Source organism: Plantactinospora sp. B6F1, from assembly GCF_040120695.1.
Classification (GTDB): Bacteria; Actinomycetota; Actinomycetes; order Mycobacteriales; family Micromonosporaceae; genus Plantactinospora.
Window position 1 is genome coordinate 1 of record NZ_JBEEAC010000034.1, and the last position, 57,671, is coordinate 57,671.

Annotated in this window: 48 protein-coding genes (1 of these 48 running past the window's edge); 20 read left to right on the plus strand and 28 right to left on the minus strand. The window is 71.5% G+C overall.

The genetic code is table 11. From position 1 onward, the window contains the following. Positions 1 to 148 precede the first annotated feature (148 nt). Together ABNF97_RS28425 and ABNF97_RS28430 are read right to left on the minus strand one after the other, a co-directional pair. Entirely contained in the window at positions 149 to 1,081 is a 933-nt protein-coding gene (locus tag ABNF97_RS28425; RefSeq protein ID WP_130463978.1) for a DUF6282 family protein, read from the minus strand. A 36-nt stretch (positions 1,082 to 1,117) separates the two neighbouring features. Continuing rightward, positions 1,118 to 1,969: a GntR family transcriptional regulator gene (locus tag ABNF97_RS28430; protein ID WP_349340422.1), complete on the minus strand. Its 852-nt coding sequence runs from the start codon at positions 1,967 to 1,969 to the stop codon at positions 1,118 to 1,120. A gap of 367 nt (positions 1,970 to 2,336) precedes the next feature. On the opposite strand from ABNF97_RS28430, the gene ABNF97_RS28435 reads away from it, so the two are divergent. The 3 genes from ABNF97_RS28435 (at position 2,337) to ABNF97_RS28445 (ending at position 5,143) form a co-directional block, all read left to right on the plus strand. Beyond that, positions 2,337 to 3,350, plus strand: a complete 1,014-nt coding sequence (locus ABNF97_RS28435; RefSeq protein WP_130463979.1) for an ABC transporter substrate-binding protein — start codon at positions 2,337 to 2,339, stop codon at positions 3,348 to 3,350. 198 nt (positions 3,351 to 3,548) lie between these two features. Next, positions 3,549 to 4,337: an ABC transporter permease subunit gene (locus ABNF97_RS28440; protein WP_130463980.1), complete on the plus strand. Its 789-nt coding sequence runs from the start codon at positions 3,549 to 3,551 to the stop codon at positions 4,335 to 4,337. Between the two features lie 26 nt (positions 4,338 to 4,363). Further along, positions 4,364 to 5,143, plus strand: coding sequence for an ATP-binding cassette domain-containing protein (locus ABNF97_RS28445; protein WP_130463981.1), 780 nt, complete (start codon positions 4,364 to 4,366; stop codon positions 5,141 to 5,143). 114 nt (positions 5,144 to 5,257) lie between these two features. On the opposite strand, the gene ABNF97_RS28450 is transcribed toward ABNF97_RS28445, so the two are convergent. The 6 genes from ABNF97_RS28450 to ABNF97_RS28475 all read right to left on the minus strand — a co-directional run bounded on the left by ABNF97_RS28450 (position 5,258) and on the right by ABNF97_RS28475 (position 13,974). After that, positions 5,258 to 5,914 carry a hypothetical protein gene (locus ABNF97_RS28450; RefSeq protein ID WP_130463982.1) on the minus strand — a complete coding sequence of 219 codons (657 nt, stop codon included), beginning with the start codon at positions 5,912 to 5,914 and terminating at the stop codon, positions 5,258 to 5,260. Positions 5,915 to 6,436: 522 nt separating this feature from the next. Then, positions 6,437 to 7,261, minus strand: a complete 825-nt coding sequence (locus ABNF97_RS28455; RefSeq protein WP_349340423.1) for an ABC transporter permease — start codon at positions 7,259 to 7,261, stop codon at positions 6,437 to 6,439. An 8-nt stretch (positions 7,262 to 7,269) separates the two neighbouring features. Then, positions 7,270 to 8,202, minus strand: a complete 933-nt coding sequence (locus tag ABNF97_RS28460; RefSeq protein WP_349340424.1) for an ABC transporter ATP-binding protein — start codon at positions 8,200 to 8,202, stop codon at positions 7,270 to 7,272. A 169-nt stretch (positions 8,203 to 8,371) separates the two neighbouring features. Then, positions 8,372 to 9,478 (minus strand): cellulose binding domain-containing protein, encoded by a 1,107-nt coding sequence (locus ABNF97_RS28465; RefSeq protein ID WP_349340425.1) that lies wholly within the window; start codon positions 9,476 to 9,478, stop codon positions 8,372 to 8,374. A 226-nt stretch (positions 9,479 to 9,704) separates the two neighbouring features. Then, positions 9,705 to 11,831: a family 43 glycosylhydrolase gene (locus ABNF97_RS28470; protein WP_165436820.1), complete on the minus strand. Its 2,127-nt coding sequence runs from the start codon at positions 11,829 to 11,831 to the stop codon at positions 9,705 to 9,707. Positions 11,832 to 12,351: 520 nt separating this feature from the next. Further along, positions 12,352 to 13,974 (minus strand): sigma-70 family RNA polymerase sigma factor, encoded by a 1,623-nt coding sequence (locus ABNF97_RS28475; protein WP_349340426.1) that lies wholly within the window; start codon positions 13,972 to 13,974, stop codon positions 12,352 to 12,354. 726 nt (positions 13,975 to 14,700) lie between these two features. On the opposite strand from ABNF97_RS28475, the gene ABNF97_RS28480 reads away from it, so the two are divergent. Then, complete coding sequence (locus ABNF97_RS28480; protein ID WP_349340427.1) at positions 14,701 to 16,188, plus strand: glycoside hydrolase family 62 protein; 1,488 nt, start codon at positions 14,701 to 14,703, stop codon at positions 16,186 to 16,188. A 136-nt stretch (positions 16,189 to 16,324) separates the two neighbouring features. Here ABNF97_RS28480 and ABNF97_RS28485 read toward each other — a convergent pair whose 3' ends face one another. After that, entirely contained in the window at positions 16,325 to 19,462 is a 3,138-nt protein-coding gene (locus ABNF97_RS28485) for an FAD-binding and (Fe-S)-binding domain-containing protein (protein WP_349340444.1), read from the minus strand. Positions 19,463 to 19,767: 305 nt separating this feature from the next. On the opposite strand from ABNF97_RS28485, the gene ABNF97_RS28490 reads away from it, so the two are divergent. Then, positions 19,768 to 20,913, plus strand: coding sequence for a helix-turn-helix domain-containing protein (locus tag ABNF97_RS28490; protein WP_130463987.1), 1,146 nt, complete (start codon positions 19,768 to 19,770; stop codon positions 20,911 to 20,913). An 89-nt stretch (positions 20,914 to 21,002) separates the two neighbouring features. Here the strand turns inward: ABNF97_RS28490 and ABNF97_RS28495 are convergent, their stop codons facing one another. From ABNF97_RS28495 to ABNF97_RS28510, 4 genes are read right to left on the minus strand one after another with little or no spacing between them, the layout of a single operon-like run. After that, positions 21,003 to 22,394 (minus strand): multicopper oxidase domain-containing protein, encoded by a 1,392-nt coding sequence (locus tag ABNF97_RS28495; protein ID WP_207230586.1) that lies wholly within the window; start codon positions 22,392 to 22,394, stop codon positions 21,003 to 21,005. Further along, positions 22,391 to 23,626: a hypothetical protein gene (locus ABNF97_RS28500; RefSeq protein ID WP_207230587.1), complete on the minus strand. Its 1,236-nt coding sequence runs from the start codon at positions 23,624 to 23,626 to the stop codon at positions 22,391 to 22,393. The genes ABNF97_RS28495 and ABNF97_RS28500 overlap by 4 nt, the downstream gene beginning before the upstream one ends. Further along, positions 23,623 to 24,888 carry a DUF8744 domain-containing protein gene (locus ABNF97_RS28505; RefSeq protein ID WP_349340428.1) on the minus strand — a complete coding sequence of 422 codons (1,266 nt, stop codon included), beginning with the start codon at positions 24,886 to 24,888 and terminating at the stop codon, positions 23,623 to 23,625. Before ABNF97_RS28505 ends, ABNF97_RS28500 begins: the two co-directional genes overlap by 4 nt. Further along, positions 24,885 to 25,640 carry a helix-turn-helix domain-containing protein gene (locus ABNF97_RS28510; protein WP_130463989.1) on the minus strand — a complete coding sequence of 252 codons (756 nt, stop codon included), beginning with the start codon at positions 25,638 to 25,640 and terminating at the stop codon, positions 24,885 to 24,887. Before ABNF97_RS28510 ends, ABNF97_RS28505 begins: the two co-directional genes overlap by 4 nt. Positions 25,641 to 25,829: 189 nt before the next feature. On the opposite strand from ABNF97_RS28510, the gene ABNF97_RS28515 reads away from it, so the two are divergent. From ABNF97_RS28515 to ABNF97_RS28550, 8 genes are all read left to right on the plus strand, one after another. Continuing rightward, positions 25,830 to 26,270: a hemerythrin domain-containing protein gene (locus ABNF97_RS28515; RefSeq protein ID WP_130463990.1), complete on the plus strand. Its 441-nt coding sequence runs from the start codon at positions 25,830 to 25,832 to the stop codon at positions 26,268 to 26,270. A gap of 70 nt (positions 26,271 to 26,340) precedes the next feature. After that, entirely contained in the window at positions 26,341 to 27,090 is a 750-nt protein-coding gene (locus ABNF97_RS28520; RefSeq protein WP_207230588.1) for a thioredoxin domain-containing protein, read from the plus strand. After that, complete coding sequence (locus tag ABNF97_RS28525) at positions 27,090 to 27,710, plus strand: vitamin K epoxide reductase family protein (RefSeq protein ID WP_207230589.1); 621 nt, start codon at positions 27,090 to 27,092, stop codon at positions 27,708 to 27,710. Before ABNF97_RS28520 ends, ABNF97_RS28525 begins: the two co-directional genes overlap by 1 nt. 187 nt (positions 27,711 to 27,897) lie before the next feature. Further along, positions 27,898 to 31,563 carry a nitrate reductase subunit alpha gene (locus ABNF97_RS28530; RefSeq protein WP_349340429.1) on the plus strand — a complete coding sequence of 1,222 codons (3,666 nt, stop codon included), beginning with the start codon at positions 27,898 to 27,900 and terminating at the stop codon, positions 31,561 to 31,563. Further along, positions 31,563 to 33,242 carry a nitrate reductase subunit beta gene (narH, locus tag ABNF97_RS28535; protein ID WP_349340430.1) on the plus strand — a complete coding sequence of 560 codons (1,680 nt, stop codon included), beginning with the start codon at positions 31,563 to 31,565 and terminating at the stop codon, positions 33,240 to 33,242. Before ABNF97_RS28530 ends, narH begins: the two co-directional genes overlap by 1 nt. After that, entirely contained in the window at positions 33,239 to 33,859 is a 621-nt protein-coding gene (gene narJ, locus ABNF97_RS28540) for a nitrate reductase molybdenum cofactor assembly chaperone (RefSeq protein WP_349340431.1), read from the plus strand. Before narH ends, narJ begins: the two co-directional genes overlap by 4 nt. Further along, positions 33,856 to 34,617: a respiratory nitrate reductase subunit gamma gene (gene narI, locus ABNF97_RS28545; protein ID WP_130463995.1), complete on the plus strand. Its 762-nt coding sequence runs from the start codon at positions 33,856 to 33,858 to the stop codon at positions 34,615 to 34,617. The genes narJ and narI overlap by 4 nt, the downstream gene beginning before the upstream one ends. A gap of 128 nt (positions 34,618 to 34,745) precedes the next feature. Further along, positions 34,746 to 35,972 carry an MFS transporter gene (locus ABNF97_RS28550; RefSeq protein ID WP_349340445.1) on the plus strand — a complete coding sequence of 409 codons (1,227 nt, stop codon included), beginning with the start codon at positions 34,746 to 34,748 and terminating at the stop codon, positions 35,970 to 35,972. Between the two features lie 43 nt (positions 35,973 to 36,015). On the opposite strand, the gene metG is transcribed toward ABNF97_RS28550, so the two are convergent. The 3 genes from metG to ABNF97_RS28565 all read right to left on the minus strand — a co-directional run bounded on the left by metG (position 36,016) and on the right by ABNF97_RS28565 (position 39,234). Further along, the gene (metG, locus tag ABNF97_RS28555) at positions 36,016 to 37,575 is read right to left on the minus strand and encodes a methionine--tRNA ligase (protein WP_130463997.1); all 1,560 of its coding nucleotides are present in this window, start codon (positions 37,573 to 37,575) and stop codon (positions 36,016 to 36,018) included. 349 nt (positions 37,576 to 37,924) lie between these two features. Beyond that, positions 37,925 to 38,245 (minus strand): TraR/DksA C4-type zinc finger protein, encoded by a 321-nt coding sequence (locus ABNF97_RS28560; protein WP_130463998.1) that lies wholly within the window; start codon positions 38,243 to 38,245, stop codon positions 37,925 to 37,927. Positions 38,246 to 38,412: 167 nt separating this feature from the next. Continuing rightward, entirely contained in the window at positions 38,413 to 39,234 is an 822-nt protein-coding gene (locus ABNF97_RS28565; protein ID WP_130463999.1) for a rod shape-determining protein, read from the minus strand. A gap of 596 nt (positions 39,235 to 39,830) precedes the next feature. On the opposite strand from ABNF97_RS28565, the gene ygiD reads away from it, so the two are divergent. Then, positions 39,831 to 40,715, plus strand: a complete 885-nt coding sequence (gene ygiD / locus ABNF97_RS28570; protein ID WP_349340432.1) for a 4,5-DOPA-extradiol-dioxygenase — start codon at positions 39,831 to 39,833, stop codon at positions 40,713 to 40,715. Between the two features lie 149 nt (positions 40,716 to 40,864). Here ygiD and mnhG read toward each other — a convergent pair whose 3' ends face one another. From mnhG to ABNF97_RS28605, 7 genes are read right to left on the minus strand one after another with little or no spacing between them, the layout of a single operon-like run. Further along, a complete protein-coding gene (gene mnhG / locus ABNF97_RS28575; protein ID WP_130464000.1) occupies positions 40,865 to 41,215 on the minus strand; it encodes a monovalent cation/H(+) antiporter subunit G in 351 nt (116 codons plus the stop codon). Beyond that, positions 41,212 to 41,541: a monovalent cation/H+ antiporter complex subunit F gene (locus ABNF97_RS28580; protein WP_130464001.1), complete on the minus strand. Its 330-nt coding sequence runs from the start codon at positions 41,539 to 41,541 to the stop codon at positions 41,212 to 41,214. Before ABNF97_RS28580 ends, mnhG begins: the two co-directional genes overlap by 4 nt. Next, positions 41,538 to 42,092, minus strand: coding sequence for a Na+/H+ antiporter subunit E (locus ABNF97_RS28585; protein WP_349340433.1), 555 nt, complete (start codon positions 42,090 to 42,092; stop codon positions 41,538 to 41,540). Before ABNF97_RS28585 ends, ABNF97_RS28580 begins: the two co-directional genes overlap by 4 nt. Beyond that, positions 42,089 to 43,594 carry a Na+/H+ antiporter subunit D gene (locus tag ABNF97_RS28590; protein WP_130464003.1) on the minus strand — a complete coding sequence of 502 codons (1,506 nt, stop codon included), beginning with the start codon at positions 43,592 to 43,594 and terminating at the stop codon, positions 42,089 to 42,091. Before ABNF97_RS28590 ends, ABNF97_RS28585 begins: the two co-directional genes overlap by 4 nt. Next, a complete protein-coding gene (locus tag ABNF97_RS28595) occupies positions 43,591 to 44,010 on the minus strand; it encodes a Na(+)/H(+) antiporter subunit C (RefSeq protein ID WP_349340446.1) in 420 nt (139 codons plus the stop codon). The genes ABNF97_RS28590 and ABNF97_RS28595 overlap by 4 nt, the downstream gene beginning before the upstream one ends. Positions 44,011 to 44,024: 14 nt before the next feature. Further along, positions 44,025 to 46,895, minus strand: a complete 2,871-nt coding sequence (locus ABNF97_RS28600; RefSeq protein WP_349340434.1) for a Na+/H+ antiporter subunit A — start codon at positions 46,893 to 46,895, stop codon at positions 44,025 to 44,027. Further along, a complete protein-coding gene (locus ABNF97_RS28605; RefSeq protein ID WP_130464005.1) occupies positions 46,889 to 47,374 on the minus strand; it encodes a cation:proton antiporter regulatory subunit in 486 nt (161 codons plus the stop codon). The genes ABNF97_RS28600 and ABNF97_RS28605 overlap by 7 nt, the downstream gene beginning before the upstream one ends. Before the next feature lie 465 nt (positions 47,375 to 47,839). Here ABNF97_RS28605 and ABNF97_RS28610 point away from each other — a divergent pair, with 465 nt between their 5' ends. Next, the gene (locus ABNF97_RS28610; RefSeq protein ID WP_130464006.1) at positions 47,840 to 48,103 is read left to right on the plus strand and encodes a hypothetical protein; all 264 of its coding nucleotides are present in this window, start codon (positions 47,840 to 47,842) and stop codon (positions 48,101 to 48,103) included. 64 nt (positions 48,104 to 48,167) lie between these two features. Further along, positions 48,168 to 48,530, plus strand: a complete 363-nt coding sequence (locus tag ABNF97_RS28615) for a DUF488 family protein, N3 subclade (RefSeq protein ID WP_130466173.1) — start codon at positions 48,168 to 48,170, stop codon at positions 48,528 to 48,530. 25 nt (positions 48,531 to 48,555) lie between these two features. Here the strand turns inward: ABNF97_RS28615 and ABNF97_RS28620 are convergent, their stop codons facing one another. The 5 genes from ABNF97_RS28620 to ABNF97_RS28640 form a co-directional block, all read right to left on the minus strand. After that, entirely contained in the window at positions 48,556 to 48,753 is a 198-nt protein-coding gene (locus ABNF97_RS28620; RefSeq protein ID WP_130464007.1) for a hypothetical protein, read from the minus strand. Continuing rightward, positions 48,750 to 49,310 (minus strand): CBS domain-containing protein, encoded by a 561-nt coding sequence (locus ABNF97_RS28625; protein ID WP_349340435.1) that lies wholly within the window; start codon positions 49,308 to 49,310, stop codon positions 48,750 to 48,752. The genes ABNF97_RS28620 and ABNF97_RS28625 overlap by 4 nt, the downstream gene beginning before the upstream one ends. A gap of 595 nt (positions 49,311 to 49,905) precedes the next feature. Further along, positions 49,906 to 50,628: a methyltransferase domain-containing protein gene (locus tag ABNF97_RS28630; RefSeq protein ID WP_130464009.1), complete on the minus strand. Its 723-nt coding sequence runs from the start codon at positions 50,626 to 50,628 to the stop codon at positions 49,906 to 49,908. An 81-nt stretch (positions 50,629 to 50,709) separates the two neighbouring features. Further along, a complete protein-coding gene (pfkB, locus tag ABNF97_RS28635; RefSeq protein ID WP_349340436.1) occupies positions 50,710 to 51,711 on the minus strand; it encodes a 1-phosphofructokinase in 1,002 nt (333 codons plus the stop codon). Then, positions 51,708 to 53,048, minus strand: coding sequence for an FGGY family carbohydrate kinase (locus ABNF97_RS28640; RefSeq protein WP_165436821.1), 1,341 nt, complete (start codon positions 53,046 to 53,048; stop codon positions 51,708 to 51,710). Before ABNF97_RS28640 ends, pfkB begins: the two co-directional genes overlap by 4 nt. Before the next feature lie 122 nt (positions 53,049 to 53,170). Between ABNF97_RS28640 and ABNF97_RS28645 the strand changes: the two genes are divergently transcribed. The 4 genes from ABNF97_RS28645 to ABNF97_RS28660 form a co-directional block, all read left to right on the plus strand. Beyond that, complete coding sequence (locus ABNF97_RS28645) at positions 53,171 to 54,001, plus strand: class II fructose-bisphosphate aldolase (protein ID WP_349340437.1); 831 nt, start codon at positions 53,171 to 53,173, stop codon at positions 53,999 to 54,001. A 441-nt stretch (positions 54,002 to 54,442) separates the two neighbouring features. Further along, on the plus strand, positions 54,443 to 56,614 hold the full coding sequence (gene helR, locus ABNF97_RS28650) for an RNA polymerase recycling motor ATPase HelR (protein ID WP_349340438.1): 2,172 nt from the start codon (positions 54,443 to 54,445) through the stop codon (positions 56,612 to 56,614). A gap of 78 nt (positions 56,615 to 56,692) precedes the next feature. Then, positions 56,693 to 57,025, plus strand: coding sequence for a helix-turn-helix transcriptional regulator (locus tag ABNF97_RS28655; RefSeq protein WP_130464014.1), 333 nt, complete (start codon positions 56,693 to 56,695; stop codon positions 57,023 to 57,025). 80 nt (positions 57,026 to 57,105) lie between these two features. After that, on the plus strand, positions 57,106 to 57,671 hold the 5' portion of the coding sequence (locus ABNF97_RS28660) for a hypothetical protein (RefSeq protein ID WP_349340439.1). The gene runs 295 nt beyond the window's last position; 566 of the gene's 861 nt are visible here — the first part of the coding sequence; it begins with the start codon at positions 57,106 to 57,108; its stop codon lies beyond the right edge, outside the window.

The window sequence follows — 57,671 nt, forward strand, 5'->3', positions numbered from 1 at the left end:
GCGACCAGCGGAAACCTACACACCATCCCTCAACCCACACCCCTACAACTCGAAATCCTGGACCTACTCGACGTCAACCCGCTGGAATGGTGCTGACGATCGCCGACGTGCGGAATACGGGCCTAGCGCAGCGGCGCCCGGCGGCCGGTCATGCCGCCATCTCGGCGGCCGCGGCGAGTTTGCGGGTGTTTTCGACTGCCATGGTGTGGATTTCTTGTTCGGTGAAGCCGGCGTCGAGGAGGTGGTCGGCGAAGAGGGCGAGGCCGTCTTCGACGGGTGGGTTGAAGGGTTGTCCGAGGTCGCTGGAGAGGACGGAGTGGGTGACGCCGACGGTGCGGATGTTGGTGATGAGGTCGTGCCAGGAGACTTTGCCGGTGTGGGGGGTGGTGAAGCAGCGTTCGAGGAGGGCACCGGCTTCGGCGAGTTCGTGTTGTTGGTCGGTGGTGAGGCGTTGGGAGGTGAATTCGGGGTGGGTGACGACGGTGCGGCGGATGCCGTGGTGGTTGGCGGCGTGGATGAGGGTGAGGATTTCGGGGCCGGAGAGGTGACCGGTGGCGAGGACGAGGTCGTGGCGGGCGATGACTTTGAGGACGTGGTGGGTGTTGGGGAGGAGGTTCCCGTCGGGGTCGAGGATGTCGACGGGGTTGGGGATGATCCCGTGGGTGTGTAGGTCGGCCTGGAGGGCTCCCCACATCGCGGGGGTGGCGCCGGGGAGATCGGTGGTGGTGGTGCGGCGTTGGTTGGCGGCGTCGACGGTGGGCATCCAGACGATGCGGGCGCCTTGGCGGGCGGCGATTTCGACGGCGGTGGGGTTCATGCCGCCGATGGAGCCGTTGAGGGTGATGGCGCCGAGGACGTCGGTGCCGGGTGCGGCTTTGCGGACGACGGCGGCGCGTTCGGCGGTGGGGACGTAGTGGGATTTGAGGACGAGGCCGGCGAGGCCGACCTCGGCGAATCGGTGGGCGAGGTCGAGGTCGTCGATGCGGCGCGGCATGACGTCGGGTGCGACGTGTACGTGGGTGTCGTAGGCGCCCTGTACGAGGGCGCGGGCGCGGGCGGACGGTACGGGATGCTCTGACATGTCACTCCTTGTGGCAGAGGGATGGGCATGGCCGATTCAGGCCGTACGGGTGCCGTCGGACGGGCCGGAGCGCCGCCGGACCGCCGTGGCGGTGTTGGCCAGAGTGGACTCGACGTGCCCGAGGTGTCGCCGCATCGCGGCCTCGGCGGCGTCCGGGTCCCGGGCGGCGATCGCCTCGACGACCGCGACGTGCTCGCCCAGTGACTGTGCCGGTCGGCTGGGCACCAGGATGGTGCGGTACTGGAAGCGGACGAGCTGGGCCCGGAGCCCGGTGATGAGCCGGGCCGCGGTCTCGTGCCGGGACGCCGCGATGATCGCGGCGTGCAGCTTGGCGTTCCCCTCGGAGTAGCCGAGCAGGTCGTCCTGCTCCAGCTTCCGGGCCATCCTGGCGAGCACTCGGCGGATCGTACTGATCTCCCGGGCGGTGGCGTTCAGCGCGGCCTGACGCGCCGTGAGCGCCTCCAGCACAGCCCGGACCTGGAGGATCTCGACCGCCTCCTCCTCGGTGACCAGCCGCACGTGCGCGCCCCGGTTCGGGGTGAGCACGACCAGCCCGTCCTGGGCCAGCCGGACCAGTATCGTCCGGACGGTCGCCCGGCTGACCTGTAGCCGGTTCGCCAACTCGACCTCGATCAGCCGCTCGTTGGGCATCAACTCGCCCCGGTGGATGGCCCCGCGCAGTTCCTGGTACGCCTCGTCCGCCGAGCGGGCCGATGAAGGGCGCGGCGTGCCCGCCGCTCGGCGGCCCGCCGTTGCCGGGGGTCGTACGGCGCCAGTCACGACACGGTCACCGAGGTCGAGCGACACCTCCCGAGCAGCCGCCGGTGCCCGACCGGCAGCCATCCACATCGGACGGTAGCCGTGCGGCCCCACACCGACTCCGGACACCTCGGGACGGTATGCCCCGAGGTGTCCGGGTAAGAACCCTCACCGGCGCCCGCCGTCCCCCGCTCCAGCCCGCCAGCCCGCAACATTGTCTCCTAGATTATCAACAATCTTGTTGACAGGATTGCTGCCAGAACTTCCCTTGTCAACAAGGCTCTGACCTGGGAGAAGGCTGCTTCGACAGCGGGTGTGGAGCCTTCTGAGCCTCAGAAACTGGCCCGATTTCGTCGGTGACAAGTCGAACCTAGGTCATCTACGATTCTCGACCGGGCGAGGGTCGGCGCGGTTGGTGTCGTTCAGGCGAAGGGCCGCATCCTCCGCGCAGGTGCGTTGCGGACCGCCCATCCACAAGCGAAAGCTGGAGGCACACATGTTCAGACGCTCTCGGGTCCTGGCGGCAGCGCTGCTCGCCACGGCGCTGGTCGTGAGCGGTTGCAGCGGCGGCGACGGGGACGACGACGCGTCCGCCGAGGGGACCGACAAGGTCGCCTACATCACGGCGTTCGGCGCCGTGGGACGGGACTCCTTCGTCTGGGTGGCGAAGGAGAAGGGCTACTTCGCCGAGGCCGGCATCGAGGTCGATATCAAGAAGGGCGCGGGTAACGCGCCGAACCTCACGGCGCTCAAGTCGGGAGAGGTCCAGTTCGCCTCGCTCGACTTCACCGGTGCGGTGATCCAGGCCGGCAAGGGCGAGTTCACCGACTGGCGGGCGGTCGCCGCGGTGCACCAGCAGACGCTGATCTCGGTGATGACCACCAAGGACACCGACATCACCGGCCCGAAGGACCTGGCCGGCAAGACCATGGCCACCGGCAAGGGCTCGGTCACCGAGCTGCTCTTCCCGGCGTACGCCAAACTGGCCGGTCTCGACCCGGCCACCGTCAAGATCGAGGGCGTGCAGGCCACCGCACTCAACGGTCTGATGGCGAGCCGGAGGGTGGACGCGCTCGGCACCTTCCTGCTCAGTCGGGACGCGCTGGCGGCGGCCTCCAAGAAGGAGGTCGTCATCCTGCCGTACAGCGACTACCTGCGGGACCTGTTCGGCAACGCCATCATCACCACTCCCGGCCTGATCGAAAAGGACTCGGACCTGGTCCGCCGGTTCACCGGTGCTCTGCTCAAGGGCCTGCAGTACACCATCGACAACCCGGAGGAGGCGGCGACGATCCTGAACAAGGCGGAGCCGACGTACCCGGTCGCCTCCGGGGTCGGTGAGATCAAGGCGATGACCCCGTACGTCGTGCCGGCCGGTGGTGCCCCGATCGGTGCGATGGACGAGGGTCGGGTGGCCCGCACCATCGCCATCCTGCAGAGCTCCGGCCTGATGCCCTCCGGCCTCAGCCCGGCGAGTGTCGTCGACCTCGACATCGTGCCGAAGGCCTGACGAGGCGGCTCGACGACCGGCAAGACCCGACCGCTGCCGAGTAGCCCTCGCCGGCGGTCGGGCGTTCCTGACGAACGGGGACGGTGGTCGGACCGGCTGCCGTCCCTTCTTCGTCGCACCGCCGGGACACCGTCCGGCATCTCGATCACCGCGATCACCGCGTTCCTCGCCGCCCGAAAGGACCCTACGGGATTCACCATGACTGACAAGACGACCGACGCCGGGCTGCGACGTGTGTGGGTCAACGCCGGGCTCCCCGCACTGGGTACGCTGTTGGCGCTCGCGATCTGGTGGCTGATCACCATCGCCTTCAGCATCGAACCGTTCTGGCTACCCGCACCGCCGGACGTGGTGGAGGCGTTCCAGCGGCTCTCCGGTCACCTGGCCGAACAGGCCGGAGTCACCCTGATCGAGACGGTCGCCGGCTTCGCCATCGGCTCGACCGCCGGTGCGGCCGTCGCGGTCCTGTTCGCCGCTTCGCGCACGATCGAGCGGATGACCATGCCGCTGATCGCCGCGGTCAACGCGGTGCCGAAGGCGGCGCTCGCTCCCCTGCTCATCGTCTGGATCGGGCTGAACATCCACGCCAAGATCGTCATGGTCGTGCTGCTCTGCTTCTTCCCGGTCCTGGTCTCCACCATGGCCGGGCTGACGTCCGTCCCCAACGACCTGCGCGAACTGGCCAACTCGCTCTCCTCCTCGTGGTGGCAGACCTTCCTGAAGGTCCGGCTGACCTGGGCGCTGCCACAGGTCTTCGTCGGTCTGAAGGTGGCGTCCTCGCTGGCCATCATCGGGGCGGTCATCGGCGAGCTCACCAATCCCGACCGTGGGCTCGGCTCGGTGGTCGTCAGCTCCAGCCAGTCCGCGGACACGCCGCTCGCCTTCGCCGCGCTGACCCTGCTCGCCATCATGGGCGCTTCGCTGTTCTACCTGGTGACGGGACTGGAGCGGGTCCTCGTGCCGTGGGCCCGGGCGATCTCGTCGTGACCGTGACACCTCGCAAGGAGGACACAATGATCAAGATGACCGGGCTCTCCCGGACCTTCCAGGGAAAATCCGGGACGGTGGAGGCACTGCGCGACATCAACCTCGACGTCGGCAACGGCGAGTTCCTGGCGGTGATCGGGCGCTCCGGTTGCGGCAAGTCCACCCTGCTGCGGATCATCGCCGGGCTGATCCGGCCGAGCCGGGGCGAGGTACTGGTCGCCGGTGACCCGGTCGAACGGCCCCGCCGGGACGTCGCCATGGTGTTCCAGCGCCCGGCGCTGCTGCCCTGGCGCAGCGTCCGGAACAACGTGCTGCTGCCGGTGGAGATCTTCCGCTGGCCGCGGGCCCAGCACCGCGAGCACGCCGACCGGCTGCTGGAGATGACCGGGCTCAGCGCCTTCGCCGACCGACTCCCACACGAGCTCTCCGGCGGAATGCAGCAACGGGTCTCGCTCTGCCGGGCCCTCATCCAACGCCCCAAGGTGCTGCTGATGGATGAGCCGTTCTCCGCGCTGGACGCGCTGACCCGCGAGGAGTTGGCCGTCGAGCTGCAGCGCATCCACATGGAACTCGGCACCACGGTCGTCTTCGTGACCCACTCCATCCAGGAGGCGGTGCTGCTCGCCGACCGGGTGGCGGTGCTCAGTGCCCGTCCCGGCCGGCTGCGCAAACTGGTCAACGTCGCCATCCCGCGTCCGCGTTCGTTCGGGCACAACGCGCACCTGGAGGATGTCGCCGCCGCCTCCGCCGAGCTGCACCAACTCCTGCTCAACGAGCACATGCCGGCAACCTCGGCCACCAGCTGAGCTCGGCGACGGCCGGACTCGGCACGCCGGCCGTCGCCGGGTCAGCCGGACCACCCACGCGTACCCGAACAGCGGGAGCACCGCCGACGCGACCCCGCGCCGAGCAAGTGGGGTTCAGTACTGCATGACGCAGTAGACGACCGTCGGGTGGGTGAACCGGTACCAGCGGTTCCACCGGAGGTCCCGGGTGCATTTGTTGCCGTTGGACGCGCCCGGGACGATGTCGATGACGTGGACGGTGCCTTTCGCCTTGCACTTCGGCGCGTGGACGACCCAGCCGTCACCCTTCGGGAACTTGTAACAGAAGTAGCGCACCAGGTGGTGCTCCAGACAGAGCCGATACCCGTCCTCGGTGATGTACGGACCGCCGGGGTCGGCACAGGGATTCCGGCCATAATCGACGGATACCACCCGGTAGGTGCCGCTGCTGCCGTTGCAGTTGCCGATTCCGAGGAGGTTACCGGCCGCGTCGACGGCGACGCACTGCCCGATGGCGACCGGTGGCGGAGGCGGTGTCGGGGACGGAGGCGGAGCCGGAGCGGTCGTGCGGACCTCCTCGGGCGGCGGAGTTACACCTCCGGCGGTGGCCTGCGGGCTGTCCTCCCCCTTGTTGATCACCACGGCCGCCACCGCGACCCCACAGACCCCGAGCAGACACAGGGCCAGGAGCCCACCGATCAGTCCGATGATGAGCGGCCCGTTGCTCTTCGCGCGCACCGGCGGCGCGGCGATTCCGGGCGGCGGCGCGGGCGGCCCCGGTGGTCCGGGCATCCCAGACGGCGGTGGCCCGGGCATCCCGGACGGCGGTGGCCCGGGCATCCCGGACGGCGGTGGCCCGGGCATCCCGGGGAATCCGGGCATGCCAGCCGGGGGTCCGGGCATGCCAGCCGGGGGTCCGGGCAAGCCAGCCGGGGGTCCGGGCATGCCGGGTTGTGGTGAGGGCACACCCGGATAGCCGGGCGGACCCGGCGGTGGAGGCGACGTCACGCGAGTGAGTGTCACACACGACGCCGACGGCCGGTCACACCACCGCCGGAGGTACGGCGGCGGTGCCCGCGAGACCGTCCACCCAGGCCGGCACAGCGGCGCTCGACGCCGGTCAGGGCATCGATGGAGGGTAGCTGCCCGGTCGACGGAGGCCGCGCCCGGCGTACCGTCGCGCGGCGTGAGCCGGCAGTCCGGCGCGGTACCGGCGTCCGCGGCCGCGGCCGCGGCGCAGGCCGGGATCCCACCCGACCCGCGCCCGGTCCATGTTCACGTCCCCAAGGCCGGGTGACGCGCTCGCTGCCCCGATCAGCCGTGCCGGGGTTCCCACCGGAAGTACCGGTTCGCCATGAGCAGCGACACCAGAAGCCAGACCAGCAGCACCCCGAAGGAGGGCAGCGTCTCGACGAAGACGCTGGCGAAGTTCAGGGGCTGGCCCTCGTCGGTACGGCCGAGCCAACCGACGCGCATGACCTCGGTGAACGGGCCGTTGGGCAGGAACCAGAGCACCCGCTCCAGCGACTCCGGCAACGCGCCGAGCGGCAGCAGCGCGCCCGGCGTGGCCAGGAAGATCACCACGGTTGGCAGGGTGGTGAGCATGGCCGCCTCGGAGCTGCGGGTGATCGCGGAGAGCGCGGCCGAGAACGCCGCCATTATCGAGCAGCCGAAAAGCAGCGCCACCCCCATGACCAGGGGGTTCCTGGGTATCGGCAGGTCGAGGACCAGAACCGCGTAGACGGCCAGCGCGACGAACTGGGCGAGGAAGATCGCCACGGTGCTGCCGGCCGTGCCGAACAGGATCGTGCGGTCCGAGGCGAGCCCGGTGCGCAGCCGTTTGAGCACCAGTTCCTGGCGGCGTGCGGCGTACACGGTGGTCAGGTGGTGGTGCACCAGGAAGACCATGATCAGGGTGGTGACGCTGACGACCCGGCGCACGCCGGGCACCGTCTGGTCGCGGTACTCGCTGACCAGCAGCAGGGCGATCATCATCGGGGTCACCACGGACATCGCGGTGGACGTCCAGCTACGGCGTAGCGCAAGCAGCTCCATCCTGAGCATCGCGGCCATCTGCCAGAACGGCCTGGTCGCGCGGTCGCCCGAGGTGGCGGTGGTGCGGGAGCTCGGCGTCGTCATCGTCCCGCTCATCGGGCGGCCTCCGGATCCGCGTGCCGGTCGGTCGGGTCGTGGTCGGCGGCGATGTCCAGGAAGACATCCTCCAGGGTGGCGGGTCGGGCCGACAGGGAGGCGATCCGGATGCCGCCCGCGTCTGCCCATGCGAGCAGCCGGGTGAGGTCGGTCTGGAGCTGGCGCGACTCGTAGGTGACCCGGTCGCCCTCGACCAGGCAGGCGGCGTGCGGCAGGTCGGGCAGCGCGTCCGTGGCCGGCGGCCGGAAGCTGATCCGCGCGGGCAGGGTTCGCACGACGTCCTCCGGCGTCCCGGTGGCGACGATGCTGCCACCCCGCATGATCGCCACCCGGTCGGCGAGGAGCTCCGCCTCCTCCAGGTAGTGCGTGGTGAGCAGCACGGTCGTGCCGCCCTTCTGGAGCTGGCGGACGACGTCCCAGGTGCGGCGGCGGGAGGCCGGGTCCATGCCGGTGGTGGGTTCGTCGAGGAAGAGCACCTCTGGGCGGCCGAGCACGGCCAACGCCAGCTCCAGCCGCCGGCTCTCGCCGCCGGAGAGCTGCTCGACCGCGACGTTGCGCTGGCCGCCGAGGTCGACCAGGTCCAGCACCTCCGCGGTGGTCTGCGGCCGGACGGTGAGGGACCGCCAGACCTCCACCGTCTCCCGGACGGTGAGCGCACCCGTGAATCCGCCGTGCTGGAGCATCACCCCCGTCCGGGGACGCACCGAGCTCCGGTCCAGGAGGGGGTCCATCCCGAGCACCCGGACCCGGCCGGCGGTGGCCGGTTGCAGCCCCTCCAGGACCTCGATGGTGGTGGTCTTCCCGGCACCGTTGGTGCCCAGCAGCGCGAACAGCTCGCCCCGGCGGATCCGCAGACCGATGCCGCGCACCGCCTCGAACTCCCCGTAGCCGCGACGCAGCCCGTCCACTTCGATCACAACATCATCCATGCGGACCAGGCTGTCGCCGGCGGGCGACAGTTCCCACCCCCGTCGCGTCATGTCCTGACCGTGCCGTTCGCATGCCCGACCCGTGTGTTCCCACCGGAGGGGCATGCCGCGTCACGGCCGGCCGGACCGTCGCCCCTCCCGGGAACGGCGGCCCGGCCGGCCGGCGGAATCAGCTGTACGACACCGAGAAGTTGTTCGTGGTGAAGTTCAGGCCACCCGCCGACGAGGTGATCTCGTACCCGAACTGGACGTCGCCGATCAGGACGTCGCCGTACCAGCCGGCGGTGCGGATCCAGTTGAGCACGGCGCGGATGTCGACGGTCCCCGAGCTGGTGTTGCTGGTGCGGATGAACGAGAAGACCTCGTTGGCGCCGTTGGAGCCGCGGTAGATCTGCCAGGTGTGCCCGCCGACAGACGCGGTGGTCTGGAGCGAACCCAGCGGGCCGACCGGGCCGGTCTTGTTCATCCACAGCATGATCTCGTACGCGTGGTTGTTGGCCCAGATGTCGTACGTGCTCGCGTACGCCCCGCCGCCCGGCACCGTGACGTTGAAGCTGCTGGTGAGGCTGCCGATCGCGCTGAGGTTCCGGTTGACGTTCCGGGTGGCGTTCGGGTAGGACTTCACCCCACCGGTGTTCGGGTGGTTGGCGTTGACGCCCCAGTTGCTGTATGAGTTGGCCCAGATCGTCTGGGTTCCGGCGCCACTACCCCAGATGTTGTTGTAGAGCGTGTATCCACCGTTGGTCCAGGTCCCCCACTGGTCGGAGGAGGTCCAGGCGGCACCCCCGGGCTGCGAGGGGGTGGAGGTGGGGGCGGCGCTGGTGGGTGGTTGCCCGGTGGCCGGCGCTCCGGTGCAGCCCACCCCGTTCAGGGTGAACGAGGTGGGCGGGGAGTTCGTCCCGTTCCAGGTGCCGTTGAAGCCGGGAGTGACGGTGGCGTTGGTAGCCAGCCCGGCGTTCCATGTCGCGTTGGTCACCGTCACCCGGGTGCCGCTCTGGCTGAACTGGCCACCCCAGCCCTGGGTGACGGTCTGGCCGTTCGGGAAGTTCCAGGCCAGCGTCCACCCGTCGAGCGGGTCGCCGAGGTTGGTCAGCGCCACGTTGGCGCTGAAGCCACCCGGCCACTGGTTGACGGTGTAGTTCACGCGGCAGCCGGCGGCGGCGCTGGCGGGAGCGGTCAACACCGCTGTCAGGCCGACGCCCAACAGCAGGGTGGCGGCCGCCGCGAGGCAGGCGCGCAGTCGTCGCGCCTGCCCGCGCAGGTGGATGGATCTCATGTGCGCCTCCTGGTCGTCTCGGGTCGCCCGGACCGGCGACGGAGCTGCGAGACTTAGTTGGGTAGCCCAACTAATACCCATCCTGCCACCCGCGCGCCGATTACGACAGGCGTCGATGTCTGCCGATGCGACGCGGGCCGCGGAACCCCTCCCGCCGAGCCCGGACCGGGCGACCGCGGTCAGCGCCGGGGCGAGGCTCCCCGGCGCGCCGCTCGTCCGAGGTGCGTCAGGGCGTGGAGAGGTCGAACCTGCGGACCGTCACCGCGCCGCCGAGTGCCTGGGTGGCGTAGTTGAATATCCCGAACCGGTACCCCATGAAGAACTGCCAGGCGTTGTTCAGGGTGAAGGCCGGACCGAGGCTGGTGAAGGTGACCCCGTCCGTGCTGTAGGAGAAGCGGGCCTGTCGGCCGCTGCCGGGTCGGATGTCCGCGTTGGCCCGCAGCCAGATCCGGCCGCCGGAGACGGCCGCGCTGGCGACCTCGGTACCGGTACCGGTGGTGTTCCAGTTGCCGTCCATCGTCAGGTTGTTGGTCATCACCACCCGGGTCGCGCCGTTGTCCCGGCGCACCCCGATCCAGGCGGACGACTGGCGGAGCATGGCCAGGCCGGTACGGTCACCGTCGCGCATCGTGGAGTAGTCGAGTTCCACCGTCGCGGTCGAGGTCGGCCCCTGGATCCGGTGGGTGAGGGTGTTCCGGGCGCTGTAGAGATCACCGGTCACCGTGGCGGTCTGCAGCCGCAGGCCGTTGTTCACCGACCACCTGCTGTTGTCGGGATTGTGGTTCCACTCCCACTGCGGCCCGAGGGTGGTGCCGGCGAAGGTGTCCGCGCCGGTGAGCGGCTTGCCCGGCCGCAGCGGCAACGGGTTGGGGTACGTCGTCCCCCAGGCGCCGTTGACCGTCTGCAGGACCGGCCAGCCGTCACCGGTCCAGGTGATCGGGGCCAGCGTCGGCATCCGGCCGCCGGGGTACGCGTCGGTGAACGCCATGTAGTACCACTGGCCGTTCGGGGTCTGCACGAGCCCGCCCTGGTGCGGCACGCCGCCACCGGCGATCGGCCCCGGCAGGTCGAGCAGGACCTGACGGATCTCGTACGGGCCGAACGGGTTGCTCGCCTTGAGGACGTACTGGCCGTTGGCCGGGCGGGTGAGCCAGATGTAGTAGCTGCCGTTGCGCTTGTAGAAGCGGGCGCCCTCCAGGGTGCCGATGTTCGATGGCGTACTGAACACCTGCTGGTTGCGGACCTGGCTGCGCCCGTCGGCGGAGAGCTGGGCGACGCTGATGGTTCCGTTGCCGTACGCCACGTACATGGTGTCGTTGTCGTCGATCAGCAGGCCGGCGTCGTAGTAGCAGTTGGGAATGGTGGCGTGCCGGGTCCAGGTGCCGTCGACGGCGGACGCGGTGTAGATGTGGGTCTGGGCGAAGTCGATGCAACCGGCCCAGTAGTACGTCTGGTTGCTCTGCCGGTAGTTGAGGGTGGACGCCCAGATTCCGTCCACGTAGGCCCGACCGCCGGACAGGTCGTACTTGGACCCGAAGTCCAGTCGGGGAACCGAGTGCCCGGCGAACTCCCAGTTCACCAGGTCGTACGAGCGCAGGATCGGCGCACCCGGCGAGTAGTGCATGGTCGAGGCGGACAGGTAGTAGGTTTCGCCGACCCGGATGATGTCGACGTCGGCGAAGTCCTGCCACACCACGGGATTGCTGAACGTGCCGCCCGGCGGGGTGGTGGGCGGGGTACCGCCGCCGTCGACGCGGACGAGTTGCCACTGCTGGTTGTTCCCACCCCAGTCGTCGTACTGCACCACGTTCGCCCCGTCCGCCGTCGATGCGTCCTGCACCTCCACCGCCTTCCCGCTGTGGCGGTTGATCAGCCGGACGTAGCCACCGGACGAGTCGAGCAACCGGAACTGCTGGTTGGCCCCGTTGTGGTCGCTCCACTGCACGATCCCCGCCCCGTTGGACGTCGACCAGTTGTAGACGTCCAGGACCTTGCCCGAGTGCCGCGACTTCACCCGGTAGTACCCGCCGCCCGAGTCGACGAACTGCCACTGCTGCCACGCACCGTCCCCGCGCGTCCACTGGGTGATCCGGGCACCGTCGTTCGTCGCCAGGTTGTACACGTCCAGCGCCTTGCCACTGTTCCGGTTCACCAGCACGTACCAGGCACTCGTGTCCACCGTCGCGGCCGACGCCGGGGCCGTGCCGAACGCGACGGCGGCCGTGCCGACGAGCGCCATCGCCACGGCCGCGGCGAATCCGGACCGCCAGCGTCGCCACCGGTCGCGCGCCGCACCGCGCCGAGCCGGCGGCGGTACCGGCGCCAGTGGTGGCGCCTGCGCCAGGACATCCATGGTGTCTCTCCTTCGGTCGGACCACCCGAGCCCGGGGGCGGGGCGCGGGTTGGCGGGTGGTGGCCCGGCTGCGGCTCGCAGCACGGCTCGCGACACGGGCAGTGATGTTAGCGTTAACATGACTGGCTACAAGACCTGACGCACCAAACGGAGACATGGATTAAACCGCCGCGCCAGATGTACGGCATATTGCCAGACGGTTTCCGGCTCTTCAAGAGGGTTGTCAATGCGTAGCGGAACCACCTTCGGACCGAACAATGAAACCGCTCCGGTCCGACTTTCGACGAGGACGACGGATAACACCTTTCCGCCGAACGGGCCGGAACCGGCCACCGGAAGAAGTCTCACAGGTTTTTCTGTTATCGACGCAGGCGCCGGAGGGTCGCGCGGCCGGCCGGGGCCGCCCACGGTCGGCCGCCACCGACCACAGGGGACGGGGCGACCCGGGGCAACGCGGCAGCGGGACCTCGCACCTGGCGCCACCGCCTGTTCCGGCGACGCGCCGATGTACGGCGAAACGCTACCCGGCCAGCGGAGGCCGGACCCGGAACGACATGTCGGCCCGGAACACCGGATCGTCGGTCGACTGGTCCACCCACAACTCGAAGTTCCGGTGCCGCAGGAACCAGCCGGGATAGTTGGACGACTCCAGCGACACCGACCCCGGCGCCACACCCCCGCGTGCACAGAACGTCGCGTCCCCGCGGAACAGCTCGGTACCCGTGTCCGCGCTCAACCGCACCCGCCAGGACAGATGGCGCAGGTAACGTCCGTCCTCCGCCCGGAAGGAGACACAGGTCGCGTCCGCCAGACCGGGGACGGCCTCGAAGGTCGCCCGCCGCCGACCGGCCGCGTCGCCTTCCCCGCCGGCCCGGGCCAGTACTCCGAGGTCGTCGGTCGTGGTGGTGACGAACAGCCCCACCTGGTTGACCGACTCCATCGACACGCTCCCCCGCGGGGTAACCGTCCCGGCGCGCGACGGGGTGCCGCCGGTCGGGGCCGGCCGGCTCGGAGCGGGTGCGGTCGCCCGGGGTGTCGATCTCGACGGGACGACGGCCGCGGCCGACGCCGACGACAGCCTCGCGGTAGGTGTCGGCGTCGGCACGGCGATGCCCACCGGTGGCGGCGGTTCCGGCGTCGGCCAGGTCGCCGTGGTGACCGTGGCGCCGGCGACGACCGTGCCGGCGGCGACCGCGGTCACGATCGGATGCGCCCCGATCAGCTGGCCGAGCTGCCCGAGCAGCCCGGCCTTGACGCCCGCGCCGACGGCCCCGGAACCGCCGAGCCCACCGGCGCCGGAGGCGGCCACCGCGGAGACGGTTCCGAGGGCGCCGCCCGCCGCCGCGCCCTTGCCGATCAGCGCCGCGACCAGCGCCGCGGGCACGGGGAGCAGCGCGAGACCGACGAGCAGGCGCTCCGGCGCCACCAGTCCCTCGCCGTGCCGGAGGCAGACCGGGCAGGAGCGGACGTGCCGGGTGATGCGTTTGCGCCACAGGGGACTCGGCCGGCCGTCCCAGCCGGCCAGCACCGGCGCCAGGCGGACACACCCGGGTCTCGCGTCCAGCGCGGCCACCAAGGTCCGGCTGAGCTCCAGCTGGTTGCGCATCCGCTGGACCCGTACGCCCGCGTGCGCCACCCCGACGCCGAGTGACGCTGCCAGGTCCGTCCTGCTCAGCTGGCCTGCGGTCTCCAACCACCAGAGCGAGAGCAGCGCCCGGTCGTCCGGGTCGAGCCAACGACCGGCCCGCACCAGCTGCCGGCGCTGCTCGGACAGGCCCAGCCGCAACAGCGTCAGATCCTCGACCTCGGCCCCGGCGTCCGGCTCCCCGACCACCTCGTCCAGGGCCACGGCACGGTCGGCGGCGACCTGCCACCGCTGCGTGTGCGTACTGACCTGGCGCAGCGCGATCGCCACCAGCCAGTGCCGGAAGCTGTCCGGTGTCCGCAACGTCCCGAGCTCGCGCAGGGCACGGAGCATCGTCTCCTGCACGATGTCGTCGACGTCCGGGTGACCGCTCAGCGCCCTGCGCACCACCGTGTAGACGACCGGCAGGTACGCCGCGGTGAGTTCGTCAAGCGCCTGCCGGTCACCGGCCTGCGCGGCGACGACCAGGTTCGTCTCGTTCGTACGGGTAGCTGGCATGTCCCATCGCTGTCACGGGTACCGGGTGGTGGGTGCGGAGCTGTGGCGCCCATGGTGTGGTCGTTGACTGTGCTGGACGCCGGGGGCCGCGTCAAGAAGGAGCCGTGAATTCTCCGACGGCCTCGTCCGACCGGCGTTGCGGTCAGGCACCCGGGAATGGTCACACCGGCGATCCCGATTGCCGCGGCCTACCGCCGTTTCGACCGCGCGTCGCACCACGCTGGTGGAGAACGTGACGGAGCGACGTAATGAACCTTTTTCAACCTGGACCGCGCGGCGCTCATGCACCGCGTCCGACCGTGCGGTCCGTCGGACCGCACGGGGAGGTTGAAAAAGGTTCAATGAACCGCCGTGGCTGACCCGGCCCATTGCACGATCACCGAAAAGCCCACTCTTGCGAAGCGATCGACAGGGAGATATGTTAGCGTTCACTCTGGCGTCCACCCACGGGCACGGGTGCGAACCGCACCCGGGGTGGGCGCCAGCGCAACGCGCGGAGCCCCCGTCGAGCCGGGGCACCATCCCCTGCCGACCGGCCCTGTGGCGGCCAGCGCGATCGCCGACCCACCAACACCCTGTCGCTCCGCACCCACCGCCGGTGGTCGCACCGGTGGCCACCCTCGGTTGCACGGTACGGGCCGACCGGCGGAGCCGACGTGGGCACGTCAGCCGCCACATCCCGCCGCCACGCGGCCGGTTCGGCGGCGCGACTGTAAGGAGTCATCAGTGCGTGAAACAGCGAAACGACGAGTAGGGCTGCTCGTACCGATCATCGGGATGGTCGCGGCCGGCGGGGCGGCGGCGGTCCTCCCCGCGTACGCCGCCACGGCCGGCTGCTCGGTGAACTACTCGATATCGTCCCAGTGGCCGGGCGGATTCGGGGCCAACGTCGCGGTGACCAACCTGGGTGACCCGATCAACGGCTGGACCCTCACCTGGACGTACGGTGCGGGCCAGCGGATCACCCAGGCGTGGAACGCCTCGGTCTCCCAGAGCGGTGCCCAGGTCACCGCGAGAAACGTCGGTTACAACGGCTCCATCGGCACCAACGCGAGCGTGTCGTTCGGCTTCAACGGGTCGTGGACCGGCAGCAACCCGGTCCCCTCGTCCTTCGCCCTCAACGGCACCACCTGCACGGGCGGCGTCACCAATCCGCCGACCACCCCACCCACGACTCCGCCGACCACCCCACCCACGAACCCGCCGACCACCCCACCCACGACTCCGCCGACCATCCCACCGACGACTCCGCCCACCGGCAGCCTGCCGACCAGCTTCCGGTGGAACTCCAGCGGCGCGCTGATCGGGCCAAAGAACGACGGCCGCAACATCGCCGGCATCAAGGACCCCTCGGTCGTCTACCACAACGGCCGTTACCACGTCTTCGCGAGCACCGCGCAGTCGGCCGGCTACAACCTGGTCTACCTCAACTTCACCGACTGGTCCCAGGCGAACAACGCCACGTTCCACTACCTCGACCAGGCGCCGCTCGGCACCGGATACCGGGCCGCGCCGCAGGTGTTCTACTTCGCCCCGCACCGGCTGTGGTACCTGGTCTACCAGACCGGCAACGCGTCGTACTCCACCAACCCGGACATCAGCAACCCGAACGGCTGGACCGCGCCGAAACACTTCTACAGCGGAATGCCACAGATCATCCGGGACAACATCGGTAACGGTTACTGGGTCGACATGTGGGTCATCTGCGACAGCGCCAACTGTCACCTGTTCTCCTCGGACGACAACGGCCACCTCTACCGGTCGCAGACCTCGGTGGCGAACTTCCCGGAGGGCATGAGTCAGCCGGTCATCGCCATGCAGGACGCCGACCGCAACCGGCTCTTCGAGGCGGCGAACGTCTACAAGGTGGCCGGACAGAACCAGTACCTGATGATCCACGAGGCGATCGGCAGCGACGGCCGCCGCTGGTTCCGCTCCTGGACCGCGTCCGCCATCGCCGGCCCCTGGCAGGCGCTGGCCGACACCGAGAGCAACCCCTTCGCCCGCGCGAACAACGTCACCTTCCCCGCCGGTGCCTGGACCCGCGACATCAGCCACGGCGAGATGATCCGCGACCAGGTCGACCAGACCCTCACCATCAGCCCCTGCGACATGCGCTACGCCTACCAGGGCATGGACCCCAACGCCGGAGGCGACTACAACAGCCTCCCGTGGCGCCTCGGCCTACTCACCCAGACCAACTCCACCTGCTGACGCCCGTCCCCCGCGGTGGTCGGGCCCGGCCGTCCCAGCCGTTGGGCGAACGGCCGGCAGCGGGCGACACCGGCGGTCCCGCCACCGTGGGGCGGGGCCGCCGGTCGGTCCGCACCGGCACCGCGAGGTATCCCGCTCACCGCCGACGTGCGCTCCCGGCCCTGGACGTCCAGGACCCGCCCCCCTGGGCACGGGCACCGGCCAGGGCGGCCAGCGCGCCGATGAGCATGCCGGTCGCCGCGATCCCGGTCGCCGCGCCGGCCAGCGCCGGCAGTGGCGAGGCGGGTTGCTCCGGACGCTGCGCCCACCGGCGTTCCGGCAACGCATCGCCGTGGTCACCGCGGAGTCCGGCGCGGAGCAGCTCGGCCAGGTGCATCGCGACGCGCCCGTTCGCCGCGCCCTGCGCGATCTGGGTACGGCAGCTGAATCCGTCGGCGAGGACGATGTCACCGGGCTCGGCGGCGCGTACCGCCGGCAGCAGCACCCGTTCGGCGCAGGCCTCGGAGACCTCGTAGTGCCCCCGCTCGAAGCCGAAGTTGCCGGCCAGCCCGCAGCAGCCGGAGTCGAGGAACTGCGCGTCCACCCCGGCCTGGCGCAGCAGCTCCTGTTCGGCGGCCATGCCGAGGACGGCGTGCTGGTGGCAGTGGGTCTGGACCAGCGCGGTCCGGGAGAGCCGGGGTGGCCGCCAGCCGGGAGTGTGCTGGTGCAGCAGCTCGGCCAACGTGACGGTCTGCCGCTTGAGCCGGCGCACGTCCTCGTCGTCGGGGAACAGGTCGAAGGCGTCGGCGCGGAACACCGCCGTGCAGGAGGGTTCCAGGCCCACCACGAGCATGCCGGCCCGCAGGTACGGCCGCAGCGCGGAGACCGTACGACGCAACACCCGACCGGCCGTGCGCAACTGGCCGGTGGAGATCCAGGTGAGGCCGCAGCAGACCGTCCCGGCCGGCAGGTGTACCCGCCAGCCGGCGGCTTCCAGCACCTCGACGGCGGCCCGGCCCACCGACGGGTGGAACCGGTTGGTGAAGGTGTCCGGCCAGAGCAGCACGTCGCCCCGCGACCCGTCCCCGCCCGGAGTCCGGTCGGCGAACCAGCGATGCAGGGTCTGCTCGGCGAAGAGGGGAAGCTCCCGGCGCTGGTCCACCCCCGCCGCCGACTTGGCCAGCCGGGCCAGGCCGGGCGTGTGGGCAAGGCTGTTGACCAGACCGGGCGCCCGCGACGCGAGCGCGGCCAGGGCCGGCAGCCAGCCCATCGAGTAGTGCGACCGGGGGCGCAGCCGCCCGGCGTAGTGGTGGGACAGGAACTCGGCCTTGTAGGTGGCCATGTCCACGTTGACCGGACAGTCGGACTTGCAGCCCTTGCAGGCCAGACAGAGGTCGAGCGCGTCCCGGACCGCCGTCGAGCGCCAGCCGTCGCCGATGGTGCCGCCCCGGGCGGTCCCGTCGAGCATCTCGAAGAGCAGCCGGGCCCTCCCCCGGGTCGAGTGCTCCTCCTCCCGGGTCACCATGTACGACGGGCACATCACCCCGCCGTGCTCGCGGCGACACTTGCCCACCCCGACGCAGCGCAGCACCGCCCGGGGAAAGCTGCCGGCGTCCTCCGGATAGCGGAACACCGTGTCGACGGGACCGTGGTTGTAGTCCACCCCGAGCCGCAGCTGGCTGTCCATCGGGTACGCGGGCGTCACCTTGCCGGGATTCATCCGGTCGGTCGGGTCGAAGATCGCCTTGAACTGCCCGAATGCGCGGACGACCCGGTCACCGAACATCCGGGGCAGCAGTTCGCCGGTGGCCTGCCCGTCCCCGTGCTCGCCGGAGAACGAGCCGCCGTATGAGACGACCAGGTCGGCGGCCCGTTCCACGAAGGCCCGGAACTGCCGTACGCCGTCGGCGGTACGTGGTTCGAAGGGGATCCGGCTGTGTACACACCCCTGCCCGAAGTGCCCGTACCGGGACGCCTGCTCGAACCCGAACTCCTGGTAGAGCCGCTCCAGGTCGCGCAGGTAACCGCCGAGCCGCTCGGGCGGGACCGCCGAGTCCTCCCAGCCCGGATAGGTGTCGGCCATGCCGGGCACCCAGGCGGTGGCGCCGAGGCCGGCCTCCCGGACCGCCCAGAGCTGGACCTCGTCGGCCTCCTTCTCGAAGCGGAACACGCTCGGCCCGTCCGGGCCAGCCATCGCCGCGCCGAACCGCTGCGCGACCTCCTCGGCCTCCCGCACGGTGTCCGCGCCGAACTGCACCAGCAGCCAGCCGCCGCCCGGCGGAAGCATGTGCAGGGCGGCCGGATGCAGGTGCTTGCGCTTCTCGAAGTCGATGAGCTTGTCGTCGATCCCCTCCAGGGCGATCGGGTCGTACGTCAGCACCCTCGGCACGTCGTCGGCGGCGGTGGCGAGATCCCGATAACCGAGCACGACCAGGGACCGGGCCCTGACCGTGGGCAGCAGGCGCAACCGGGCGCGCAGGATCGTGACCAGCGTCCCCTCCGCACCGACCAGCGCCTGACCGACGTGGAAGCCGTTCTCCGGCAGCAGGCTGTCCAGGTTGTAGCCCGAGACCCTACGGGGAATCTTCGGAAAGCGGCCCCGGATGTCCTCGGCGTACTCGTCGCGCAGCGCCCGGAGCTGCGCGTAGATCTCGGCCCGCCGACCGCCGCCGCGCTGGATCTCGGCGTACTGCTCGTCGCTGGTCTCCCCCACCCACATCCGGGTGCCGTCGTAGAGCAGCACCTCCAGCTCGACGACGTTGTCGACGACCTTGCCGGTGCGCTGGGCGCTCGCGCCGCAGGAGTTGTTGCCGAGCATGCCGCCGATGGTGCAGTGGTCGTGCGTCGCCGGCATGGGGCCGAACTCCAACCCGTACGGCGCGAGCCGCTCGTTGAGGGTGTCCCGGACGATGCCCGGCTCGACCAGGCAGGTCCGCCGTTCCCGGTCGACCTCCAGCACCCGGTGGCAGTACTTCGACCAGTCCAGCACCACGGCCACGTTGGTGCATTCGCCGATCAGGCTGGTGCCGCCGCCGCGGGACAGGACCGGGGCGCCGTACCGCCGGCAGACGTCCACCGTCGCCACGGCCGCCGCTACGGTGCGCGGCAGCACCACCCCGAGCGGCACCTGCCGGTAGTTGGACGCATCGGTGGAGTAAGCCGCCCGCGAGCCGGCATCGAACCGGACCTCGCCGTCGACGACGGCGCGCAGCTCGGCGGCGAGCTCGGACAGGTCGATTCCCTCGGCCGGTCCGGGAGCCCGGGTCAGCGGCTCGGGCAACCGCACCTGGCTCATCTCGGCACCCCGCTTCGCGCGATCATGACCGCGCTCGTCGATCGGCTCGTCCACGCGCCATCGTTCGCCCTCCTCCGGCCTTCGTCCGCCTTCCGAACGCCGCCCAACCGACGATAACGAGTTTTTATCGGAATAATGGACATACCGGAAACAGTCCGACGCGCGGGTGGGACAGCTGTGACCGCACCCGGTCGCGATCGCCGCCCACGCCCCGGGCCGGCCTGGTCTGTTACCGTCGACGGCGTAGCGGCCCATCCACAACCGCCACTGCTCCGGAGCGTCTGCGACGGGGAGGAACCGCACCGATGACTGCACTGTTCAACGCCCTGCGCGAGCGGGTCGAGGTCAACGCGCGGCACGCGGTCGAGACGTACACCAACGAGGTCAGCGAGTACCAGGCGATGGCGCCCGGGGTCGACGACCGCATCGGGATGTACGACTTCGCGGTTCTCATCCGGCGCCGGTCGCTCGACCTGGCCGCGGCCGAGCTGCCGCTGGGCGAGAACGACCTGGCCGGCATCGCCGCGGTGGGCCGGCAGCGGGCCGAGGTCGGCCTCTCCGTTCCCTCGCAGCAGCAGGTGCTCGGTCTGCACACCGCGATGATGGTCCGCGAGGTGCACGACCTGGCCCGCCCCGAGGACGTCACCGACCTGCTCCGCATCGTCGGCTGGCTCGGCGGCCAGGGCGTCCGGGCGCGCAGCGCCTACCTGAGCGGTTACACCCGGGGTGTGGGTACCGCACGATTGCTCTCCACTCGGCTGGAGATCCTGGCCCGCGCCCTGCTCGCCGACGAACCGGTGGAGCCCTTCGTCGCCGATCTGCGCCTCGGCGGGCAGTACCATATCTCGATCTTGAAAATGGCGCGGCCGGTGGCTCCGGAGACCCGGGCCGAGGTGGTCGCGTCGCTCGCGCCGGAACGGATCCCGGCGACCTGGCTCGGCGCCGACGAGGTCGCCGTGCTCACCCCCGGCGGTGCCCCGAAGGCCACGATCCTTGCGCGGATACGCCACCTGACCGCGCTGATCGGGCAGCCCTGCGGCATCGGTGCGGCACAGGGCGCGGTGGGCGGGCTGGCCGAGACGCTGGCGTGGGCCCGCGAGGTGAGCCGGGTGGCGCCGCCGCAGGACCGCCCGGACCGGCTGCCGGAGATCGCGGACCTGTTCGTGGAGATGGCGCTGGCCCGCACGGCGGCGGTCGACGGATGGCTACGCGGCTACGCCAAGGCGCTGGCCACCGGCCCGGACCTGGTGGCGACGCTGCGCGCCTACTACGCCAACGACATGAACCGCGCGAACGCCGCCGCCGCGCTGCACATCCACCCGCGCACGCTGGACTACCGACTGCGCCGCGTGCGCGAGGTCACCGGCGTCGACCCCGGCTCGACGGTCGGTGTCCGGCTGCTGAGCGCGACGGTAGCGCGGACGCTGGTCGTGGACCACTACGCGGACTGACAGACGTCACTGCGGTCATGCGCACCGCTCGGACGTGCCGGTACGCCACGACGGGGACGCCTCCGCGCTGGTGCGCCGGATGGCCGTCATCACGGGCTCCCCTCGACCTGGATGACGCCGCGGGCGCCGCGTTCGGCGTCGACCATGATGTGGCTGACGAACGGATAGTGGCCGGGTTCGCGCAGGACGGTCTCGACGAACCCTCCGGCTGCCGGGAGCAGGTCGAGCTGCTGCGCGCCGCCGGGGTCGGTGGCCCGCAACTGCCATCGTCCTTCCCGGTAGACGGTGTCGAACTGGGCGCCGACGACGTGGAACGCACTGGGACGGTTGGGTCCGGCGTTGAGCAGCCAGATCCGGACACGGTCGCCCGGCCGGGCGACCAGCGGCCGGTGGGCGTACTGCGCGACGTAGCCGTTGAAGACCACGGCGTCGGGTCGCTCCGCCTGCATCTTCGCCAGGTCGCCGGGTTCGGCGTCCGGACCGAGATACAGCTCGGACTGGACCAGGACGTACTCGCGATCCACCGCCGGCAGGTCCGGCGGATCGATGATCACCGCGCCGTACATGCCGTTGCCGATGTGGTGCAGCATCGGCATGGTCGAGCAGTGGTACATCCAGATCCCGGCCTTGGTGGCGGTGAACCGGTAGGTCAGCCGCTGCCCGGGATCGATCGGACGCATCGGCCGGTCCGGGGCGAGTGCGCTGGCGTGGAAGTCGATGCCATGGTCGACGCTGCCGTCGTTGATCAGGGTGATCTCGAAGGTGTCGCCGACGCTTCCCCGGAGCACGGGGCCGGGCGCGGTGCCGTTGAAGGTCCACAGTTTCTGCCGTACGCCGGGAGCGACCTCGCGCTGCACCTCCTGCACCCGCAGTTCCCGCCGGTGCAACCGGCCGGTGGGCCGCACCGGTGCGGTGGCGTCGCGGGCGGTGAAGCCGGCGTCGGGCTCGGCCATCGCGTCGATTCGCGGGGCTGCCCCGGCCGGCGGATCGGTGCCGGCCGGACCGGCGTGCTCGTGAGCGGTGCCTCCGCCCGGCCCGGTGGTGGTGACGGTCAGTGTCATCCCGGCCTGGCGGTGGCCCGGCAGCGAGCACCAGCCCTCGACGGTGCCGCCGACGACACCGGCATCCAGCCGGACGACGTCGTCGCTCGCCAGGATCGGGGACCTGGCACCGGTGGCCAGCACGAGGTCGTGCCGGCGGCGGTCCCGGTTGGTCAGCTCGATGATCAGCCGATCGCCCGCCGGCACGGTGATCCGGTCCGGGTGGAAGCGCATCCCGTCGGCGGTCACGGCCACGGTGCTGGTCCGCCCGGTCGGTACCACACCGGTCGTCCCGACGGCGAGAGTGCCATCCGGTGCGGTGACCCGCTGGGCGGCGACCCCGACCAGCACGGCGATCAGGACGAGCGCGAGACCGGCGGCGACCCCACCCAGCGGGCGGACGGGCGCGGTCGACGGTGCGGCATCGGCGGGTGGCGTCACGGTCGTCTCCGAGCGGTGAGCAGGATACGGACGGCGGGGACGAGGAACTGCAGCAGCGCGGCGAGGACCAGCAGTGAGGTGGTGATCCGCACGTACGGCGGTGCGGGCAGGATGAATACGACCAGCGCGGCGTTCGCCATGGTCACCCGCTGCGCCCATCGCCGGTCCAGGCGCTCGGTGCGCTGCCGTACCGGTCCGGGACCGCCGCCGAGGGCCATCGGCAGCAGGTACGCCAGCGCGCCGAGCAGGGTCTGGGCGACGAAGCCGACCAGCAGTGGGGTCAGGACGGCGCCGAACCGGTCGGCCGCCGCTGCCGGGTCGGCGGCGGTCAGCATGCTCCACGCGTCGACGGCGAGGGCGACGAGCAGCCAGCCGCCGGCGGCCGCGATGGACCAGGCGGGAAACGAGGCCGGTGACCGGCGCCGGGCGGCGACCACCGCGGGGCGCGCGGTGATCAGGGCCGCGGTGGCCACCAGGGCCAGCCCGCCCGCCGCCAGCGGCGGCCACCAGGCGAGCACGGCGAGGCCGAGCAGCGCGAGTCCGGCCACCGCGACCGGCAGTGCCCGGCGGGCGGCGATGGTGGCGCCGTCGGCCATCCGGGTACGCAGGACCGTCGGCCAGAGGGTGAGCAGCGTGCCGAGTACGGTAAGCGCCACCCAGCCGAGCAGGTTGACGTGGGCGTGGAACAACAGCAGTCGCGGCCGGAAGTCGTCGTCGGCGACGAGCATCCACGCACCGACCGGAACCCCGGTCAGCAGGGCGGCCGTGGCGGCGAGGTAGTAGTGCACGGTGATGTCGAAGCGGGCCGGCAGTGCGGCGCGTAGCCGTGCGGCCAGCCAGCCCAGGTGCGCGACGGCGGCGCCGAAGACGAGTACGGCACCGGTGACGCCCGGCCACGGCCGGTCGGTGGTCCCGGCGACCAGCACACCGAGGACACCGAGGTTGAGCACGGCGAGCCGGACGGCCGCCCCGGATCGGCGCCCCGGCACGGGGCAGCGCAGCACGGCGGTGGTGAAGTGGGCGCTCCAGACCATGATCGCGTTGGTGACCGCACCGAGGAGCAGCAGGTGGATGGCGAGCCACCGCCAGGACGGCAGTGCCGGATGGACCACCGCGACGACGACGATCGCGGCCAGGTACGCCAACGGCAGCGCCCCGGTACGGCGATGCCAACCGGCCCGCCCGGCCGCCCCGCCGGCCGGTGCCGTCCTGCTCCGCACGGTGTCCGTCATGGAATGACCGCCGCGCCGGTCGGTCGGCTCGGCTCGGCCGCCGACATCGTCCTGGCCCGTCGACTCGGCTCGGCCGCCGGCATCGTCCTGGCCCGTCGGCTCGGCTCGGCCGCCGACGTAGTCCTGGCCCGTCGGCTCGGCTCGGCCGCCGGGGTCGTCCTGGCCGGTCCGCGGCGTCGCCGTGCCAGGGCGACGGCGCAGCCGGCGAAGGCGAGCACCGCCACCACGTTCGCGGTGCCGGCCCAGCGACGTACCGGCTCCAGGCCGGCCGCGTCACCGAGGCCGAGACGTATCGACAGCGAGGCGTGCAGCAGGGCCAGCGGGACGTAGAGCAACCGGTGGTAGGGCAGTGGCCGACGCAGTACGGCCGGCAGGATCACCGGGGCGTGCACGAAGATCATCGACATGGCGAAGCCGAGGAAGAGCGCGTGTAGCGTCGCGTCGTACCGGGGACCACCGGTGGTGGGGCCGGCGCCGGCCCACAGCAGGCCGGCCAGCGCCAGCCACCCGTAGCCGGCCAGCAGGCCCACCGCGACGTAGCGGGGCAGCGCCCTCGCCCGTACCGTGCGCCGGGCGACGTCGAAGCGGACGAGCCACGCCGTGACGGCCAGCAGCCCGGCGCCGAACAGGTGCGCTCCGACCACCGGCCACAGGGTGGCCGCGGTGGCGCCGGCCAGCATCGCGGCCAGGGCGGCGAGGAACCACCGCTCGGCGTTGCGGCCGGACAGCCCGACGTGCGCCAGTTCGAGACGTTCTCCGGCGATGGTCGCCACCACGAACACCGCCAGCCACGGCACGGTCTCCGCGACCGGGAAGCCGGCCAGCCACAACAGTGTCGCGGCGTACCAGCCGACCGCACCGCAACCCTGCGCGAGCAGCGCCACGCCGGGCTGCCGCCGCCACAGTGCCCGGTAGATGCCGAGCAGCAGCACCGACGCCATGACGAGCAGGGTCTTGCCGGCCAGGCCGGGTCCGGTGGCCACCAGCACCAGTGCGCCCGACCCCGAACACGCCGGGGCCAGCAACGCCCAGCGGGCACCGAGGGCGACGGCCCGTTCCAGGGCGACCAGGGTGCCGACGAAGCCGAACACCATCAGCGGCCCGTGCAGTGGTTCCACCGCCACGGCGGGCGCCGGCACCCTGACGCCGAGCAGGAGCAGACCGGCGTAGAGGCCGACCAGCAACGCGAGCGCCGCGGCGCCCAGGACGGGCAACCGCCACCGGACCGGCACCCCGACCGGCGCCCCCACCGGATGGCTCACGACGGCCGCCCCTCCGGTGGCTGCCCCTCCGACCGCCGCCCCTCCGACCGCTGCCCCTCCGACGGCCGCGCCGGTGCCGGCAGGTGCAGGACACAGGCCTCGGGCGCGGCGAAGGGCTCCAGCACCACGGATTCGCCCGAGCCGCCGTCGCGTTCCAGGACCCCCTGGACGACCCCGAGGTGGAGCCCGCACATGGCGTCGGCGTTCCGACCCACCAGTTCCAGGAACGGACAGGTGTGCAGGTGGACCTGGACGGTGTCGGCGGCTTCGGGCGGCTGACGGCGTGGGCCGAAACCCAGCCCGTCCAGGACGGTGAGCACCGAGTCGACCGGGTCCTCGTGGTCGGGCGTGGCCGCCGCCAGGTGCCGGCCCCAGCCCCGGCCGACCTGCGCCGCAGCCTCCCGGACATCACCGGCGCGACTGGACAGGTGATCGAGCAAGGCGGCCGCCAGCGACCGGTACGGCGCCGGGGCCGGGTCCGCGGCCGCCGCCCGGTACCGCCAGGCCGGACGGCCCGGCTGCCCACCGCTGGCCCGCGCCTTCACCAGGAGCCCGGCCTCGGTGAGCCGGTCCAGGTGGGCGCGGGTCGTGGAGAGGTGCTGCCCGGTCCGGGCCGCCACCTCGGCGGCCGTGACACCGCTCTGGGCGGCCCGTACCAACCGCAGGATCGCCACCCGACTGTCCGAGCCCAGCGCCCGGTGGCGTGGCGTGTCGATCGTCTCCCCGCTGGGGCCCGTTCGCGGCGTTTCCATGGTGCCCAACGTTATAACGCCGAACGGCGTCAAAACCCAAGGAGGGTCCGAACTCACAGATCACCGACCTCCGTACCCCGGCCGTCCGGGTGCCGATGGCAGGTCGGCACGGGACCAAAGACCCTGTCTGCCGGGGATGGCCGGGAACAGGCTGGAAGTACCGACGGGTCATCGTCAGGAGGAACGATCGTGTGCAACTACTGCGGCTGCCGGGAGTTCCCGGTGATCGGTCGACTGACCGCCGAACACGAGGCGATCGCCAACGCGGCCGGGAGTCTGCGTACGGCGATCACGTCCGGTACGGATGATCCGCTGGTACGGCTCGACGCGTTGCTCGCCCTGCTGACGCCGCACACCGACACCGAGGAGGCCGGCCTCTTCGTCGAGCTTCGTGCGGAGGGCAGCCTGACCGAGGCGGTGGACAAGCTCTGCGACGAGCACGACGACATCCACGGCGTCCTCGGCGCGGTCGATCGCGCCGCACCGGACTGGCCGGCGGTGCTGGCCGCCCTGACCCGGCTGCACCGGCACATCGACAACGAGGAACACGGGCTGTTCCCGGCGGCGGCGATCGCGCTGCCGATCCCGGCGTGGGACCGCCTCACCGCGCGGCAACCCAGCGCGGCATAGCAGCTGACCGCTGCTTCGTGCACACCTCTCGATCTGGAACGGATGACGTGGTATGGGTAAACAGCAGCGAGTGACGTCCCGCGAAACGCGCAGGGCACAGGCGGCCGTCGCGGCGCGGCGCGGCCGGCGGATCAACTGGGCACTCGCCGTCGGCGGGTTGGTCATCGCCGGTCTGGTGATCGCCATCGGGTTCGCGGTGTTCGACGCCGCGAACCAGGACGAGCCACCCGCCCGCGCTGGCGGGGCCCTGGTCACCCCCGCCAACCTCACCCCCACCGGTGCGATCCCGGTCGGCCAGCCCGGTGCGCCGGTGACCGTGGAGATCTACCTGGACTACATGTGCCCGGCATGCGGCAAGTTCGAGCAGGCCAACGGCGGCGAACTGGACAGGCTCGTCCGGGCCGGCACGGCCCGGGTGGAGCTGCGGCCGATCTCGTTCCTGGACCGCACCTCGCAGGGCAGCAGATACTCCAGCAGGGCGGCCAACGCGATCGCCACGGTCGCCGACCGGGCCCCGGACCGGGTCTGGGCGTTGCACTCCGCGTTCTACGACGACCAGCCCCGGGAGGGCACCCGGGGGCTCACCGACCAACAGATCGCCGACCTGGCGATCCGGGCCGGAGTCGGCCGGGACGTGGTCGACGCGTTCGACGAGCGCGTCTTCGAACCGTGGGTGGCCAAGGTGACCCGGACCGCGTTCGACTCGGGTGTGCAGGGCACCCCGACGGTGCGGATCAACGGCACGGTGTTCGAGGGCGACGTGTACCGCGCCGGCCCGCTGACCGAGGCCGTCGAGGCGGCGGCCAGGAGCGGTACCTAGTGGCCGGCGCACTCGGCACGCTGCACCGGGTCCGGCACACCGACGCCTGGATCTTCGGCACCATGCTCCTCTCGTCGGTGCTGAGCCTGATCGCCTCGTTCGTGCTGGCGGTCGACGCGGTCAAACTGGCCGCCGATCCGGCCGCAGAGCTCTCCTGCAACATCAACGAGGTGATCAGCTGCGGCACCGTGGCCGCCGCCTGGCAGTCGCAGCTGCTCGGGTTCCCCAACGCGTTCCTCGGGCTGGTCGCCGAGCCGGTGGTGATCACCCTGGCGGTGGCCCACCTGGGCGGGGTGCGGTTCCCGCGCTGGTTCATGTTCGCCGCGCAACTGGTCTACGCCGTCGGCCTCGGCTTCGCCTACTGGCTGTTCTACCAGTCGATGTTTCATATCGGCGCGCTGTGCCCCTGGTGCCTGCTGGTGACCGTCTCCACGACCCTGGTGTTCGCGGCCCTGACCCACGTCAACATCCGCGACGGCAACCTGTTCCTGCCGGCCCGGATGCGGGCCGCCCTGGTCCGAGGGCTGCGGGCCAACCTCGATCTGGTCATCGTGGTGATCTGGCTGCTGATCCTGACCCTCGCCGTCGTGCTCCGCTACGGCGACCTGCTGTTCGGGTAGGTCGGCCCGGCCGACCTGTCCGTTCGGGACCTATGGCCCCTGCGGATCTCGAAAGATCACGGTGAAGTGGTCCGTGTCGCGTCGCCGACTTGCGTCCGGACGCGGAACGTACCAGCGTGGGGCACCACGGCGCGGCGGGCGCGCCCGCCGGGGAGGACCACCGAGCCGAGTGAGGGAACGAGGGCAGATGGCGGGCGTGACCGATGCTGCGGGACGGGCGTTGCTGGCGGTGGGCGGCCTGGTACGCCGGGCGGAGGTGTCCGCGGACGGCCGGACGCTGCACCAGATCGGCGGCCGGGAGGCGGACAGCTTCTACCGGGATCGGTGGTCGTACGACAAGGTGGTGCGCTCGACCCACGGGGTGAACTGCACCGGCTCGTGCTCGTGGAAGGTGTACGTCAAGGACGGCATCATCACCTGGGAGCAGCAGCAGACCGACTACCCGAGCGTCGGCCCCGACCGGCCGGAGTACGAGCCCCGGGGCTGCCCGCGCGGTGCGGCGTTCTCCTGGTACACGTACTCCCCGACCCGGGTGCGCTATCCGTACGCCCGGGGTGTGCTGGTGGAGATGTACCGCGAGGCGAAGCGGCGGCTGGGCGACCCGGTGGCGGCGTGGGCGGACATCCAGGCCGACCCGGAGCGCCGTCGCCGCTACCAGCGGGCCCGCGGCAAGGGCGGTCTGGTGCGGGTGACCTGGGACGAGGCGCAGGAGATCGTGGCGGCGGCACACGTGCACACGATCAAGGAGTACGGGCCGGACCGGGTGGCGGGCTTCTCGCCGATCCCGGCCATGTCGATGGTCTCGCACGCCGTCGGCGCCCGGTTCCTTTCGCTGATCGGCGGAAGCATGCTGTCCTTCTACGACTGGTACGCCGACCTGCCGGTCGCCTCGCCGCAGATGTTCGGGGACCAGACCGACGTACCCGAGTCCGGCGACTGGTGGGACGCCTCCTACCTGGTGATGTGGGGCTCGAACGTGCCGGTCACCCGGACGCCGGACGCGCACTGGATGGCCGAGGCCCGCTACCGGGGCCAGAAGGTCGTGGTGGTGTCGCCGGACTACGCCGACAACGTCAAGTTCGCCGACGACTGGCTGCCGGCACAGCCCGGCACGGACGGTGCCCTGGCGATGGCGATGGGGCACGTGGTCCTCAAGGAGTTCTTCGTCGACCGGCAGGTGCCCCGGTTCGTCGACTACGTCTCCCGGTACACCGACCTGCCGTACCTGGTCAGCCTCGAACCGGTCGAGGGTGGCGGCTACCGCCCCGGCAAGTTCCTCACCGCCGCCGACCTGGGTGAGACCGACGGGGAGGCGGCGTTCCGGCCGGTGCTGTGGGACATCGCGACCGACGCGCCGGCGGTGCCGAACGGGTCGCTCGGCGACCGCTTCAGCGAGGCCGGGGTCGGCAGGTGGAACCTGGATCTGGGCGACATCGTGCCCCGGCTCAGCTGCGACGGCGGGGCGGCGGTCGAGGTGGCGCTGCCGCGCTTCGACAACGACCTGCCCGAGGTGATGCGCCGGGGCGTACCCACCACCGAGGTGGCCGGCCGGCTGGTCACCACGGTCTTCGACCTGATGCTGGCCCAGTACGGGGTGGCCCGCCCCGGTTTGCCCGGGGTCTGGCCGACCGGGTACACCGACCCGGCGGAGCCGTACACCCCGGCGTGGCAGGAGCCGATCACCGGGGTGCCGGCCGCGGCGGTGGCCCGGATCGGCCGGGAGTTCGCCGACAACGCGGAACGCTCCGGCGGCCGGTCGATGATCCTGATGGGGGCCGGCACCAACCACTGGTTCCACTCCGACGCCACCTACCGGGCGATGCTCGCCCTGACGACGCTGACCGGCTGCCAGGGCGTCAACGGCGGCGGCTGGGCGCACTACGTCGGGCAGGAGAAGTGCCGGCCGGTCACCGGGTGGGCGCATCTGGCGTTCGGCCTGGACTGGGTACGACCGCCACGGCAGATGATCGGCACCGCCTACTGGTACATCCACACCAACCAGTGGCGCTACGACCAGTACAACGCGGAGGTGCTCGCCTCGCCGCTGGGGCGGGGGCGGTTCGCCGGCCGGCACACCGCCGACCTGCTGGCCCAGTCGGCCCGGCTGGGCTGGATGCCGTCGATGCCCACCTTCGACCGCAACCCGCTCGACCTCGCCGACGAGGCCCTCGCCGCGAACCCGGACGACCCGGCCCGACACGTCGCCGACGCGCTCGTCGACGGACGGCTCAGGTTCGCCTGCACCGATCCGGACGCGCCGGAGAACTGGCCCCGGGTGCTGACCGTGTGGCGGGCGAACCTGCTCGGCTCCTCGGCCAAGGGCAACGAGTACTTCCTCCGGCACCTGCTCGGCACCGACTCGTCGCTGCGCGCCGCCGAGGCGCCGCCGGAGAAGCGCCCGACCGAGGTGGTGTGGCACGAGGACGCCCCGGAGGGCAAGCTCGACCTGCTGCTGAGTCTCGACTTCCGGATGACCTCCACGACGCTCTTCTCGGACATCGTGCTGCCGGCCGCCACCTGGTACGAGAAGCACGACCTGAACACCACCGACATGCACCCGTTCATCCACGCCTTCACCCCGGCGATCAACCCGCCGTGGCAGACCCGTACCGACTTCACCGCGTTCCACGGCATCGCCAAGGCGTTCTCCGCGCTGGCCGGCCGGCACCTGGGGGTCCGCAGGGACCTCGTCGCCGCCCCGCTGCTGCACGACACCCCGGACGCGCTGGCCACCCCGGGCGGCGTGGTGCGCGACTGGCAGGCCGGTGAGGCGCCGGCGGTACCGGGCAGGACGATGCCGAAGTTCGTCGTCGTGGAACGTGACTACGGCGCCGTCGCCGACCGGATGGCCGCGCTGGGGCCGCTGCTGGACCGGCTCGGCACCACCACCAAGGCGGTCACCGTCGACGTCACCCCCGAGATCGACTACCTGCGCCGGGTCAACGGTCAGGTACGCGGCGGGCCGGCGGACGGCCGGCCCCGGCTCGACACCGACATCCGGGCCTGCGAAGCCATCCTGGCGCTCTCCGGCACCACCAACGGCCGGGTCGCGACCGAGGGGTTCCACTTCCTGGAACGGCGTACCGGACAGCGGCTGGCGGACATGTCCGCCGAGCACGAGGGCAAGCAGATCACCTTCGCCGACACCCAGTCCCGCCCGGTGCCGGTCATCACCAGCCCCGAGTGGTCGGGCAGCGAGCACGGCGGCCGCCGGTACTCCCCGTTCACCATCAACACCGAACGGCTCAAGCCGTGGCACACGCTCACCGGACGCCAGCACTTCTTCCTCGACCACGACTGGATGCAGGAACTCGGTGAGGAACTGCCGGTCTTCCGGCCGCCACTGGACATGCACAAGCTCTTCGGCGAACCGCGGCTGGGCCGCGACGGCGAGCTGGAGCTGACCGTGCGCTACCTGACGCCGCACTCGAAGTGGTCCATCCACTCGGAATACCAGGACAACCTGATCATGCTGACCCTGTCCCGTGGTGGACCGACGATGTGGATGAGCGAGGCCGACGCCGCGAAGATCGGGGTACGCGACAACGAGTGGATCGAGGCGGTCAACCGCAACGGCGTGGTGGTGTGCCGGGCCGTGGTGACGCACAAGATGCCCGAGGGCACGGTGTACATGTACCACGCGCAGGAACGGGTGATCGACGTACCGAAGGCCGAGACCTCCGGGCGGCGCGGCGGCATCCACAACTCGCTGACCCGGTTGCTGATCAAGCCCAGCCACCTCATCGGCGGTTACGCCCAGCTGTCGTTCGCGTTCAACTACCTCGGACCCACCGGCAACCAGCGTGACGAGGTCACCGTGATCCGCCGCCGCTCCCAGGAGGTGTCCTACTGATGCGCGTCATGGCCCAGATGGCGATGGTGATGAACCTCGACAAGTGCATCGGCTGCCACACCTGTTCGGTCACCTGCAAGCAGGCCTGGACGAACCGGTCCGGTGTCGAGTACGTCTGGTTCAACAACGTCGAGTCCCGGCCCGGCCAGGGCTACCCGCGCACCTACCAGGACCAGGAGCGCTGGCAGGGCGGCTGGGTGCGCACCCGGTCCGGCCGGCTCAAGCCGCGCGCCGGGGGGCGGCTGAAGAAGCTGTTGAGCATCTTCGCCAACCCGAAGCTGCCGGCCATCGGGGACTACTACGAGCCCTGGACGTACGACTACGAGCACCTGCTCACCGCGCCGGCCGGGGAGGACACCCCGGTCGCCCGGCCCAAGTCCCTGCTGACCGGCCAGGACACCAAGGTGAGCTGGTCGGCGAACTGGGACGACTCGCTGGCCGGCGGCAACGAGATCGCCGCCGGGGACCCGGTACTGCGGCAGGTCTCCGACCGGGTCCGCGAGGAGTACGAGAAGGCGTTCCTGTTCTTCCTGCCCCGCATCTGCGAGCACTGCCTCAACCCGTCCTGCGCGGCGTCCTGCCCCTCCGGCGCCATCTACAAGCGGGCCGAGGACGGCATCGTCCTGGTCGACCAGGACCGCTGCCGGGGCTGGCGGATGTGCATCACCGGCTGCCCGTACAAGAAGGTCTACTTCAACCACCGGACGGGCAAGGCCGAGAAGTGCACGTTCTGCTTCCCCCGCATCGAGATCGGCCAGCCCACGATCTGCTCCGAGACCTGTGTCGGCCGGCTGCGCTACATAGGACTGATGCTCTACGACGTGGACGCCGTGGCGCGGGCGGCGGCGGTCGAGGACGAACACGACCTCTACGCGGCGCAGAAGTCGGTCTTCCTCGACCCCAACGATCCGGAGGTGGTCGCCGCGGCACGGGCGGCGGGGATCCCCGACGACTGGATCGAGGCCGCACAGCGGTCCCCGATCTGGGACCTCATCATGCGGTACGAGGTGGCGCTGCCGCTGCACCCGGAGTACCGCACCATGCCGATGGTCTGGTACATCCCGCCGCTGTCGCCGGTGGTGGACGTGCTGCGGGACACCGGTCACGACGGTGAGGACCTGGACAACCTGTTCGGCGCCGTGGACGCGCTGCGCATCCCGCTGGAATACCTGGCCGGGCTCTTCACCGCCGGTGACCCGGGACCGGTGCGCGACGTGCTGAACCGGCTCGGCGCCATGCGCGCCTACCAGCGCCGGGTCAACCTCGGTGAGCCACGTGACGAGTCCATCGCCACCGCCGTCGGAATGACCGGCCAGGAGCTGGACGACATGTACCGGCTGCTCGCCATCGCCAAGTACGACGAGCGGTACGTCATCCCCGCCGCGCACGCCGAGGACGCGCACCGGCTCGAACAGCTCGGCACCGAGTGCAGCCTCGACTACGAGGGCGGGCCCGGGATGGGCGGCGGCGGCCCGTACGGCCAGGGCCCGTTCGGGGAGTCCTCCGGGACTCCGGCCCCGATCCAGGTCGAGACGTTCCACATGTTGCGGGACCGGCAGACCGCCGACTCGGTCGCCGCGCCGGAGGACAAGGGCACCCGGATCAACCTGCTCAACTGGGACGGCAAGGGCACCCCGGAAGGGCTGTTCCCGCCCCGCAAGGACGGAGGTGAGCCGTGAGCCAGCCGACCTGGCGCGCGGTCGCGGCCCGGGCCGCCTCGTTGCTGCTGCGCTATCCCGACCAGGCCGTCATGGCCGCGCTGCCGGTCGTGCGGGCGGCTCTCGACGGTGTGCCGGCGACGGTGGCGGAACCGTTGCGGACCGTCGCCGAGTACCGCGCCGAGGCGGCCCCGGCGACGTTGGCGAGCGGCTACGTCGAGCTGTTCGACTTCCGCCGCCGGTGCTGCCTGCACCTGACCTACTACACCTGCGGCGACACCCGCAGACGCGGCGAGGCGCTGGTGCTGTTCGCCACCGCGTACCGGGACGCCGGCCTGCGGACCGTCGACGGTGAGCTGCCGGACTACCTGCCGGCCGTGCTGGACCTCGCCGCGCACGACGACGCCGGCTGGCGGCTGCTGCGGGAGAACCGGGTCGGCCTCGACCTGCTGGCCCGGGCGTTGGACACCGAGAAGTCGGTCTACCAGCACGCCATCAGGGGGGTGCTGGCCATGTTGCCGCCCGCGCAGCCCGGTGACATCGCCGCCGCTCTCCGGCTGGCCCGGACGGGGCCACCGGTCGAGCAGGTCGGCCTGGAACCGTTCGGGCTCGTCGACACCACCGGAGGCCGCAGATGAACGTCCTGCTCTGGGTCGTCTTCCCCTATCTCAGCATCGCCGTCCTCGTCGGCGGGCTGGTCTGGCGCTACCGGTACGACAAGTTCGGTTGGACCACCCGCTCGTCGCAGCTCTACGAGACGGCGGTGCTGCGCTGGGGCAGCCCGCTGTTCCACTTCGGCGTGCTGATGGTCCTGATCGGACACGTCGGCGGCCTGCTCGTGCCGAAATCCTGGACCGAGGCGGTCGGCATCACCGAACACACGTACCACCTGATGGCGGTCTTCATCGGCACCGTCGCCGGGTTCTGCACGCTGATCGGGATGGCGATCCTCATCGCCCGGCGCCGCCTCACCGGCCCGGTCTTCGCCGCCACCACCCGCAACGACAAGGCCATGTACGCGGTGTTGGCCACGGTGATCGTGCTGGGGCTCTGGGCCACCGTGCGGGCGAACGTGGCCGGCGCCGGCTACGACTACCGGGAAACCATCTCGCCGTGGTTCCGGTCGCTGTTCTACCTCAGCCCGGACCCCGAGATCATGGCCGGCGTCCCGATCGGTTTCCAGATCCACATCGTCGCCGCGTTCGCCCTCTTCGCGTTCTGGCCGTTCACCCGGCTCGTGCACGCCTTCAGCGCACCTGTCGGCTACCTCACCCGCCCGTACGTCCCGTACCGCAGCCGCGATCCCCGCCCCGGTCTGCGTCCCACCCGCCCCGGCTGGGAGGGCCCGCCGAAGCTCCCGACCCGACCGACGGAATCCACCCGCCGTCGTGGCTGACCCACCACGCGATCCACTCGAACCGATCCGTCGGCGCAGGCGTGCCGGCAGCGCTCCGGCCCTGGCGTTCCCGAGGTGAGACAGAAATGACGACGACAGGCGGTACCGCGGCACGGACCTCCGCCGCCGTGAACCCCCCGGCGGCGCCCCCGCCCGGAGCCGGACGCAACCTGCTGCTGGCGACCGTGGGATTCACGGTGAACTTCTGGGCCTGGGCACTGCTCGGTCCCCTCGGGCCCGGCGTCAAGGAGCGCCTCGGCCTCAGCTTCACCGCCCAGTCGCTGCTGGTGGCGGTCCCCGTGGTGGTCGGCTCCATCGGCCGCATCCCGATCGGGGCCCTGACCGACCGGTTCGGCGCCCGGGTGATGTTCCCGGTCGTCAGCCTGGCCACCATCGTCCCGGTGCTGACCCTCTCGGTCGTGTCGTCCTTCCCTGCGCTCATCGTCACCGGGTTCTTCCTCGGCATCGGCGGCACCGCCTTCGCCGTCGGCGTACCCCTGGTCTCCGGCTGGTACCCGCCCGCGCGGCGGGGCTTCGCCATCGGTGTGTTCGGCGCCGGCATGGGTGGAACCGCCATCTCGAACTTCAGCACCGTCCAACTCGCCGACGCCTACGGCGCCAGGACGCCGTTCCTGCTCGTCGCGGCGATCCTCGCCGGCTACGCCGTGCTGGCGTTCCTGCTCATCCGGGACGCACCCGGCCGGCAGCGGCCCGCCGGCTCCGCCTGGGCGCGCGTCGCCGAGGTCGGCCGGCTGCCGGTCACCTGGCAGCTGTGTTTCCTGTACGCCGTCGGGTTCGGCGGCTTCGTCGCGTTCAGCGTCTACCTGCCCGCCTACCTGCGTACCGCCTACGACCTGTCCGCGGGCGACGCCGCACTGCGTACCGCCGGCTTCGTGATCCTCGCCGTCCTCGCCCGACCCGCCGGGGGTTGGCTCTCCGACCGGTTCCACCCGGTGCCGGTGCTCGTCTGGTGCTTCGTGGGCACCGCGGTCTTCGCCGTGGTGCAGGCGTTCCAGCCGGCGCTGATGCCGATCGCCACGATCTGCTTCCTCGGCCTGGCCGCACTCCTCGGCGCGGCCAGCGGTTCGGTCTTCGCGCTGGTCGGCAGGGTCGCCCCGGCCGACAAGGTCGGCACCGTCACCGGCGTGGTCGGTGCCGCCGGTGGACTCGGCGGCTTCGTCCCGCCGCTGATCATGGGCTGGGTGTACGGCGTCGAAGGTTCGTACGCCATCGGCCTGATGCTGCTCTCCGACGTCGCCCTGGCCGCCGCCGTCTACACCGCCGTCAAAATGAGCGGCCTCGCCCGCCGGACGGAGCCCGGCGGGCGACCACCGGCCGACGCCGCGCCATCCTGAGCACCTGGCATCGGTGCCGCGGGCCGGGGCGGGCGGATCCCGCTCAGCCGGCCACCTCGATGCGGGGGAAGAGCACGGCGGGCTTCTCCACGGTCCGGCCGGTCAGGTCCGGCAGCGAGTCGCCCTGCTCCAGCAGATCGGCCGGCTTGGCGCCGAGCGCCGTGCCGATCCGCTCGCTGGCGGACGGGAGGAAGGGCGCGATCAGGGCGGCCAACTGTTGGATCACCCCCGCCAGGTGGTGCAGCGTGGTGTCCAGCCGGACCCGGGCTGCCTCGTCCGTGCTCTCCTGCTTCGCCAGGTGCCAGGGCGCCCGCTCGTCCACGTACGCGTTGGCCCGCCGGACCAGCTCCCAGATCCGGGCGTTCGCCTCGCGGTGGTCGTAGCGGTCCATTGCCGCGCGTACCCCGGTCGCACTGGCCGTCACCTGGTCGCGCAGCGCCGTCTCCGCCTCGTCCAGCGGGCCTGCGGCCGGCACCACACCGCCCCGGTATCGGCCGATCATGCTGGCGACCCGGCTGACCAGGTTGCCCAGTCCGTTGGCGAGGTCCCCGTTGTAGCGGTTGACCAGCCGCTCCTCGTTGAAGTCGCCGTCGAGGAACGGTGAGAAGTCGGCGAGCAGGAAGTGCCGGACCGCCTCGACCCCGTACTCCCCGACAAGCTGGGCCGGGTCGACGACGTTGCCGAGCGACTTGCTGATCTTCTGCCCGGAGAGCGTGATGTAACCGTGCACCACCACGTCGGTCGGGATCGGCAGGCCGGCCGACATCAGCATGGCGGGCCAGTAGACCGCGTGGAACCGGATGACCCCCTTGCCGACGACGTGCACCCGGCGTTCGGCGTCGGTCCAGTACCGGGCGAACCGCTCGTCCTCGCGCTGCCAGCCCAACGCGTTGACGTAGTTGGTCAGCGCGTCGATCCAGACGTACATGACCTGGTCCGGGTCGGCGGGGACGTCGATCCCCCAGCCCCGGGCCCGGGACCGGGACCGGGAGATGCTGATGTCCGCCAGGCCGGACCGGACGAAGCTCGTCACCTCGTTCGCCCGGGACGCCGGGGTGATCTTCAGCTCGCCCGACTCCAGGGCCTGGAGAATGCGGTCCTGATAGCGGGACAGGCGGAAGAAGTAATTCGTCTCCTCCACCGTCTCCGGCCGGGTGAGATGCTCGGGGCAGAGCCCGTCAACGAGTTCCGATTCGCTGTAGAACTGCTCGCAGCCGACGCAGTAAAGGCCCTCGTAGGCCATGCTGTAAATGTCGCCGGCAGCCTCCATCCGACGCCAGATCTCGGTCGCACCGGCAATGTGGTCCGGGTCCACGCTGGTCCGGATGAAATACGAATTGTCGACCTCGAGTGCGTCGATCAGACGGGTGAAGTTCTGCACGTTGTCGTCGACCAGCTGCCGGGGCGAGACACCCGCCTGCTCGGCGGCGAGCACGTTCTTGAGGCTGTTCTCGTCCGAGCCGGTCAGGAAGAAGGTGTCCCGACCGTGCTGCCGCAGGTAACGGACGTACGCGTCACTCTGCACATATTCCAGGGCGTGGCCGAGATGCGGCTTCGCATTGACATATGGAATAGTGGTCGACAGGAACACCGCGCTGGGCATCTTACCCCCGGATTACTCTTCAGGTGTGGCTAATCTTGTCGGTGTGGCTAATCTTGTCTCGTCGATCGGTCGGCGATCACCCGGCGGTCGTCGACAGGGCTAAAAGGGTAACAGGACGGTACGCCCGACCGGCGCAGCGGGCCGCGTCGATGATGCCACCGGGGTCGCGGCCGCCCGTGACACGGGGGAGGTCGCCCCGGGATCTTGGGAGTGTCTGGCCCCGGGACGCGTGCGTGCGGTTCCGTCAGGTGGTGAAGATCGGGGTCAGCGTGCCACGGGCCGGACCGCGGCCCCGGCGCGCTGACCGTCCGACCTCACAGGACCCGCGGCAGCCCCGCCCACCGCCGGTTCAGCGGTTGCGCGCCTGCTGGCACGGCATGCAGAAGCGGGCGTGCGGCAGGATCTCCAGCCGTTCGGTGGGGATGTCTCGCTGGCACTGCTCGCACGTGCCGTAGCTGCCGTCGGTCATCCGCTGCAATGCCTCGGTGTTGTCGGCCACGGCCCGCTGCGTGGAGTTGATGAGCGCGGTGACGGTCTGCGGGTCCAGGCCGATCTGTTCGGGGTTCCTGCGGTGCGTCCTGAGCTTCTCCAGTTCGGCGGTCTGCTGGTCGAGCTGGGCCTGCAGGACCTGCTGGAAGTTCTGTAGACGGTTGTTGTCGACGGTGGTCATGGATGGCTACCTTTCTCGAGGTTCCACGGCTGGCTTTCCTGGCAGTTCACGATCGACTTTCCTGGCAGTTCCACGGCTGGCGGTGGTCCCACGGCTGGCGACAAGGTCCACGGCGCCGCCCGGGGCCGTACGGTGCCGCGTGGCCGGTGGGGCTCGCCCGGGACCGGTCAGCGTCGACGCGGGCGGCGACGTATCGCAGCGAGGGCGGACAGCCCGGCACCGTGCACCGCGGCGACGCGAGGACGTCTGGCCGACCGGACCGGCAGCCGCAGCACGGCGGTGGCCCGGGCGGCCAACTCCGGCGTGTTGGCCCCGCCGCCGACGAGGACCAGGCCGCGGTGCGCGGCGGCCCGGTCGACGTCGCGCGCCCGGCCGTCCCGGCGTAGGTCCTGAACCAGGTCGGTGACGGTGTGGACGACGACATCGGCGGCGGTGGGCCCGATGAGGTCCCGGACTCCGATGGTCGCCTGGCGGGCGGTGATCAGACCCCCGTCAGCCAGCATCGCGACCTCGATGAGCTGCGCTCCGACGTCCGCGATGAGCAGCGGACCCGGTGCCGCGCCGGCGCCGATCGCGGCTGCGCGGATGGTGGGGGTGAGCATCAGCCGGGACGGCTGGAACACCGTGGTGAGCAGCTCCCGCATGGCCTCGTCGTCGCTCGCCTTGCTCAGGACCGGTCGGCAGGCGACCATGACCGCTCCGGACGGCAGCGGTTGGTGGTAGCGGGACAGTATCCGGTCCAGCAGCCTCCGCAGGCCGTTCGCATCGGCGATGCGGCCGCGCTGCACCAGGGGCTTGGGGTTGCTCAGGCTGTCGTTGAGGCTGGGCAGCTGCACCAAGGGGCGTCCGGAGGCCCAGATCCGGGCGTAGCCGCTGCCCAGGTCGATGCCGACCGCGGCCGGCTCGGTGCCGGTGGGCTCGCCGGCCGTACGCTGGGTGCCCGAGGCGGACGCCGATGCCAGGGCGCCGTGCTGATCGACGATGCTCACCGTCTAGCCCCTTCCACCTCGAAGACGATCGGTCGTCGGAGTCGACCGAGCAGAATGCTGGTAGCGCCGGTCGCCTGCCAGGTGTGTGGCAGGTCTGTCGGGGCGCTGCGGCTAGCGAGCCGTGCCTCTGCGCACCGTGGCGACGACTCGCACCGGGGGCGCTGGACTGTCCTGCACCGGACCATCGGAACCTGGTGGCGCGACCGGTGCACTGCCGGCCGGCGCAGCGAGGCCGTGCGCGCGCAGGCTGGCGACGCCCGGAAGCTTCGTGGCCTTACCGGTCGTCATCACACCTCCTCGCACGCTCGCGACCAGATAGAACCTCGAGCATCCGCCTGTCGCGCCGCTGCGGCATGGGCTGCCGCCGGCAAGGTCTTCGGCTTCGTACTGCCGGCGACCGGCAAGGTGGGCGCGACCGCGCATGAGGCTGGGGTCAGAGCCGGTGGGCGCTGGGGTCAGAGCCGGTGGGCGACGGCGGGCGGGGATGCGGCCCGGCGCCCGGGGGCCGGCCCCCGAAGGCGGATATCCAGCGCATATGGTCTCGGCGGCGGCCATAATGATCGAGATCCACCACCGGACGCGCGAGGAAGGGCACGATGGTGACTCCAGAATCCGTCAACACCCCGGACACCCCGATGCCGGCGGCCTTTTTCGGCCACGGCAATCCGATGAACGCGCTGGAGGTCAACCGCTACTCCTCGGCATGGCGAGCCTTCGGAGAGAGCGTGCCGCGCCCACGCGCGATCCTGGTCGTCAGCGCCCACTGGTACATCAACGCCACCGCCGTCACCGCCATGCCGAGGCCGCGGACGATCCACGACTTCTACGGCTTCCCCCAGGAACTGTTCGAGGTGCAGTACCCCGCCCCCGGACTACCCGAGATGGCCGCTGAGGTCAGTGACGTCGTCCACCCGACCTGGGTCGGTGCGGACGTCGACAGTTGGGGCATCGACCACGGCACCTGGTCGGTGCTCGTGCACGCCTTTCCCGACGCCTCCATTCCGGTGGTCCAGCTCAGCATCAACGCCGACAAGCCGCTCGACTACCACCTGGAACTGGGTGCCAAGCTGGCGCCGCTGCGCAAGCGAGGGGTACTCATCGTCGCCAGCGGTAACGTGGTGCACAACCTGCGCGGCATGGACTGGAAGCTCACCGACGAGGGCTACGACTGGGCCCAGCGCTTCGACGAGGAGGCCAAGACCCGGATGCTCACCGATCCGACCGAGTTCGCGACCCTCGACGCCCACCCCGACTACCGCCGCGCCGCACCCACCCCGGACCACATCATCCCCGCCCTGTACCTCGCGGGCCTGGCCGGAGCCACCGACACGCCGGGCACCGACGTTCTGGTCGACGGCTACGCCTACGGGTCGCTCTCGATGACGGCGTACACGCTCGGCCTGCGCCGCCCGGACGCCCTCAGTGGCGCCGGCTCCCCGCAGCCGCCGGCCGACCTGCCGCCGGACGGATCCAACATCTGACCACCCGGCGGAGGCAGGCCGTCGGCGTGGTCTCGGGCGGCGTCGCCTTACGGTACCGACCTCCCGGCGGTCGCACGGGGCGGGACACCTCCGCGGCGCCGGGCCCGGATGGCGTTCCAGGACGCGGCCCGGGCCGACGGTCAGGCGGTTTACCCGTCGTCGTTCTGCCGCGCGCCGAGTTCGTCGGTGACCAGCAGGTCGCGGCGGAACTGGCCGGTTCGGTAGGCCGCGCGGCCCACCATGTGCGCGGCGACGGGCGCGGTGGCGAGTTGAAACGCGCCGACGAGCACCAGCGTGGTGACGTCGACGACGGTGCCCAGCCGCAGCGCCGTGCCGGTCAGGATGAGCAGCAGTCCGAGCACCTGCGGCTTGGTCGCCGCGTGCATCCGGGAGAGCAGGTCGGGGAAGCGCAGCAGGCCGAGGCCTGCCGCCAGGCTCAGCAGGGCGCCGCAGAGCAGGCATGCGGCGGCGAGGACGTCGACGACGCCGGCCGCGGTCATCGCTGCCCCGCGGGACCGGGCTGCCCGTCGGCCGGCCCCTCCTCACGCTCGAGTGTCGGCCCGGCGACGGGCGACGCCGGGTCGACGAACCGGCCGACGGCGATCGAGGCGATCGGACCGAGCAGGGCCAGCCCGAGCAGGATCGGCAGTCCGGTCGCGTCACGGGTGTACGCCGCCTCGGTGGCGATCGCGCCGACGGCGATGGCGAGCAGTACGTCGTTGGCCACGATGCGGTCCAGTGTGGACGGGCCCCGCACGATTCGGAGCAGCGCCAGGCCGAATCCGGCGGCCAGCAGCACCGCGACGACATAAGCGACGACGGTCATCGGTGACCTCTCTCGTTGGTGATCTGCTTGAGTTCGGCGGCGGAGCCGATGGCACGCACGATCCGGGCCTCCAGGGCGTAGACCTCGCGGCGGAACTCCTCGACGGCGTTCCGGTCGCGGACGTCGAAGACGTGGATGTAGAGCACCCCGGCGGCGCGGTCGGTGTCGACGATGATGCTGCCGGGAATCAGCGAGACGGCCTCCCCACACAGGGTGAGGTTCAGGTCGGAGCGGACGGTCAACCGCACGGCGATCACCGCGCTGTACGGCCGGTACCGGAACCGGACCGCGGTCCACGCCAGGTGGGCGCTGGCCACCACCAGGTCGAGGAGGAACCTGGCGGCGAACCGCAGCAGCCCCAGCACCCGTGGCCGTCCGGCGAAGGTCACCGGCGGCAGTGGGAAGACGGTGATGACGACGGCGGAGACCACGAGCCCGCCGAAGAACGTCGCCCAGGAGAACACGCCCCAGAGCAGCATCCACAGCACGGTCAGCCCGCCGACGGCGATGAGTCGGTCGCGGATGCGGCGGTCCGGGCGGACGGCGGTCACGGCGCACCTCCGGGGAACACGGCCCGCACGTAGGGGTGGCGGGCCAGCAGGTCGCCCGCTGCCGTGTCGGTGAGTTCGTACAGCGGCCCCGCGATCAGCGTCAGCGCGACGCCGGCGGCGACCAGCGCGGCGGTCGCGGCCACCATCATCCGCGGCGTACTCCGGGGCGGGGCGCTGGCGGAGGTGCCGACCGGGGACCGCCAGAACGCCAGGTTCCACACCCGGCCGATCGCGTAGAGGGTGAGCAGGCTGGTCAGCATCGCCCCGGCAACCAGGACGTAGGCCAGCGGCCTGCCGTCCTGGATGCCGGCGCGTACCAGCCCCAGCTTGCCGAGGAAGCCGGAGAACGGGGGTATGCCGGCGAGGTTGAACGCCGGGATGAAGAACAGCACGCCCAGCAGCGGAGTGGTCCGGGCCAACCCGCCGAGCTGGTCGACGGCGGTGGTGCCGCCACGTCGTTCGATCAGCCCGGCGACGAGGAACAGCGTCGTGAGGATCACGATGTGGTGGACGGTGTAGAAGACCGCCGCCGCGATGCCGGCCCGGGAGGCCAGCCCGACCCCGAACAGGAGGTACCCGATGTGGCTGACCAGGGTGAACGAGAGCATCCGTTTGATGTCGGACTGGGCGACGGCACCGAGGATGCCGACCACCAGGGTCGCCAGTGCGGCGACCGTCAGCACGTCGGCCACTCGTCCACCGGGGAACAGCAGGGTCTCGGTGCGGATGATGGCGTAGACACCGACCTTGGTGAGCAGACCGGCGAACACGGCGGTGACCGGGGCAGGAGCGGTCGGATAGCTGTCCGGCAGCCAGGCCGACAGCGGGAAGACCGCCGCCTTGATGCCGAAGGCCAGCAGCAGGATCCCCTGTAGGAGCAGTCGCACGCTGTCGGGCAGCGCATCGAGCCGCGACACCAGCTGGGCCAGGTTGAGGGTGCCGGTGGCGGCGTACACCAGCCCGATGCCGGCGAGGAAGATGACCGACGAGAGCAGGCTCACCACGACGTACGTGGTGCCGGCCCGGACCCGGGTCTCGGTGCCGCCGAGGGTGATCAGCACGTAGCTGGCGGCCAGCAGGATCTCGAAGCCGACGTAGAGGTTGAACAGGTCGCCGGAGAGGAACGCGTTGGTGATGCCGGCGGTGAGGATCAGGTACGTGGGGTGGTAGATGGCCAGCGGCGCCGCTCGCTCGCCGTCCGCCACACCCTGCCCGATCGAATAGACCAGTACGCAGAGTGTCACCGCGGCGGAGACCACCAGCATCAACGCGGCGAGTTGGTCGGCGACCAACACGATGCCGACCGGAGCCGGCCAGCCGCCCACCGGAGCGACCAGTGGCCCCGACCGGGAGAGCACCAGCAGCGCCACCGCAGCCGCCAGGGTGGCGGTCAGGACGCCGACACTGACCACCCGCTGGATCCGGGGGCGCCGGAACATCAGCAGCGTCACCGCCGCGCCGAGCAGCGGCATCACCACCGGCAGCGGTACCAGCCAGGTCACGGGTGCACCGCCCGGGTCACGTCACGGTCGGCGTCGTCGGCATCGGCGTCGGCGTCGGCGGCGTCCGATCCCTCGTCGCGTTCGGCCATCGCCATGATCCGACGGTCCTCGATGTCGTCCTGCACCTCGTCGTGGCCGACCAGCCGCCAGCTGCGGTAGGCGAGGGCGAGCAGGAACGCCGTCATCCCGAGCGTGATGACGATGGCGGTCAGGATCATGGCCTGCGGAAGCGGATCGGTCATCTCACCGGGCGCGGCGGCGCCGACGATCGGCGGGTCCCCCGGCATGGCGGTGGACAGAATCAACACGTTGGCGCCGTTGCCGAGCAGGATCACGCCCAGCAGTACCCGGGTCAGCGTACGTTCCAGCAGCAGCGTCACCCCGGCGGCGAACAACACGCCGACGGCGACCAGCATGATCAGGCTCACCTTCACGCCATCTCCTCCGTCTGCTCGGCTTTCCGGTCGGCGTCCTGATGTCGGTCCACTTCGGCACCGAGGCTGCGCAGCACGTCGAGGACCAGTCCCACGACGATCAGATAGACGCCGATGTCGAAGAGCGTCGAGGTGACCACGTGCGTGTGCCCGAGCAGCGGCAGGTGGAAGTCGAGTATCGCGCTCTGCAGGACCTGCCCACCCAGCACCATGGCGCCGACACCGGTGCCCACGGCGACGAAGAGGCCCGCGCCGAGCACCGCACCGGCGTCGACCGGGGCGGCGGTCGAGAGTTCGTGCCGCCCGCCGGCCAGGTAGCGCAGCACCAGCGCCAGCGCCGCGACCAGGCCGCCGGTGAACCCGCCGCCGGGGGTGTTGTGTCCGGTGAACAACAGGTACACCGACAGCAGCACGATCGCGTGGAACAGCAGCCGGGTGATCACCTCGAGCATCGTGGAGCGGCGGCCGGCGGCCACGGTGTGACCGGCCATGAGCCAGACCGGTTCGCCGTCCGGTGGCTTCGGCGGCAGGCTACCGGGTCCACGCCGGTGCAGTCGCCTGGCCCGCCGGAAGATCAGACTCGCCACGCCGGTGGCCACCGCGACCAGGACCGAGACCTCACCCATCGTGTCCCAGGCCCGGATGTCGACCAGGATGACATTGACGATGTTGCGACCGCCCCCGAACGACACCGCCAGCTCGGGAAAGTCGACCGAGACCGGGATCGCGGTTCGGGCCCCGACGGCGACGTACGCCATGGCGGCCATCACCGTGCCGACGGCGGTGCCGACGGCGACCCTGAGCCATCTGGTCCGGACCTCTGGCCGCTCGGAGAAGTGGGTGGGCAGCCGGCGGAGCACCAGGACCAGCATCACCATCGTGACCGTCTCGACCAGGAACTGGGTCAGCGCCAGGTCGGGTGCGCCGTACAGCAGGAACAGGCCGGCGATGGCATAGCCGGTGACCCCGACCAGGATGACCGCGGTCAGCCGACGGCGGGCAGCCGTGGCGACCACCGCCGCGACGACCAGCACCGCGACCGGCAGCGCGTGCAGCGGTGCCTCCCACAGCTGGACCGGCTCCCCGAACGGCCTGCCCACCGCGAGTACCGTGCCGGCCGCGGCGATCAGCACCAGCAGGATGACACCCAGGTAGAACGGCAGCGACCCGCGCTGGGTGGCGCCGGTCACCTCCACCGCGGTCCGGTCCACCACGGCCATCAACCGGTCGTAGCCGGAGGATGCGGGAACGTCGCCGACGCGCGCCGGCCGACGACCGGTCGGCACCCCGGCCCGGAACAGCAGCGCACCCAGCACGAGCACCAGCAGGGAGAGGCCGAGCGCGACACCCGGCCCGTGCCACAGCCCCAGGTGGTACACCGGCCCGGTGGCCGCGAAACGGTCGGCGTACGGCGAAAGCAGGCGGTCCACCAGCGGTGCGGCGATCCCGGCGGCAACGCCGGTCAGCGCGATCAGCATGGGCGCGGCCAGCAGCGCCGACACCACCCTCCGGTCCACCTTCGTCGCGGCGCCGACGCCGGGGTCCGCGCCGGGCACGGCGGCCTTGCTCGCGAAGGCGCCCCACATGAACCGCAGCGTGTACGCCACGGTGAGCACGGTGCCGGCGACGACACCGGCCAGCACCACCCGGCCGGTGACCCCGGCGTCGAACAGGGCCACGAAGATCGCCTCTTTGCCGACGAAGCCGATCATCGGCGGTATCCCGGCCATCGACGCCGCGGCCAGTCCGGCGGCCACGGCGAGCGCGGGTGCCCGCCGGCCGAGACCGCTGAGCCGGCGCAGGTCCCGGGTGCCGGTCGCCCGGTCCACGATCCCGACCACGAGGAAGAGCGCCGCCTTGAACAACGCGTGCGCCAGCAGCATCGCGGCACCGGCCACCGCCACATCCCGCCCGCCGGCACCGAGTACGGCGATCAGCAGGCCGAGCTGGCTCACCGTCCCGTAGGCCAACAGCAACTTCAGGTCGTACTGCCGCAGCGCCACCCAGCCGCCGTAGAGCATCGTGGCGACGCCGGCGCCGAGCACCACGACCCGCCACGTCGTCGCCGCCGGACCGCCGGCGACGGTGACCGCCGGTGCGAGCTGCGCGACCAGGAAGACTCCCGCCTTGACCATCGCGGCCGCGTGCAGGTAGGCGCTGACCGGGGTCGGTGCCGCCATCGCCGCCGGCAGCCAGAAACTGAACGGGAAGACCGCCGACTTGGACAACGCCCCGAGCAGGATCAACACGATCGCCGTGGCCAGGTACCAGCCGCCCGGCAGCGAGTCGGCCACCTCCGACCACCGGTAGCTGCCGGCGTGCTCGCCGAGCATGACGATGCCGACCAGCATCGCCAGGCCACCGGCGGTCGTCACGACCAGCGCCTGCAGCGCGGCCCGCCGGCTCGGTCGGTTGGTCACCGAGTGCCCGATCAACAGGTACGAGCAGACGGTGGTCAGCTCCCAGAACACGTACAGCAGGAGCAGGTCGTCGCTGACGACCAGGCCCAGCATCGTTCCCGCGAAGGCGACGAAGACACCGGCGAACCGGCCCAGGTCCGGCTCGTCCGCGTCGAAGTACTGCGCGCAGTACACCAGGACCAGCGCGCCGATCCCGCCGACGAGCAGCACCATCAGCCACGACAGCGTGTCCACCCGCAGCGCCAGCGACATACCGATCGGGCGTACCCAGGGATGGGTCCACTCGACCGCGCCTGTCCCGAGGACCTCGTTGGTGTGCGCGGCGGCCCAGGCGGCGGCGGCGAGCGGCGCCCCGGCCAGCAGGTAGAACGCCCGCGGACCGAGCCACCGCACCAGCGGCGGCGCCGCGACAGCGACCGCCAGGTGCGCCAGCAGAACGATCAGCACGTGGCGGCCAGCAGATCCCGCAACTGGGCAAGCCCGTCGTCGTGCCCGACGGCCACCACGACATCGTCGGCCCGGAAGACGAAGTCCGGGCCCGGCGAGGCGGTGATCTCCTCCCCACGCAGCACCGCCACGATCGAGGCTCCGGTACGGGTCCGCGCCCGGGTGTCCCCGAGCGGGCGGTTCACGTACGTCGACCCGGACCGGATGCGGATCCGTACCGCCTGCACCCCACCCAACGGCTCGATCAGGTCCGCGACGTGATCCATGGTGACCTTGGCGTGCAGAACGTCCGCCACCGAGCGGGCCTCGTTCGGCCGCAACGTCACGTCGGCGATCGCCCGCTCCGGCTCGGCCCGGTCGTAGAGCACGAGAACGTGCCGACCGTCGAGGTGTGACACGATTCCCAGGCGGTTACCCTCCCATGTGGTCAGTACATGAGAGATCCCCACGCCGGGCAGACCGGTACGTTCCATCGTCATGGGCACTCCTGTCCAGGATCGGATGCGGCAGCCCGGCCGGACCGCCTCGTGCTCGGGCGGGGTGGTACCCCGTGTGGCCTGCGTCCAACCGGTCGGGCCGGTGGCGAGCCCGTCACGAGACGGCCCCACGCGGATCTTCGGTCGCGCGAGCAGAGTGGCAGCGTCTCCCGGGCAGGTCGCATGGCCTGGCGCCGGCACGAACGCACCGCTGACGAATCCGAACTGCCGGCGCAGATCAAGCCTAGCCCGCCGACGCGCCGGTGCCATCGGGCGACACAGGCAATCAAGGTCCTGCTTCGTTTCCAGGTACGGGCAACGCCGGGCCGACCGGGCACCCGGGGCCGGCCGTGCCGCCCTCCGCGTGCCACGACCCGGGTCAGGTTGCCGGCCGCCGGCATCCGGCGCCGCCGATGTCGTCCCGCGCCGCCCCTCGGCGTTCGATCGGCACCCGGTGACGCTGGAGTCATGCACCCTCATCGTCCGCCGGCCCGCGCCCGCCAGCACACCGGCCGGCCGCCCGCCCCGCACAGCGGGCGGCGACCGAACCGGAGCCGCCGGCCCGGCTGGCTGCTGCTGGCGGTGGCCGTGTCGGCCATCCTGGCGGGCATGCGGACGGGACACGGCTTCGTACTGGCCGCCGGGCTCGCGCTCGGCCCGGTTGCCCTGCACCTGATATCCGGCGGCGGGACGGTGGCGGACCGGGGTGAGCGGTCGCCGTGCCGCCCGTGAGCGGACGCCACGCGCCCGCCGTGCCGGTACGGTCGGGTACCGGACGTACGATCGGCAGGTGGGGATGTCCCGAGAGGTTCGGCTGATCCGGGTCTACGACACCCCGTCACCGGATGACGGTTCGCGGGTGCTGGTGGACCGGGTGTGGCCGCGCGGTGTGACCAAGGCCACCGCCCGACTCGACGAGTGGCTCACCGATGTCGCGCCCTCCACAGAGCTACGACGGTGGTACGGCCACCGCCCGGACCGGTTCGGCGAGTTCCGGGACCGCTACCTCGCCGAGCTGCGGGAGCCGCCCCGGGCGGCCGCCCTCGACCGGCTCGACGCGCTGTGTCGGCGCGGACCGGTCACGCTGCTGACGGCGACCAGGGACGTCGCACACAGCCACGCGGCGGTGCTGACCGAGCTGCTACGGCACCCCGGGTAGCACCGCCACCCTTCCCGCTTCGCGACTACCAGTTGGCCGGTGGGTCGCTGGCCGGGAAGGACTGCGCTCCCCACTCGTCGACGATGTCGGCGGGGAACCAGTCTGCGGAGTCGGTGTGTGCCGCTCCCGCCTCTTGGCCGAGCTGCCGCGCCGGCTCGACGGCGCTGTCGGGCAGGGTCCGGATCTGTGGTGTCGCCGCAGCGCCCACTGGTCGGCCGGTCATATCCGCGCCTTCGATCCGCCGCGGTCGCCGTACTCGGACATGTTGTCGTCCAATCCCGGACGCCGGAACGGATGCGGTCCGTTGATAGGTAGCGGCTGTGTCACCCCGTTCCGGATGACCTCGTCCGGCCGGTCGTACCCCTTGAGCAGGTCGCTGCGGGTCACGACGCCCAGCAACCGGCTCCGGTCGTCGACGACCAGCAGCCGGCCGACCTCCCGACGGTGCATCAACCGGCCTGCGGCGGCCAGGGACGCGGGGGGTGCGACGGTGACCGGAGGGGCAGTCATCACGTCCACCGCCGCCCTCTTCGGCCAGCGCAGCCGAGAGAGCCGCGCCGCCCACCAGCGGCCCCCGGTCTCGGTGCCGACCTCGGCGGTCTCCACCGTGTCGCGCAGGTCGGTCCACGACACCACGCCGGTGACAGTGTCGAACCGGTCGACGACCGGGACCGCGCTGATCTGTCGTTCCGTCAGCACGGCCGCGATCTGCGTCACCGGCGCATCATCGTGCACCGTTATCACGTCCGTCGTCATCACATCGCGTACCCGCCACCGCATGTGCTCCTCCTGTCCGTGGGTGGATCAGGCACCGCAAGCGGTACCTGCATCGAGAGTCCGTGCCGGCGGCGTCGCTCGCCGTGGCCCGCGACCCGTTACCCGCGTCGGACGGTGCTCGGACGAGGGGGCATCCGGGGCATCGTACGCGGCGGGCGAAACGGCGCAACGGTCACGAACCAACCCAGCACACCCACGATCACGACCATAAGTACCAGGTCGAGCACGCCGTACCCGACGGCCAACATTCCCGCCAGAACCGCTGCGACACCGGCCGCGAGCATCAGGGCGAATCGAGACCTCCAACCCACGAGCAACTCCTTCAGGTCACGCCGGGGCGGCAGCCAGGGTCACGGCGGGCGGCAGCCGTTAGCGTCGCCCCCTTCCATGCGCCTTGGTCCGGTCCGGTACCGTGTCACCACGGGGCCGGTCCGGCACCGTGCCTCCATAATCGCCTGGCCGCACCGGCTCCGGACAGGGTCGCGTCGCGCAGACAGGGTCGGGGCCAGACTGCCGAGGGCCGGCAAGGTCGACGACGGTGCGGGTTGGCGGCTCCAGCACACCTCGTCGTTCCGGCACCCGCGCAAAGGCCGCCCCGTCACGGCGGGTCCGTCGGCTTACGGCCCAGGATAAGCCAGTACCGGGGGCTGCCGTCGCGGTACCGGCCCAGGGCGGTCAGGGCGACGGCCGCCGCGGTGAAGCCAGCCGCCGTCAGGTCGTCGCGGATCGCGGGCAGCCGGCTGGTGCGGTAGTACATCACGAACGGGGGCCGCCACACGGCGTTGCGGACTCGCATCACCAGGTCGAATCCGAGCGTGGTCCAGTACGAGACCGAGGCCGGCGGCGGCGGCGCGCCGACCGCAATCGCGAAGAGCCCATCGGGTCGCAGCGCGCGGTACACCCCCTCGAACACCACGGATCGTTCGGTGGGCAGGAAGTGGCCGAGTGCTCCGGAGCTGACCGCGAGGTCGAACCCCGCAGCGAAGGGCAGGGCTCGGGCGTCGGCCCGCACCCAGGTGGCCTCCGGGTGCGCGCCGCGTGCCTGGGCGAGCATGCCGGCGCTGAAGTCGACGCCCGTGACCCGTCCTCGGCACAGGGACCTGAGCACGAAGATGCCCGCGCCGGTCCCGCAGCACACGTCCAGCCCGTGCTGGAACGGCCCGAGTTCGGTTAGCGTGCGGGCGGTCTCGTCGAGAATCTCCTGCGAGGTGCGAAAGGGCGTGTGGTCGAACTTCGGAGCGAGCAGATCGTAGCCGCGCTCGACCGAGGAGAGCGCCTGGACGCAGAGTTCACGCAGGGACGGGCCTTGCGGCGAGAACACCGGTCGAGGGTACCTCCTGGGCGGCGTCGCTGCCGGACGAGCGAAAGGCGGCGTCGTACCGGCCGGCGGCACCGCCGCAGGTCAGCCCGGCCGGGAGTCGTCGGCCCGGGGGTCTGGCCGGGAGCCCTGCCCGGCGCGGGCGACGACGTCGGGGTTCCGTAGCGGCCGGTCCGGGTCTACTTCGGTGCCGATCAGCACCGTCCGTGCCGGGTCGCCGGCGGAGAAGAGCGTTCCCTCGTGCTGGACCGCGGCCGCGCCCCAGGTCACCGCGGTGCGTAGCGCGGCCTCGCCCGTCCCGCCGCCGTGCAGGAAGCCGGCCAGGGCGGCGTCACCGGCGCCGACGGCGTTGACCACCCGGGTCACCGGCACCTCGGCGTGCCGTACCCCGGCGGCGTCGACCAGCAGTGCGCCGTCGGCACCGAGGCTGGCCAGCACCGCGCCGGCACCGCGGCGGCGCACCTGGAGCGCCGCGTCGCGCACGTCGCCGAACGTCCGCAGCGCCCGGCCGACCAGCTCGGCCAGCTCGGAGGTGTTCGGTTTGACCAGGTCCGGACGGCCGGCGAGGCTGGCCCGCAGCGGCTCGCCGGAGGTGTCCACCGCGACCCGGACACCGCGGGACCGGGCCGCCTCGGCCAGCCTGGCGTACAGGTCCGGCGGTACGCCCCCGGGCAGGCTGCCGCAGCAGGCCAGCCAGGTGACGTCGGCGAGGTCGTCCAGGACGGCCCGTACCAGCGCCTCGGTCTCCCCCGCGCCCAGCGCGGGACCGGGCTCGTTCACCTTCGTGACCGTGCCGTCCGGCTCGACCAGGCTGATGTTGCTGCGGATCTCGCCCCGCACCGGCACCTCCCGGACGGGCAGTCCGGCCACCCGGAGCATCTGGGAGAGCTGGGCGCCGACCGCACCGCCGACCGGCAGGACGGCGGTGGCCGGCCGGCCGTGGCGGTGCAGGGCCAGCGCGACGTTGACGCCCTTGCCGCTCGGCTCGTTCCAGCCACGACGGCTGCGGATCACCGCTCCCCGGGTCAGCGCGTCGACGACAACCGTGCGGTCGACGCTCGGGTTCGGGGTCAGGGTGAGAATCACCTGCCGGCGTCCGGGAAGTCGTGCACGCTGGCGTACACCCCGGCCGCGAGGCCGGCCAGCAGAGCGGCACCCCGCGCACCGGCCTCGACGACCGGGGAACGGCGTACCGGGCCGAGACGGCGGGCCTTGACCGCCATCAGTGCCTCGCTGCGTGACCAGCCGCCGACGGCGACGAGGTCGCGGTGGCCCCCGCTGTACGCCGTCATCGCGTCGTGGATGACGCCGATCTCCTCGGTGACCGCCTCCAGTGCCGCCCGCCAGATCTCCGCCGGCTCGGCGGCCTCCCCCGCCGGTACGACCACCGAGCGCCCCTCCTCGGTGATCCGCACCCCGACCCGGTCCGGCTCGGCCTGCCCGGCGAGGGTGTCGAGTCGGGGCAGGTCGGCACGGTCCAGGCCGAGCCCGGCCAGCACCCGTTGCAGCACCAGTCCTCCGGTGGTGGCGCCGAGCAGGCACCAGCGGCCGGCCAGCGCGTGCCACCCGACGGTGACCCCGGCGGCGACCAGCCCGGCGACGGTCTCCGGGGCCAGGGCCGGCGGGACCGACCGGACCAGCGCCTCCGCCGTACCGCAGGAGTCCAGTTCGTCGCCGGGGCGTACCGCGCCGGCGCCGATCGCGGCGACCTGGTGGTCGTGACCGCAGACGGTGAGGGTGGCCCCGGTCAGCCGGGTGGGTCCGGTGCCCGCCTCGACGGTGCCGAGCGCGGTTCCGGCGGTCACCACCTCGGGCATCAGCGAGGCGTGCGCCCCCGACCAATCCAACGCCTCGGGCCACCATTGCCGGCCGTCGAGGCGCAGCCAGCCGGTCCGGGACGCGAGGGACTGCTCGGCGACCTCGGCACCGCCGAGCCGACGGACCACCCACTCGGCGACGTTGAGCCGGCGTACGGCGGTCCGGGTCTCCGGATGATGGTTGCGCAGCCAGCGGTGCTTGGTGAGCGCCCACTGGTGCCGCAGCGGCAGCCCGGTGGTGCGAGCGAACGTCTCCGGGCCGATCCGGGCGCGCAGGTCGGCCAGTTCCGTCTCGTCCCTGGTGTCGTGCCAGGCGACGACCGGGCCGACCGGCCTGCCGGAGCGGTCCAGCAGCACGCCGGACTCGCCCATGCTCGCCACGCCGAGTCCGGCGACCGGGCCGGGTGGGGCGGCGGCCAACGCGCCGGCCAGGGCCTCGACGGCGGAGCTGAGCAGGGCGGTCGCGTCGAGTTCGGCGCCGGTCCGGGTGGGTTTCCAGGGCGTGGTCGCGGACGACTGGGACAGCGGCTCGCCCGTGTCGGTGAAGACCACGGCCTTGCTGGCCGTGGTGCCGACGTCGAGGCCGACGAGCAGTGCAGCGGCCACCTCGTCACCTCCGCTGTGCTGCGGTGCCATCCGCTTGTCCGATGCCGGGCACACTTGCTTTCCGTCGGGGGAGCTGTCAAGAGTCACCCAACACGTTGCACCTTCTGGAAACGGAGTACCAGATGCCCCTCACCGCCACCGGCCGACTCGTCGACGGGGCGCGTGCCGCCGGTACGGCAATCGCCGCCTTCAACGTGATCACCCTGGAGCACGCCGAGGCGATCGTCGCCGGTGCCGAGCAGGCCGGCCGCGCGGTGATCCTCCAGATCAGCGAGAACGCCGTCCGATTCCACCACGGTCGACTCGCCCCGATCGCCGCCGCCGTTACCGCGGTCGCCGAACTCGCCGCCGTGCCGGTGGCGGTGCACCTCGACCACGTCCAGAGCCGGGACCTGCTCCACGCGGCCGAGGGGACCGGGATCAGCTCGGTGATGTTCGACGCGTCGAGGCTCGACTACGCCGACAACGTCAGTGCCACCGCGGCGGCGGCCGGTTGGGCGCACGCGCGCGGGCTGTGGCTGGAGGCGGAGCTGGGTGAGGTCGGCGGCAAGGACGGGGCGCACGCCCCCGGGGTACGCACCGATCCGGCCGAGGCGGCCGAGTTCGTCGCCGCGACCGGGGTCGACGCGCTGGCGGTGGCGGTGGGCAGCTCCCACGCGATGACCGACCGGACCGCCGCGCTCGACTTCGCGCTCATCGGCCGGCTTCGAGAGAAGCTGCCCGTGCCGCTGGTGCTGCACGGCTCCTCCGGCGTCCCCGACGACGATCTGGTCCGGGCCGTGCGGGCCGGGATCGTGAAGGTCAACGTCGGCACCATCCTGAACGTCGCCTTCACCGAGGCGGTCCGGGCCGAGTTGGCCGCCACGCCGATCGTCGACCCGCGGAAGTACCTGGCGCCGGCGCGGGACGCCGTCGCCCGGACCGTCGCCCACCTGGTCGGCACGCTCGGCTGAGCGACGGACCAGGTTCGAGCCCACCTCGACTCCACGGGAGGACGCGCCTACCCCGGGAGGGCCAACACCGAGTCTGCATCACCGAGTCGGGCACCCCGGGGTCGGGCATCACGGGGTCGGGCACCACCGACGTCGGGCATCACGGACGAGAGTTGCTACTCCCGGCCACTTCTAACGTATAGCGCACCCCGGGGCTTGCCGCAAGATCCGGGGTGTGCTGCAGAATCGCTGGTCGAAGCCGGGATGCGCGGGAAACGGGGGCGCCAGATGCGGGGTGACGGTGCCGGCGATCGGGCCACCCGCGAGCGCCCCGGCGAAGCGACACCGGCACGGGCTGTCTGACAGCGCCCGGCCCGTAGCGCCACCCACCGACCGGCCCCTGGTGGACACCGTCTGCCCGGGAGGGCCTCGCCGCACTCGACCTCACCTGGGAGCCAAGACATGGATCACCCGACCAGCGCCGTGTTCGACCTGCCCGACAACCTCGCGGCCAAGGCCGATCCGGCACTGATCGCCGACGACGACCGGCACTTCGCGGCGATGGCGGAGAGCCTGGAGCAGACGTACGCCGACCTGTCCGCCCGGCTCGACGCCGTGCGCCTGGCGCCCGCCGGCAAGGGCCGGCAGGCGGTGGACCGGGACCAGGAGGTCCGCCGGTTGACCACACGGCTGCGTACGCTCCGTCGGTTCAGCCTGGACCTGTGCCTCGGCCGCATGGTCGGCGCGGACGACGCCGAGCCGGTCTACGTCGGGCGGCTCGGCCTGACCGACAGCACCGGCCGCCGGCTGCTGGTCGACTGGCGCTCCCCCGCGGCCGCACCGTTCTTCGGGGCGACCCACGCCAATCCGATGGGCCTGGCCAGTCGGCGCCGGTACCGCTGGACGGGCGGCCGGATCACCGACTACTGGGACGAGGTGTTCAGTCCGGACGGTCTCGACGGGCACGCCGCGCTCGACGACCAGTCCGCCTTCATCGCCAGCCTGGGTGGCAACCGGTCGGCCCGGATGCGGGACGTACTCGGCACCATCCAGGCCGACCAGGACGCGATCATCCGGGCCGGATCCCGAGGTGCGCTCGTCGTGGACGGCGGTCCGGGCACCGGCAAGACCGTCGTCGCCCTGCACCGCACCGCGTACCTGCTCTATTCCGATCCCCGCCTCGGTGACCGGCGCGGCGGTGTGCTCTTCGTCGGCCCGCACGAGCCGTATCTGGCGTACGTCGCCGACGTGCTGCCCAGCCTCGGCGAGGAGGACGTCCGGACCTGCACACTGCGGGACCTCGTCCCCGAGGGCGTCACGGCGGTCGCCGAGACCGATCCGGAGGTCGCCGCGCTGAAGTCGTCCGCGGAGATGGTCACGGCGATCGAGGCGGCGGTGCGGTTCTACGAGGAGCCGCCCGCGAGCGGGATGACGATCGCGACCGAGTGGTCCGACCTCCGGCTGGGCCCCGACGACTGGGCAGCGGCGTTCGACGCACCGGATCCGGGTACGCCGCACAACGAGGCGCGCGAGCAGATCTGGGACACCCTGCTCACGATCCTGCTGGAGAAGTACGACGGTGACGAACCGGAGGCCCGGTTCCGGACGTCGATGGAGCGGAACCGGGAGCTACGCGAGGTCCTGCATCGTGCGTGGCCGCTGCTCGACGCCGCCGACCTCGTCGGCGACCTCTGGTCGGTCCCCGCCTACCTGCACAGATGCGCGCCCTGGCTCAGTTCGGACGAGATCCGCAAGCTACAGCGTCCGGACGCCCGGACCTGGACGGTGGCGGATCTACCGCTCCTGGACGCCGCGCGGCAGCGGCTCGGCGAGGCGAGAAACTCCGAGCGTCGACGCCGGCACGACGCGGCCGTCTCGGTCGGGCGCGAGCAGATGGCCCGGGTCGTGGACGACCTGATCGCCTCCGCCGCACACGATGACGGCGAGGGCCTGATGACCATGCTGCGCCAGGGGGACCTGCGGGACGTCCTGGCCGACGGCGTCGCGCCGCCGTCCGCCGACGATTCCGACCCGTACGCCGGGCCGTTCGCGCACATCGTCGTGGACGAGGCCCAGGAACTCACCGACGCGGAGTGGCAGATGCTGCTGCTGCGCTGCCCGTCGCGCAGCCTCACCATCGTCGGTGACCGCGCCCAGGCCCGGCGCGGGTTCACCGAGTCGTGGCAGGAGCGCCTCCGCCGAATCGGGCTCGACCGGATCGAGGTGGCCTCGCTGAACATCAACTACCGGACGCCGGAGGAGGTCATGGCGGAGGCCGAACCGGTCATCCGGGCCGTGCTCCCGGACGCCAACGTGCCGACCTCGATCCGCAACAGCGGCATCCCGGTCGGGCACGGCTCCGTCGGGGAGCTGGCCTCGATCCTGGACGGCTGGCTCGCCGCGCACGCCGAGGGGATCGCCTGCGTCATCGGCGCCCCGACGGCCCAGATCGCTCCGGCGGCGCACGCGACGCCCCGGGTCCGGTCGCTGACCCCGGAGCTGTCCAAGGGTCTCGAATTCGACCTGGTCGTCCTCGTCGATCCGGAGAGTTTCGGCGACGGCGTCGAGGGAGCGGTCGACCGCTACGTCGCGATGACCCGGGCGACCCGGCAACTCGTCATCCTGACCGCGTGACGGGCGCTACGAAGGCGCAGTTTGGCGCGTTGCAGGTGGCGTATTGCGACACTAAGATCAACTTGATACTATGTGGAAATGACTATCCGAGAACCGAGCTACTACACGCTCGCCTCGCTCATGGACGGCCCACTGCACGGCTATGCGATCATCAAACGCGCGGAGGAGCTTTCCGGCGGCCGGGTGCGCATGGCGGCCGGCACCCTCTACGCGGCACTCGACCGGCTCAGCGCCGAAGGCCTTCTCCGCGTCGTCGACGAGGAAGTCGTCAACGGACGGGCCCGGCGCTACTACGAGCTGACGGACGAGGGTGCCGCGACGCTCCGCGCCGAAGCCGATCGGATGCTCCGGGCCGCGCGCGTCGTCACCGAGGCACCGGCACTGCGCCGGTGGGCGGTGGGGCCGGCATGAGCCAACAGGCACTCGAGGCGCGGTACCGTCTGCTGTTGTGGGCCTACCCGGGGCCCTACCGGCGCGATCGCGGTGCCGAGATGATCGGCACGCTCATGGAGGCCGCCGGGGCCGACCAGCGCCGCCCCACCCTCCGGGAGGCGACGGTCCTGGTCCTGCACGGCCTGCGGTACCGCCTCGGGCCGCACCGGGCGGGCTCGACCGGCGGGCCTCTCCTCGGGGCGCTCCGGCTGGCCGTGCTCCTGCTGCTGGCGTACGCCACGGCGGGCAGCCTGACGCAGACCGGCAGGCTCCTCGTCGAGGTGGTCACCGACCGCGCCCTGGACTATCCGACCCAGCTGATCCATCCACTGGCGACCGTCGTCGCCGCCTCGGCCCTGATCGCGGTGGCCGGCGGGCGGTACACGCTGGGCCTGCTGGCGACGCTCGGCGCGCTCGCCGCAACGCTGACCGTCCTGCACCTCAGCCTCGTCGGCGTTACCACAACCGGGGCGCGACACTATCCACCGCTCGAGTTCACCCGCTACTTCGCGATGACCGAGTCGACGGTCTGGCCGCTTCCACTCGCCGTACTGTTGATCATTCCGTTGATCCGCCGGCCGGTGCCGGGGGCGCGGCGACCCGCTGCCTGGCTGCTGTCCGTGCC

Excerpts from the sequence above, each read along its gene's own strand:
- ABNF97_RS28475 (WP_349340426.1), bottom strand. The coding sequence starts at position 13,974 with ATGCCAGCTACCCGTACGAACGAGACGAACCTGGTCGTCGCCGCGCAG.
- ABNF97_RS28510 (WP_130463989.1), bottom strand. The coding sequence starts at position 25,640 with ATGGAAACGCCGCGAACGGGCCCCAGCGGGGAGACGATCGACACGCCA.
- narI (WP_130463995.1), top strand. The coding sequence starts at position 33,856 with ATGAACGTCCTGCTCTGGGTCGTCTTCCCCTATCTCAGCATCGCCGTC.
- ABNF97_RS28625 (WP_349340435.1), bottom strand. The coding sequence starts at position 49,310 with ATGCGGTGGCGGGTACGCGATGTGATGACGACGGACGTGATAACGGTG.
- metG (WP_130463997.1), bottom strand. The coding sequence starts at position 37,575 with ATGCCCAGCGCGGTGTTCCTGTCGACCACTATTCCATATGTCAATGCG.
- mnhG (WP_130464000.1), bottom strand. The coding sequence starts at position 41,215 with ATGACCGCGGCCGGCGTCGTCGACGTCCTCGCCGCCGCATGCCTGCTC.
- ABNF97_RS28445 (WP_130463981.1), top strand. The coding sequence starts at position 4,364 with ATGATCAAGATGACCGGGCTCTCCCGGACCTTCCAGGGAAAATCCGGG.
- ABNF97_RS28470 (WP_165436820.1), bottom strand. The coding sequence starts at position 11,831 with ATGGATGTCCTGGCGCAGGCGCCACCACTGGCGCCGGTACCGCCGCCG.
- ABNF97_RS28580 (WP_130464001.1), bottom strand. The coding sequence starts at position 41,541 with ATGACCGTCGTCGCTTATGTCGTCGCGGTGCTGCTGGCCGCCGGATTC.
- ABNF97_RS28620 (WP_130464007.1), bottom strand. The coding sequence starts at position 48,753 with ATGACCGGCCGACCAGTGGGCGCTGCGGCGACACCACAGATCCGGACC.
- ABNF97_RS28655 (WP_130464014.1), top strand. The coding sequence starts at position 56,693 with ATGACTATCCGAGAACCGAGCTACTACACGCTCGCCTCGCTCATGGAC.
- ABNF97_RS28560 (WP_130463998.1), bottom strand. The coding sequence starts at position 38,245 with ATGACCACCGTCGACAACAACCGTCTACAGAACTTCCAGCAGGTCCTG.
- ABNF97_RS28425 (WP_130463978.1), bottom strand. The coding sequence starts at position 1,081 with ATGTCAGAGCATCCCGTACCGTCCGCCCGCGCCCGCGCCCTCGTACAG.
- ygiD (WP_349340432.1), top strand. The coding sequence starts at position 39,831 with ATGGTGACTCCAGAATCCGTCAACACCCCGGACACCCCGATGCCGGCG.
- narH (WP_349340430.1), top strand. The coding sequence starts at position 31,563 with ATGCGCGTCATGGCCCAGATGGCGATGGTGATGAACCTCGACAAGTGC.
- ABNF97_RS28490 (WP_130463987.1), top strand. The coding sequence starts at position 19,768 with ATGACTGCACTGTTCAACGCCCTGCGCGAGCGGGTCGAGGTCAACGCG.
- ABNF97_RS28450 (WP_130463982.1), bottom strand. The coding sequence starts at position 5,914 with ATGCCCGGACCACCGGGGCCGCCCGCGCCGCCGCCCGGAATCGCCGCG.
- ABNF97_RS28645 (WP_349340437.1), top strand. The coding sequence starts at position 53,171 with ATGCCCCTCACCGCCACCGGCCGACTCGTCGACGGGGCGCGTGCCGCC.
- ABNF97_RS28460 (WP_349340424.1), bottom strand. The coding sequence starts at position 8,202 with ATGGATGATGTTGTGATCGAAGTGGACGGGCTGCGTCGCGGCTACGGG.
- ABNF97_RS28610 (WP_130464006.1), top strand. The coding sequence starts at position 47,840 with ATGCACCCTCATCGTCCGCCGGCCCGCGCCCGCCAGCACACCGGCCGG.
- ABNF97_RS28500 (WP_207230587.1), bottom strand. The coding sequence starts at position 23,626 with ATGACGGACACCGTGCGGAGCAGGACGGCACCGGCCGGCGGGGCGGCC.
- ABNF97_RS28605 (WP_130464005.1), bottom strand. The coding sequence starts at position 47,374 with ATGACGATGGAACGTACCGGTCTGCCCGGCGTGGGGATCTCTCATGTA.
- ABNF97_RS28615 (WP_130466173.1), top strand. The coding sequence starts at position 48,168 with ATGTCCCGAGAGGTTCGGCTGATCCGGGTCTACGACACCCCGTCACCG.
- ABNF97_RS28530 (WP_349340429.1), top strand. The coding sequence starts at position 27,898 with ATGGCGGGCGTGACCGATGCTGCGGGACGGGCGTTGCTGGCGGTGGGC.
- ABNF97_RS28435 (WP_130463979.1), top strand. The coding sequence starts at position 2,337 with ATGTTCAGACGCTCTCGGGTCCTGGCGGCAGCGCTGCTCGCCACGGCG.
- ABNF97_RS28465 (WP_349340425.1), bottom strand. The coding sequence starts at position 9,478 with ATGAGATCCATCCACCTGCGCGGGCAGGCGCGACGACTGCGCGCCTGC.
- ABNF97_RS28595 (WP_349340446.1), bottom strand. The coding sequence starts at position 44,010 with ATGCTGGTCGCCGTCGGCGTGTTGTTCGCCGCCGGGGTGACGCTGCTG.
- ABNF97_RS28455 (WP_349340423.1), bottom strand. The coding sequence starts at position 7,261 with ATGACGACGCCGAGCTCCCGCACCACCGCCACCTCGGGCGACCGCGCG.
- helR (WP_349340438.1), top strand. The coding sequence starts at position 54,443 with ATGGATCACCCGACCAGCGCCGTGTTCGACCTGCCCGACAACCTCGCG.
- ABNF97_RS28485 (WP_349340444.1), bottom strand. The coding sequence starts at position 19,462 with ATGAGCCAGGTGCGGTTGCCCGAGCCGCTGACCCGGGCTCCCGGACCG.
- ABNF97_RS28440 (WP_130463980.1), top strand. The coding sequence starts at position 3,549 with ATGACTGACAAGACGACCGACGCCGGGCTGCGACGTGTGTGGGTCAAC.